The organism is Bradyrhizobium sp. LeoA1Lang (assembly GCF_055413685.1).
The window spans coordinates 1-54,243 of the sequence record NZ_JBVAPG010000047.1; the positions used below are offsets into that span (position 1 = coordinate 1).

Sequence of the window (54,243 nt, forward strand, 5' to 3'; positions counted from 1 at the left end):
CCATCAGACTCGCTCGAAAGCGAATCCAACCCGCACACATCATCGCATGGTCACTTTGGCGTAGAGCTCACCAGGCCGCCGCCCAGCGCGCGCACTTCAAAACAAAAAGACAACTGTAATGCTAGTCTAAAAAACAACGTGCGCTAAAATGGCGTACCCATCAGCTTCGACAATCTTTCGATGCTGAGATAGCCGGCGTTGTAGGCCCACATCGCAACAGCAAAAATGACCGCGGAGATCAGCGTGGTCCAGAGCAGCTTGCGGCCCATCCGCGCCATGATCGGCGCGCCGGGATCAGTGCCTTCAACGCCCCCGCCCTCCTCGTGCTGGCTGCGCACGCCGAACGGCAGCGTCAGGAACAGCACGACCCACCACAAGACGAAGTAGATCGCGAATGCGGTTGAGATGCTGTAGGCCATGCTCTACGTTTTCAAGCGAAGTGGATGCCGGTTCGCGTCAAGAAAACGCGCCAAAGTAAAAGCTAGAGCCTGATCGATTCTGATGCAATCAGAACCAATCCGGCGCTATGCCTGCTCGATCTCGACCAGCGCACCGGAAAAATCCTTCGGGTGGAAGAACAGCACCGGCTTGCCGTGGGCGCCGATCTTGGGCTGGCCGTCGCCGAGCACGCGCGCGCCTTCGCCGATCAGCCGGTCGCGCGCGGCGATGATGTCGGGCACGTCATAGCAGACGTGATGGATGCCGCCGTCGGCATTGCGATCGACGAATTTTGCGATCGGCGAAGCATCGCCGAGCGGCTCGATGAACTCGATCTTGGTGTTGGGCAAGGTCACGAACACGGTGATGACGCCGTGCTCCGGCAACGGCACCGCATCCGAAATCTCGGCGCCGAATGCCGTGCCGTAGATCTTGGCCGCCTTCTTGGCGTCCTTGACCGCTATCGCGACGTGGTTGAGCCGGCCCAGCATGTTGTCTCTCCCTCGTAGTTACGCTTGTTCTTGTCGCCGCCTTCGCCGAACAGGCGTCAGACCACCAACACGTGAACGAGGCAGATCGGCTTCTTCCCCCAATGCTCGTTCACGGTCCCGCGCACGGCGCGGCGCACCGATTCCGCGACCGAATCCGGGTCGCGCCGGCGCGCCCGTGGCAGGCTTTCCACCGTCGATACCACCACATCGAACACGATCTCGTCGAGCGCCTCGCCTGCGGTATTTTTCTCCGGCACGCCGACCAGGTCGACCTCCGGATCCTCGGCCAATTCCCCCTGCGCCGTCATGGCGATCGCAACGAAGGCACAGCCGGCAAATCCCAACCGCCGCCGCTCGACCACGGCGCGCGACTTGGCGTCCTCCAGAATGATGCCGTCCTTGTAGAGGCGCCCCGAGGGCAGCTCAGCGATGATCCCGGGCTCGCCGGGCCCGAGCTTGACCAGGTCGCCGTTGCGGCACTCGATGACTCTTGGCACGCCCGCGGCACGCGCGAGCTTGGCGTGCTCGTGCAGATGCAGCGCCTCGCCATGCACGGGGATCAGAACTTGCGGCCGCACCCAGGAGAGCATGTCGCGCACTTCGTCGCGGCGCGGGTGGCCGGAGACGTGGACCAGATGGTCGCGGTCGGTGATGACCTCGATACCCTGCTCGACCAGGTCGTTGATGATCGATCCGACCGCCTTCTCGTTGCCGGGAATGGTGCGGGAGGAGAAAATCACGCAATCGCCCTTGTTGAGCGTGATCTCGGGATGATCGTCCTTGGCGATCCGCGCCAGCGCCGCGCGCGGCTCGCCCTGGCTGCCGGTGCAGATCGCCAGCACCCTGTCGGGCGGGAAATGGCCGTAGAGATCGGGCCCGCGGAAATTCTGCACGCCATCGAGGTAGCCGGTCTCACGCGCGACCTGGACCACGCGGTCCATGGCGCGGCCGACCACCACGACCTCGCGGTCCGCCACCCGCGCAGCGTCGGCAACCGCCTTGATGCGAGCGACGTTGGAGGCAAAGGTCGTCACCGCGACGCGGCCCTTCGCGCCTTTCACCAGTTCGGCGATGGTCTTCGACACCTCGGCTTCCGAGGGCGAACGCCCGTCGCGCACGGCGTTGGTGGAATCGCCGACCAGCGCCAGCACGCCGGCGTCACCAAGCTCGCGCAAGCGTTTCTCATCGGTCGGCGGACCGACGGTCGGCGTGGGGTCGAGCTTCCAGTCGCCGGTGTGCAAGACCGTGCCGACCTCGGTGTGGATCGCGAGCGCATGCGACTCGGGAATCGAATGCGCGACCGGGATGAATTCGACATTGAACGGGCCGATATCGACGCGCCCGCCAGAGGGCACCACGGTGATCGGGATTTTCGGCGGGTTGCGCTCGGCGGCGCATTTGGCCTCGAACAGCGCCGCGCTGAACTTGGTCGCGTAGATCTTGCACTGCAGCTTCGGCCAGAGATCGATGATGGCGCCGAAGTGGTCCTCATGGGCGTGCGTCAGCACGAGGCCCATCAGGTTCTGCTGTTCCTTCTCCAGGAACGAGATGTCGGGCATGATCAGGTCGATGCCGGGCAGATGCTCCTCGTCGCCGAAGGAGACGCCGAGATCGACCGCGAGCCAGGACCGCTGGTGGCGGTTGCCGAGCCCATAGATCGACAGGTTCATGCCGATCTCGCCGACGCCGCCGAGCGGCGCAAAAGTCAGTTCATCCGGCCGCGCCATCAGGCCGATCCCACCGAGGCCGTCGTGCCGAAATAGACCTCGCCTGCGGTTACGGGGACGTGCTTGCCGTCGGGCAGCCGGATAATCATGCAACCTGTCTCATCGATGGTGTCGAACGTGCCTTCGAGAATAGCGTTCCCCGTCCGAATCGCCACATTCTCCCCCAGCCGGGCGGCACGCTCGAGCCAAAGCTGACGGATTTCCGAAAAGCCGCGGCCATTGTCCCAAATGCCGCGGAATTCCACCCAGGCGTCCGAAAGCGCGGCAAACAGTTCCTCGGCGCTGACATGCACGCCAAGAGCAGCGAGCGAGGTCGCGGGCGTCGGCGTGCCCTCTGGCGCCCCCACGACATTGGTGCCGATGCCGACCACGACCGCAAGGCCGCCGCCGGCCACGATCTCGGCCTCGAGCAGGATGCCGGCGAGCTTCTTGTCCCCGGCCAGCACGTCGTTCGGCCATTTCAGCGAGAACTTCAGCGCATCCGCCCGGCCCAGACGCAGCACTGCCTCGACGCTCACTTTCTGCAGCGCCGCCTCCAGCGACAGCCCCGCGGCAAAGCCGAGCGTCGCCGCGACCGCGGGCGCCACGTCCACCACCTCGAGGATGCTGCTGGCGAGATTGCCGCGCGGCGCGATCCAGGCCCGCTGCCGCCGGCCGCGCCCCGCCGTCTGCTCCGGCGTGACGAACCAGATCGGCCCCCGCTCGCCTTCGCGGGCGCGGGATAGAGCTTCCGCATTGGTCGAGCCGATCTGGTCAAAGGCGGCTAGCCTGTAGCCGGCGGAAGTGGCGCGATGACCAAGCGTGAACGGCATCTAGAACAGCGACTTCGCCGCGGCGGTCGCAACGCTGACCAGCGGTCCCGGATAGGCGAAAAAGAAGATGTTGAAGAGGCCCGCGACTGCCAGCACCCCGCGCAACTCGATCCGGACCGGGTCGAGCTTGCCGACCGGCTCGTCGAAATACATCGTCTTGATGATGGCGAGATAGTAGTAGGCGCCCACCACACTGGTGAGCACGCCGATGACGGCGAGCGTGAACAGGTTGGCCTTGATCGCTGCGACGAACACGTACCACTTGGCGAAGAAGCCCGCGAGCGGCGGAATGCCGGCAAGCGAGAACAAGAGCATCGCGAAGAAGAAGGCGAGCAGCGGATTGGTGCGCGAGAGCCCGGCAAAATCGCTGATCTGCTCGACCGCCTGCCCATTGCGCTTCATCGCAAGGATGATCGCAAACGAGCCGAGCGTCATCGCGACGTAGATCGCGATGTACATCAGCACGCCCTGCGCGCCTTCCACCGTACCAGCGGCGAGCCCGACCAGCGCAAAGCCCATGTGGCCGATCGAGGAGTAGGCCATCAGGCGCTTGATGTTCTTCTGCCCGATCGCGGCGAACGAGCCGAGCGCCATCGAGGCGATCGAGACGAACACCAGGATCTGCTGCCATTGCGGCACGATGCCGGGGAATGCGGTCAGCGTCGCGCGCGTGAACACTGCCATCGCCGCGACCTTCGGTGCGGAGGCAAAGAACGCCGTGACCGGCGTCGGCGCACCCTCATAGACGTCAGGCGTCCACATGTGGAACGGCACCGCCGAGACCTTGAAGCAGAGGCCGGCGAGCAGGAACACCAGCCCAAACACGATGCCGGGCGTGCCGGTCGTGGCCGCCGCCGCGATGCCGGCGAAGCTGACGGTGCCGGTGAAGCCATAGATCAGCGAGGCGCCATAGAGCAGCATGCCCGAGGAAAGCGCGCCCAGCACGAAATATTTGAGGCCGGCTTCGGTTGACTTGGCGTTGTCACGGTGGCTGGCGGCGACGACGTAGAGCGCGAGGCTCATCAGCTCAAGGCCGAGATAGAGCGCGATCAGGTCGCCCGCCGAGATCAGCACCATCATGCCGAGGGTGGAGAGCAGCACCAGGATCGAATACTCGAAGATGCGGCGCGACGGATCGGACAGGAATTCCGTCGACAGGATCAGGGTTGCGGCCGAGCCGATCAGCGCGAGTATCTTCAGGAAGCGGGCAAAGTCGTCGACGATGAAGCTGCCGCCGAAGGTCACAAGCTTGCCGGACGGCAGCATCAGTATGAGCACGCCGGTGAGGATCAGCAGCAACGTCGCAAGCGTGGTCACGAGCCGGGTCGTCCCCTGCCCGCGATAGGCCCCGATCATCAACAGCACCATCGAGCCGACCGCGAGCACGAGCTCGGGCAGCACCGGCTGCAACTGATAACCTGCACTCGAGAAGCTCATGGGTTAAGGCCTTACTGGAGCAGCGCGGCTGCCTTCACGGCAGTCACGGCGGTGTTGTAATTATTGACGAGCTGCTGGACCGAAGCCTCGGACATGTCGAGCACCGGCTTTGGATAGACGCCGAACAGGATGGTCAGCGCCACCAGCGGGAACAGGATCAGGCATTCGCGCGCCGTCAGATCCTTGATGCTCATCAAGGACGGCTTGACCAGCGCCCCGAACACCACCTTGCGATAGAGCCACAAGGCATAGGCCGCGGACAGGATCACGCCGGTGGTCGCAAGCACCGTGGTCGGCAGCGACACCTTGAAGGTGCCGAGCAGCGTCATGAACTCGCCGATGAAGCCACTGGTCCCGGGCAGGCCGACATTGGCCATGGTGAAGACCATGAACACCAGCGCATAGAGCGGCATCCGGTTCACCAGGCCGCCATAGGCGGCGATCTCGCGGGTATGCATGCGATCGTAGACGATGCCGACGCAGAGGAACAGCGCGCCGGAGACGATGCCGTGGGAGATCATCTGGAACACGCCGCCGGCGACGCCCTGCATGGTCCCGGCGAAAACGCCCATGGTGACGAAGCCCATATGGGCGACGGACGAATAGGCGATCAGCTTCTTGATGTCCTCCTGCATCAGGGCCACCAGCGAGGTGTAGATGATGGCGATGACGGACAGCGTGAAGACCAGCGGCGCGAAGTCGTGCGACGCCAGCGGGAACATCGGCAGCGAGAAGCGCAGGAAGCCGTAGCCGCCCATCTTCAGAAGGATTGCCGCCAGGATCACCGACCCCGCGGTCGGAGCCTCGACATGGGCGTCAGGCAGCCAGGTGTGCACCGGCCACATCGGCATCTTCACCGCAAAGGAGGCAAAGAACGCGAGCCAGGCCCACTTCTGCAGGTTGTGCGGCACGGCGGTGTGCATCAGGGTCGGAATGTCGGTCGTGCCCGCATTCCAGTACAGCGCCATGATGGCAAGCAGCATCAGCACCGAGCCGAGCAGCGTGTAGAGGAAGAACTTGAAGGAGGCATAGACCCGGCGCGGGCCGCCCCAGACGCCGATGATCAGGAACATCGGGATCAGGCCGCCTTCGAAGAACAGGTAGAACAGCACGAGGTCGAGCGCCGAGAAGGTGCCGACCATCAGCGTTTCCAGGATCAGGAACGCCATCATGTATTCGCTCACGCGCTGCGTGACCGATTTCCAGCTCGCGATGATGCAGAACGGCATGACCGCGGTGGTCAGGATCAGCAACGGCAGCGAGATGCCGTCGACGCCCATGTGGTAGTTGATGCCGGTGGCGAGCCACGACGCCTTCTCGACAAACTGGAAGTCGGCGTTCGCCGGATCGAACCGCACCACCAGGATCAACGAAATCAGGAAGGTGATCAGCGTGGTCCACAGCGAAATCCAGCGGGCGTTGCGGTTTGCCGCTTCATCCCCGCCCCGTGCGAGCAGATAGACCAAGAGCGCGCCGAGCGCCGGCAGGAAGGTAACAACGGAAAGGATAGGCCAGGTCGTCATCACTGGCCTCCCAGGCCGAACATGAACCAGGTGATCAGGCCGGCGACGCCAATCAGCATCGCGAAGGCGTAGTGGTAGAGATAGCCGGTCTGGATCTTCACGGCGTTACGGGCGACGTCGAGCACACGCGCCGACACGCCATCCGGTCCGAAGCCGTCGATGATGGCGCCGTCACCCTTCTTCCAGAGGGTGTAGCCGATCCACTTCGCGGGCCGCACGAAGATCAGATCGTACAGCTCGTCGAAATACCACTTGTTGAGCAGGAACTGGTAAAGCATCGGCTGCTGCTTGGCGAGTTCGACCGGCAGATACGGCCGGCTGATGTAGAAGAGATACGAGATCAGGAAGCCCAGCACCATCATGACGGTCGGCAGGAAGGCGATCGTCTCGGGGATATGGTGCATTTCCTCGATGATATGCGGATTCATCTTCACGGAGTCGCGGAAGAACTCCTCGATGCCGTGGCCCGCGAACAATTCCCTGAACGGGAAGCCGGCCACGATCGAGCCAACCGCGAGCACGCCGATCGGGATCAACATCCAGATCGGGCTCTCATGCGCGGCCTCGTAGTGCTCCTCGTCATGCGGCGTACCGTGGAAGGTCTTGAAGATCAGACGCCAGGAATAGAACGAGGTCAGGAGGGCAGCGAAGACGGTCAGCAGAAAGCCGTAGAACGCGAACGGATTGTGCGAGGCATAGGCCGACTCGATGATCGCGTCCTTGGAGAAGTAGCCCGCGGTCAGCGGGAATCCGGTCAGCGCCAGCGTGCCGACCACCATCACCGCGTAGGTATAGGGGATCTTTCGCCACAGCCCGCCCATGTTGCGGATGTCCTGCTCGTGATGCATCGCGTAGATCACGGAGCCGGAGCCCAAGAACAGCAGCGCCTTGAAGAAGGCGTGGGTGAACAGATGGAACATGCCGACCGAATAGGCCCCCGCTCCCATCGCCACGAACATGTAGCCGAGCTGGGAACAGGTTGAATAGGCGACGATGCGCTTGATGTCGTTCTGTACCAGACCGATGGTCGCGGCAAAGAACGCGGTGGTCGCGCCGAAGAACATCACCACGGCCTGCGCGTTCGGCGCGAGCTCGAACAGCGGCGACAGCCGCGCCACCATGAAGACGCCGGCGGTCACCATGGTCGCGGCATGGATCAGGGCCGAGACCGGGGTCGGGCCTTCCATCGCGTCCGGCAACCAGGTGTGCAGCAGGAACTGCGCCGATTTGCCCATCGCGCCCATGAACAAGAGAACGCACGTCAGCGTCAGCGCATCGACATGCCAGCCGAAGAAATTGATGGTCTTGCCGGTCAGGCCTGCGGCGCCGCCGAAGATGGTGTCGAAATCAGTCGAGCCGATCAGCGCGAACACCGCGAAGATGCCGAGCAAAAAGCCGAAATCGCCCACACGGTTGACGATGAAGGCCTTGATCGCGGCGGCGTTGGCCGACGGTTTCTGATACCAGAAGCCGATCAACAGGTAGCTCGCCAGGCCCACGCCTTCCCAACCGAAGAACATCTGCACCAGATTGTCCGCGGTCACCAGCATCAGCATCGCGAAGGTGAACAGCGACAAATAGGCGAAGAAGCGCGGCCGGTACGGGTCCTCGTCCATGTAGCCGATGGAATAGAGGTGCACGAGCGAGGACACGGTGTTGACGACCACCAGCATCACCGCGGTCAGCGTGTCGATCCGGAGCGCCCAGGAGACCTGCAGGTCGCCGGAGGTGATCCACGGAAATAGCGTGACGCGGGCGTCGTGGTGCAGGAAGCCGACATCGACCAGTGCGAACCAGGACAGCGCAGCCGAGACGAACAACAGTCCGGTCGTGATCAGTTCGGCCGCGCGGGAGCCGGCGGCCGGCGGTTCGGCAGCATGATGATCGTCATGGCCGTGATCATCATGACCGTGCGCGTCATGGGCTTCGGCAGCGTGAGCGTCCGCGCCATGCCCGTCATCGTGATGCTCGACGGTGTCGCCGCTCGGATTGCGTCCATGCGCGCCGACGATCGCAATCAGGCCGGCAAGAATGGCGCCGAGCAGCGGCAGAAAGACGATTGCCTGGTACATCGGCGCGTTAGCCCTTCATCAGATTGACGTCTTCAACCGCGATCGAACCGCGGTTGCGGAAATAGACCACCAGGACGGCAAGCCCGATCGCGGCCTCCGCGGCCGCGACGGTGAGCACCAGGAGCGCGAACACCTGGCCGACGATGTCGCCGAGGAAGGTCGAGAACGCCACCAGGTTGATGTTGACCGAGAGCAGGATCAACTCGATCGACATCAGGATGACAATGATATTCTTGCGGTTCAGGAAGATGCCGAGGATCCCGAGCGTGAACAGGATCGCGCCGACCGCGAGATAGTGTCCGAGCCCGATCGTCATTTCACCCACTCCGCCGCATCAGCTTCCTGCAGCCCCTGCCCCGACGACACCTTGCGCAGCGCCATCGCCATTTCCGGCGTGCGCGCGTTCTGCACGGTGATGTTCTGCCGCTTGATGTTCGTCTTGTGGCGCAGCGTCAGCACGATGGCGCCGATCATCGCGACGAGCAGCACGAGGCCGGCGAGCTGGAAGTAGAAGATGTACTTCGTATAGAGCACGAGTCCGAGCGCCTCGGTATTGGAGACATTGGTCGGGATCGCCGCGGTGATCGTCTTGGTGACGGCGGGGTTGATCACCCAGGCGCCGACTATCAAGAGAAGCTCGAACATGAAGATGCCGCCGATCACGAGACCCACCGGCAGGTATTCGAGAAAGCCCTCGCGAAGCTCGCTGAAATCGACGTCGAGCATCATGATCACGAACAGGAACAGCACCGCGACCGCGCCGACATAGACGACGATCAGGATCATCGCCAGGAACTCGGCGCCCATCAGCACGAACAGGCCCGAGGCGTTGACGAAGGCCAGGATCAGATACAGCACCGAATGAACGGGGTTGCGCGACACAACCACCATCACGGCCGACGCCACGCAGACCGCGGCAAACAGGTAAAAGAACAGTGCGGGAAGGATCATTGCTGCCCTCCCGTCATTCCGGGGCGCGCAACGCGCGAACCCGGAATCTCGCACGACAACCTCTGGATTCCGGGTTCGCGGACGTTGTCCGCGCCCCGGAATGACGTGGGAATGTTCTGAAGGATCATGCCCTCACCTCAACGGTACGGCGCATCGAGCTCGATCGCCTTGGCGATCTCGCGCTCCCAGCGGTCGCCATTGGCGAGCAGCTTGGCCTTGTCATAGTAGAGTTCCTCGCGTGTCTCGGTCGCGAATTCGAAATTCGGTCCCTCGACGATGGCATCGACCGGGCAGGCCTCCTGGCACAGGCCGCAATAGATGCATTTCACCATGTCGATGTCGTAGCGCACGGTGCGGCGGGTGCCGTCGTTGCGGCGCGGGCCGGCCTCGATCGTGATCGCCTGCGCCGGGCAGATCGCCTCGCACAGCTTGCAGGCGATGCAGCGCTCCTCGCCGTTCGGATAGCGGCGAAGCGCATGCTCGCCGCGAAACCGCGGCGAGATCGGGTTCTTCTCGAAGGGATAGTTGATGGTCGGCTTCGGCTTGAAGAAATAGCGCATGGCGAGGAAGAACGCCGAGACGAATTCCGAGAGCAGAAGCGAGCGGGCTGTTGCGTTGATATTCATGACGGCCTCACTTCGGCGCGATGCCGGCGAATTGCAGCACAGCGGCCACGACCACCACCATCGCCAGCGACAGCGGCAGGAACACCTTCCAGCCAAGCCGCATCAGTTGATCGTAGCGGTAGCGCGGCACGATCGCCTTCGCCATCGCGAACATGAAGAACATGAAGAAGAGTTTCAGCGCGAACCAGATCACGCCGGGGATCCAGGTGAACGGCGGCAGCGCCACCGGCGGCAGCCAGCCGCCGAGGAACAGGATCGTCGCCAGCGCACACATCGTGGTGATCGCGACATACTCGCCAAGCATGAACAGAAGATACGGCGTCGAGCCGTATTCGACCATGAAGCCCGCGACCAGTTCGGATTCCGCTTCCACGAGGTCGAAGGGCGGACGGTTGGTTTCCGCCAGCGACGAGACGTAGAACACCACGAACATCGGGAATAGCGGCCAGACGTACCAGTTCAGGATCGTGAGCTGCGGCAGGCCGATCAGGTGGGCCAGCCCACGGGTGTTCTGCGCTTCGACCACTGCGGACAGATTGAGCGAGCCGGCGCAGAGCAGCACGGTGATGATCACGAAGCCGATCGAGACCTCGTAGGACACCATCTGCGCCGCGGAGCGGAGCGCGGCAAGGAACGGGTATTTCGAGTTCGACGACCAGCCGGCCATGATGATGCCGTAGATCGACAGCGAGGAGATCGCGAAGATGTAGAGCACGCCGACATTGATGTCGGAGATCACCCAGCCGAAATCCATCGGGATCACCGCCCAAGCGGCGAGCGCGAGGACGCAGGACACCAGCGGCGCCAATAGGAACACGCCCTTGTTGGCGCTGGCCGGGATCGTCGGCTCCTTCAGCACGAACTTCAGAAGGTCGGCGAAGGATTGCAGCAATCCCCACGGACCGACCACGTTGGGGCCGCGGCGGATCTGCACCGCCGCCCAGATCTTGCGGTCGGCGAGCAGGATGTAGGCGATCGCGATCAGGAGCACGACGAGCAGGAGCACGCTCTGGGCGAGCATGATGATCAGCGGCCAGAGGAAGCCGGTCCAGAACGAGCTTGCGAAGAAATCAGCCATCAGGTCACGCTCACTCCGCTGCCGTCAGCATCCGCGCCGAGGCCAGGCGCGAACATTCCGCCATCACGGCGGACGCCCGGGCGATCGGGTTGGTCAGATAGAAGTCCTCGACCGGACTCTGGAACACCGCCTTGTCGGCGCTTCCGCCCTTCGACGCAAGCGCCTTGATATCGTCGGCCTTGCCAGGCTCGATCTGGTCGATCCGCATCAGATGCGGCACCGCCTTGAACAGCGCCTGGCGCAAGGCAGCCAGCGAATCGTAAGGCAGTTTCTTGCCCAGCACGTCCGAGAGCGCGCGGATGATCGCCCAGTCCTCGCGCGCTTCCCCGGGCGGGAAGGCGGCGCGGGCGGCCACCTGTGCCCTGCCCTCGGTGTTGACGTAGATGCCGGACTTCTCGGTGTAAGCCGCGCCCGGCAGGATCACGTCGGCGCGGTGGGCGCCGCGGTCGCCATGGGTGCCGATATAGACGACGAACGTTCCGTCCGACACCTTGATCTCGTCGGCGCCGAGCAGGAACAGCACGTCGAGCGCGCCGGAGGTCGTCATCCGCGCCGCATTCAAGCCGCCGGCGCCGGCCGAAAAGCCGATATCGAGAGCGCCGACGCGGGAGGCGGTATCGTGGAGCACGCCGAACCCGTTCCAGCCGTCCTTCACCGCGCCGAAGTCGACCGCAAGCTTCGCCGCCTGCGCCAGCACCGCCGCGCCGTCCTGGCGCGCGAACGCGCCGGCGCCCACCAGCACGATCGGGTTCTTGGCATTCTTGAGCACGTCGGCGAAGGAATGCTTGCCGGCGGCGAGCGTCGCGAGCGTCTCCGGTCCGGCGCCAAGATAGTCGTAGTCGTAGGTCAGGTCCGCCTTCGGGCCGATCACGCCGATCTTGAGTTGGCCGGAGCGCCAGCGCTTGCGGATGCGGGCGTTGATGATCGCGGCTTCCTTGCGCGGGGTCGAGCCGATGATCAGGAGCGCATCCGCCCGCTCGATGCCTGCAATCGTCGGGTTGAAGATGTAGCTGCCGCGGCCGGCCTTCGGATCGAAGGCATCGCCACCCTGCACGGCGAGGTTGGACGAGCCGTATTTCGCCAGCAGTTCCTTCAGCGCGAACATTTCTTCGACCGCGGCAACGTCGCCGGCGATGGCGCCGATCCGCTTGCCGTCGACCCGGCCGGTCTTGGCCGCGATCGCTGCGAAGGCTTCCTGCCACGAGGCCGGGCGGAGCTTGCCGTTCTCGCGGATATAGGGCCGGTCGAGCCGCTGGGTACGCAGGCCGTCGACGATGTGGCGGGTCTTGTCGGAGATCCACTCCTCGTTCACGGCCTCGTTGATGCGCGGCAGGATCCGCATCAGCTCGCGGCCGCGGGTGTCGACCCGGACCGCCGAGCCGACGCCGTCCATGACGTCGACCGACTGCGTCTTGCCGAGTTCCCAGGGACGAGCGGCGAAGGCATAGGGCTTCGAGGTCAGCGCACCGACCGGACAGATGTCGACGAGATTACCCTGCAATTCCGAAGTCAGGGCGTGTTCGAGATAGGTCGTGATCTCCATGTCCTCACCGCGGCCGGTCGCGCCCATTTCCGGGGCGCCCGCCACTTCCGCGGAGAACCGGACGCAGCGGGTGCACTGGATGCAGCGGTTCATCGAGGTCTTGACCAGCGCGCCCAGATATTTGTCCTCGACCGCGCGCTTGTTCTCGGCGAAGCGGCTGGTGTCGACGCCATAGCCCATCGCCTGGTCCTGCAGGTCGCATTCGCCGCCCTGGTCGCAGATCGGGCAGTCCAGCGGATGGTTGATCAGCAGGAACTCCATCACGCCTTCGCGCGCCTTCTTCACCATCGGCGAGCGGGTGGAGATTTCCGGCGGTTCGCCCTTGGGGCCCGGACGGCAGTCGCGCACGCCCCAGGCGCAGCTCGCGACCGGCTTCGGGCCGCCCTTCACTTCGACGAGGCACATCCGGCAGTTGCCGGCGATCGACAGCCGCTCGTGGTAGCAGAAGCGCGGGATTTCGGCGCCGGCGGCCTCGCACGCCTGCAGCAGCGTGTATTCCGGCGGCACATCGATCTCTTTGCCATCGATGATCAGTTTGGTCATTTCTTTACGTCTTTCCCAGCTTGCAGTCGGGCGGCACGACGCTGGCGGTCTTCAGTGAAGCCTTAACCCATTGCTGGGTGTCGGCGCTGTAGGTCGCGAGATAGGCCGGCTCGGCGGTGTCCTTGGCGCAGAGGAACGGCAGATGCGGTCTCAAATCGTAGTCGCAGGAAGCCGCCCATTCGCGCCGATTGGCAAACGCCGACATCGCCTCCTCGCAGGCATAGAGGAAGTACGAGACGAAGCTCTCGTACTTCACCTGGTCCTCCTGGCTGCCCGCCTTGATCCGCTCATAGTCCGGTTGCGAATATTTCGGGTTCCTGAAGGCAAGATCGGTGTAGCCGAGAAACGCCTGACGCGCGCTCGAGGCGCGACTGCCGGTGCGTAGCTCGTTGATCTGGAACAGGATCGCAACAAAGCCGAGCAGCGCCACGGCCGCCTGCGCCATCTGCGCAAGCGTCCCGTATCTCTGCCACCAGAAGCTTGGTTGCGACATCAAGATCACTCCGCCGCCACCATGTGCGCGGGATCGAGCACGCCGACGTCGTCAATATCGGCCTTGTGCGAATATTGGTCGATGCGTGCTTCGATCTCATGACGGAAATGCGCGATCAGGCCCTGGATCGGCCAGGCCGCGGCGTCGCCGAGTGCGCAGATGGTGTGACCCTCGACCTGCTTCGTCACCTCGAGCAGCATGTCGATCTCGCGCTTGTGCGCGCGCCCCTCGGCCATGCGGGTGAGCACGCGCCACATCCAGCCCGTGCCTTCGCGGCACGGCGTGCACTGGCCGCAGCTCTCATGCTTGTAGAAGTAGGAGATGCGCGCGATCGCCCGGATCAGGTCGGTCGACTTGTCCATCACGATCACGGCCGCGGTGCCGAGGCCGGAGCGCAATTTGCTCAAGGAGTCGAAATCCATCGGCGTGTCGATGATCTGCTCGGCCGGCACCATGCGCACCGACGAGCCGCCGGGGATCACCGCCTTCAGATTGTCCCAGCCGCCGCGGATGCCGCCGCAGTGCTTTTCGATCAGCTCGCGGAACGGGATCCCCATCGCCTCTTCGACGTTGCAGGGCCGCTCGACATGGCCGGAGATGCAGAACAGCTTTGTGCCGACATTGTTCGGCCGGCCGATCGCGGCGAACCAGGCCGCGCCACGGCGCAGGATATCCGGTGCAACCGCGATCGACTCCACGTTGTTGACGGTGGTCGGGCAGCCGAACAGGCCCACATTGGCCGGGAACGGCGGCTTCAGCCGCGGCTGGCCCTTCTTGCCTTCGAGGCTTTCCAACAGCGCCGTCTCTTCGCCGCAGATATAGGCGCCGGCGCCATGGGCGACGTAGAGGTCGAACGGCCAGCCATTGACGTTGTCCTTGCCGATCAGCTTGGCCTCATAGGCCTGATCGATCGCAGCCTGCAGATGCTCGCGCTCGCGGATGAATTCGCCGCGGACATAGATGTAGCAGGCATGCGCGTTCATCGCGAAGCTCGCGAGCAGGCAGCCTTCGATCAAGAGATGCGGATCGTGCCGCATGATCTCGCGGTCCTTGCAGGTCCCCGGCTCGGACTCGTCGGCATTGACCACGAGATAGCTCGGCCGGCCGTCGGTCGATTCCTTCGGCATGAACGACCATTTCAAGCCGGTCGGAAAACCGGCCCCGCCACGGCCGCGCAGGCCGGAGGCCTTCATCTCGGCGATGATCCAGTCGCGGCCCTTGTCGATAATCGCCTTGGTGCCGTCCCAGGCGCCACGGCGGCGCGCGCCCTCGAGGCCCCAATCATGGAGGCCGTAAAGGTTCTTGAAGATGCGGTCCTTGTCGTCGAGCATGCCTAGAACTTTCCAAACATCAACGATTGGCCTGGGCGTAAGCGAGCCCCGCAGCGCATCCGCCGAAGGTCAGCGCCCACAACAGGCTGGATTCGAGCGAGGCGTTCAGCCCATAGCGCTGCAGCAGGAAAATGAACGCGGCGGCGACCGCCGCGTGGAGAGCGATGTAACGCCAGTGTTTCATCGCGACCTCCCTTCCCGCCCGCTGCCATGCGAGACCAGGCTTCATGTGGTTTCCTTCAGCGTGGTCGGTCCACCCGCCGGCGCCGAGAACTGACGGTCGACCTGCGGGCCCGGCTTCGGCGGATTACCCGAGGCGAAACCATCCAGCACTTTGCCGAAGCTCTCCTTGGTCAGATCCTCGTAAGTGTCCTTCCAGATCTGGACCATCGGCGCGTTCACACAGGCGCCCAGACACTCGACCTCTTCCCAACTGAAATTGCCGTCCTTCGACAATTCGAAGGGCTCGTGACTGATGCGATGCTGGCAAACTTCGATCAGATCGCCCGCGCCGCGCAGGCGGCATGGCGTGGTGCCGCAGACCTGGACATGCGCCTTCTTGCCGACCGGCTGCAACTGGAACATCGTGTAGAAGGTCGCGATCTCCAGCACGCGGATGTGGGGCATTTCGAGCAGGTCGGCGACGGTGCGGATCGCGGCTTCCGAAACCCAGCCCTCGTTCTGCTCCTGCGCCCGCCACAGGATTGCGATCACCGCGGAGGCCTGACGTCCCGGCGGATACTTCGCGATCTGCTGCTTGGCGAAAGCGAGATTCTCCTCCGTGAACGCAAAGCTCGCGGGCTGCAATTCCTTCGGGGCGAGGCGACGGACCGACATTTTTTACTCTCTCATTGCATGCGGCGAACGGTCTTCGCATTCAGCGCGCTGATCCGGTCCTGCCAGAAGGCGCTTGCGGTGCCGAACACGTTGTAGCCGACATGGGTCGATACCTTGATGCGATCGAGGATCGAAAGCTCGGTCACGGTTTCAAGGCGATTGGAGCTGGGATCGTAGACGATCAGCTTGAGCGGGGTCTCTTCAAGGATGTAGCGCGACACGGTGTGCTTGCGATCGCTGCCATGCTCCTCGCACAGCAGCACGCTGTCGCCCTGCATCAGCCGGACGCCGCCCTTCATCGCCTCGATCTCGACGCCCTCGACGTCGAGCTTGATCAGATATTTTCCGTTCAGCTCGATCTTGCCGTCGTCGAGCAGATTGTCGAGCGCGATCACCGGCACTTCCTCGCCGTCGGCCTGGTCGCCGGCGATGCTGAACGCCTCATGCTTGGTGCCGGAGAGCTTCGCCGTGCCCCTGCCTGCGCCGATCGCGCATTTCATCGTCTCGAAGCGATTGCCGTTGATCGCAGCGTTGTTCGCGAGCTTCGGGAAATTCTGTCCCGACGGCTCGATCGCGATCGCCTTTTGCGCACCAAACGGCTTGCTCGAGACCAGCACCGACCAGTAGCCGTAATTGGCGCCGCAATCGATCAGCGTGTAGTCGACGTCGGCGGAATCCTTGAACAGGAGCTCGAGCTCGTCCTCGTAATGGTAGGATCGGTTGAGCAGCTTGCTCCAATAGCCGTCGCCATAGGGAAACTCGAACACCGCGTCCTCATTGAGCCGGATGGCGATGTTGCGCTCGGGCAGCGTCTTGCGCAGCAGGTTCGCGCAGGCGATGTAGCCCATGTGGGAAAAGTGCGAGGAGATCTTCGAACCGGTCGACAGCGCCAGCGCAGCCGTCCGCTCCCACAGGTTGGCTCCTTCGAGAGCCCCTGAGGCGCGGTCAAACTGGATGGGCGGCTGCACCATCACCGATCGACCTCTCCGAACACGATGTCGAGCGAGCCGAGGATCGCGGAGACGTCGGCGAGCAGATGGCCCGTGCAGATGTGATCCATCGCCTGCAGATGGGCAAAGCCCGGCGCGCGAATCTTGCACTTGTAGGGCTTGTTGGTGCCGTCGGCGACGAGATAGACGCCGAACTCGCCCTTGGGTGCCTCCACCGCGGCGTAGACTTCGCCGGCCGGCACATGCACGCCCTCGGTGTAGAGCTTGAAGTGATGGATCAGCGCTTCCATCGAGCGCTTCATCTCGCCGCGCCGCGGCGGCGCGATCTTGTTGTCTTCGACGACGACCGGCCCCTGCCCGTCGGGCGATTTCAGTTTCTGGATGCACTGCTTCATGATGCGCACCGACTGGCGCATCTCTTCCATGCGGATCAGGTAGCGGTCGTAGCAGTCGCCGTTCTTGCCGATCGGAATGTCGAAATCCATCTCGGCGTAGCATTCGTAGGGCTGCGCCTTGCGCAGGTCCCAGGCCGCGCCCGAGCCGCGCACCATCACGCCAGAGAAGCCCCACTCCCAGGCTTCCTTCAGCGACACCACGCCGATGTCGACGTTGCGCTGCTTGAAGATGCGGTTGCCGGTGAGCAGCGTATCGAGGTCGTCCACCACTTTGAGGAACGGGTCGCACCACGCATCGATATCGTCGATCAGCTTCGGCGGCAGGTCCTGGTGCACGCCGCCGACGCGGAAGAAGGCGGCATGCATGCGCGAGCCGGAGGCGCGCTCGTAGAACATCATCAGCTTTTCGCGCTCCTCAAACCCCCACAGCGGCGGGGTGAGCGCGCCGACGTCCATCGCCTGCGTAGTGACGTTGAGCAGATGCGACAGGATACGGCCGATCTCGCAATAGAGCACGCGGATCAGTTGCCCGCGCCGCGGCACCGTGATGCCGAGCAGCTTTTCCGCCGCGAGGCAGAAGGCATGCTCCTGATTCATCGGCGCGACGTAATCGAGCCGGTCGAAATACGGGATCGCCTGCAGGTAGGTCTTGTGCTCGATCAGCTTCTCGGTGCCGCGATGCAAGAGCCCGATATGCGGATCGACGCGCGCGACTACTTCGCCATCAAGTTCGAGCACGAGGCGCAACACGCCGTGCGCGGCCGGATGCTGCGGTCCAAAGTTAATGGTGAAGTTGCGCAGGTTTTGAGGTTGCTCGTTCATGGTGCAGCTCCCGCTGCCTGGCGAATAGCGAATGGCGAGTAGCGAATAGCGAACGTCATTTTGCGGACTTGTCCTGCAGGGAGCGTATCAACGCTCGAACCATTTTGCCCAAACTCTCGCACCGCCCCATTACCAGTTCCAGTTCGGATGCAGGCAGAATGCCGACCCGCTCCGCCAGCAAGAGATGAGTTTCCAATTCCTTCAGAGAGCCCTGCGACACGCGCAGCGACTGCACGAAACTGCCTGTACTCTCGCGCCCATGACCTTCCGCGATATTGGCGGGAATAGAAGCCGCAGCCCGCCTGACCTGGGATGTCAGGCCAAACAGCTCGTCGCGAGGAAATCGCCCCGTCAAGCGATAGCAGGAGGACTCCGCTAAGATCATGGCATCCTGCCACACCCTTAGGTCCCGGTACGAGCTGATCGATGGGTCGCTCAACAATCATCCCTATTCGCCACTCGCCATTCGCTATTCGCCACTTCTCTTCTCATCGCCCGGCAGCGGATAATCCGCACCTTCCCAAGGCGAGAGGAAATCGAACTTGCGGAATTCCTGGTTGAGGCGCACCGGCTCGTACACCACCCGCTTCTCCTCGTCGTCGTAGCGAACCTCGACGAAGCCGGTGAGCGGAAAGTCCTTGCGCAGCGGATGGCCGTCGAAGCCGTAATCGGTCAGGAGCCGGCGCATGTCGGGATGGCCGGTGAAGATCACGCCATAGAGATCGTAGGTCTCGCGCTCGAACCAGTCGGCGCCGGGAAAGACCTCGATGATCGACGGCACCTGCGTGTTCTCGTCGGCCTCCGCGCGCAGGCGGATGCGTGTGTTCAGCGTCGGTGACAGGAAGTGATAAACAACGTCGAACCGCTTGTCCCGCTCGGGGTAGTCAACCGCGGTCACGTCGGTGAAGTTGACGAAGCGCAGGGCCGGATCGTCGCGCAGGTGCTTGACGACGTCGACGATCTTCTCCGCGTCCACATCAACCGTGAGCTGATTGAACGCAACCGAATGCGCCTTCGCCGCGCCGGGAAGCGCGCTAACGATCGTCTGCCCCAAGGCGTCGAGCTTGGCGTCGTCCATGACGTAATACCTTAGCGTTCGATAGTGCCGATGCGGCGGATCTTCTTCTGCAGCAGCAAGACGCCGTAGAGCAGCGCTTCCGCCGTCGGCGGACAGCCCGGCACGTAGATGTCGATCGGCACGATGCGGTCGCAGCCGCGCACCACCGAATAGGAATAGTGGTAGTAGCCGCCGCCATTGGCGCAGGAGCCCATCGAGATCACGTAGCGCGGCTCCGGCATCTGGTCGTAGACCTTGCGCAGCGCCGGCGCCATCTTGTTGGTCAGCGTGCCCGCGACGATCATCACGTCCGACTGCCGCGGCGAAGCACGCGGGGCGAATCCGAAGCGCTCGACGTCGTAGCGCGGCATCGAGACCTGCATCATCTCGACCGCACAGCAGGCCAGGCCGAACGTCATCCACATCAGCGAGCCGGTACGGGCCCAGGTGATCAGGTCGTCGGCGGCCGCGACGAAGAAACCCTTGTCGGAGAGCTCGTGGTTGATGTCGCGGAAATACGGATCATTGGCGCCGACCGGCTTGCCGGTGGCGGGATCAAGGATGCCCCTCGGCGCCGGCGCGATTGCCGGCCGGGACGTTGCGGCAGTAGGGCTCAATCCCATTCGAGCGCGCCTTTCTTCCATTCATAGGCAAAGCCGACCGTCAGCACGGCCAGAAACACCATCATCGACCAGAACCCGGTCGCGCCCAGCTTTCCGAACGCCACCGCCCAGGGGAAAAGAAACGCCACTTCGAGGTCGAAGATGATGAAGAGGATCGCCACCAGATAGAAGCGGACATCGAACTTCATGCGGGCGTCGTCAAAAGCGTTGAATCCGCATTCATAAGCGGAGAGCTTTTCCGGATCGGGCTGCTGGAATGCGAGCAGGAATGGCGCGATCAGGAGCGCCAGGCCGATCACGGCTGCGACCCCGATAAACACCACAAGTGGAAGATAATTCTGCAGGATGCCGTTCATCGGCGGTGCCTTCTTGCTGCGGTTTCGGACAGCCGCAGATTCGTGTCATTGGAATTATTCTTGAGCCTTAGCGCAGCGCAACAGAGGGCGCAAGACAAGCTATTTTAAAGCTCCGTCGGGCTAGGCCGCCTCCGATCAACCGGTGTTAAGCGCGCGTTCTCGCCCAAGATGAAGAACGCGTGACCTCGAAGGTTCGTGCCCCAGATTTGCAGCTCCCGATCGCCAAAATCCACAGTGGCCAATAATCGCCCGGCCATCTCTGCGCACCTCTCGTTTAGTTGAACCGCGGCGGTCCTGTCGGGCCGATACGGCATGTTGGCCCGCCACCCCCCTGTAGCGGCGTTATCCCCAAGGAATCCTCCGTCGCTTGTGACTTTTTTCCTTTAGCCCCGGCGTCCTGCAGCCACGCACGAAACCAATCCCGCCGAGCAATGAAACCATTTTGGGGAACCCGCGAAACCATTCTGAAACAGACCAAGGGTACCTCTTTGCCCAACAGGCGGCGGCAAAGCTCGCCCGGAGGCGCAAGATGAACCACTCAATTCACTCGGCGGATCGCTCGACCCACCTGAAAATCGTGGTGGTCGCGCTGGTGGCGGGCATTGCGGTCGCAGCCTTGGGTATCGCCGCGCGCAACAATTCGGAATTCACCCAGACCGCCCAGACCCAGGTGGTGAAGGCTGGCAAGCCGGTGGCGATTACCAGTTCAGGCACCTCGACGGTCCGCTGACCCGCGCATTTGCTGATAAGGCACGTAAGGCCGCCTCCGGGCGGCTTTGTTGTTTGGTGGGCTTGCGAAGCTGACGGCCTGCCCGGTTTGGAACAGCCTGTACCAATCCGGCGCATACGCTGACGAAATCGCCCCCCACGTTTCGCCGCCGCCGACCGGGATTCGGCTGCACGATGGCCCATCGCGAGGGCGAAAATCCCGAAAACCCCGCCTCCGCTACCGCCGTTAACCGCGTTACCCGGGTTTCGGCGCCCATGACGGCCTTCGTCAGCCACTGCGGCACGATCGCTGCCCTTCCAAGGCATCTTCCGTCGCATCCGCCCCGATGCGGCACAGAGGTAGCCTGGAGGATTGCATGTCCGTCACCCACTACGCGCCGCCGTCGGCGGGTCTCGCCGACTACATCGCCATCGCCCGGCCCGATCACTGGATCAAGCACGTGCTGATCGTGCCAGGCGTCGCCTTCGCGATGATCATGGCAGGGACCGGACCGGTCGACTACGCGACGCTGGGAGAGCGCCTGCTCGCCTGCCTGTTCGTCGCCATGGCGCTGTCATCCGCCAACTACACCATCAACGAATGGCTCGATGCCCCCTTCGACGCCATGCACCCGACCAAGCGGGCGCGTCCGGCGGTGCAGACCGCGATGTCGCCCAGCATCGTCTTTGCCCAGTACATCCTCTTGACTGGCGTGGGCCTGCTCGTCGCCAATCAGCTTGGCCGGAGCTTTGCCCTCACCGCGGCCGTATTCGCCGCTTTCGGCGTCATCTACAACGTGCGCCCAATCCGCGCCAAGGATCGCGCCTTCCTCGACGTCATCGTCGAGTCCCTCAACAATCCCCTGCGCTTCCTGTTTGGCTGGTTCGCGGTGGTCCCGCATATCGCCCCACCGATCTCGATCCTGCTTGCCTACTGGTTCGGCGGCGCCTTCTTGATGGCCGCCAAGCGCGTCTCCGAGCATCGCGCCATCGTCGAGGCCGGCGGCACCGCCAACCTCGCCGCCTATCGCCCCTCCTTCGCCGTCTATACGCATTCGAGCCTGGTGACGAGCTGCCTCGTCTACGCCCAGGGCTTCGCGTTCATGATGGCGATCTTCCTGATCAAGTACCGGATCGAATACATCGTCGCGATCCCGTTCCTGATCGCGCTGTTCGCCGCCTATATGCGGCTCGCGCTGACCCCGGATTCCGCGGCCGCGCGGCCCGAGGAGCTGATGCGGCAGCCGTCCATGCTGATTGCCGCCGCCGTCACCATGGCGCTGTTCGGCATCCTGACCTTCGTCGACCTGCCGCTGCTCAACAGCCTGACCAGTTCGGATCTCATTCGTCTCAGCACGGGTCACTGACCATGTCGATAACGGCTTCCCTGAGCGCCCCACGAAACTACGCCGGCGTCGCGGTCGCGACGCTGGCTTTTGCCGCGCTGGCGCTTCTGCTCGATGGCCCGGTCTGGCTGGTCAAGCTGGTGCCGACCCAGGACGGCCCGGTGCATCTGGCACAGGCCGACCTGATCGCCCGCTTCGGCTGGGGTGGCGTCCTGCAGGAGCCTGCCGCCTCCTTCTACCAGTGGAATTCGCGCATCGAACCGAACTCCGCAATCTATCTGTTGCTCGCCGGCCTGATCCGGCTGACCGGGAATCCGCTGCTCGCCAACACGCTGTTCTTGAGCCTGTACGGGCTGATCTGGATTGCGGCCGCCTTTGTGGTGTCCCGCACGGAAACCGAACGGCCGCTGCTGCCGATGCTGCTGCTGTTGCCGGTCGCCTTCGGCGTCTTCATCCATTGGGGCTTCTACAATTTCGCCCTTGGCGTGCCGCTGTTCCTCTTGTTCGCAAGCTTCTGGAGCAAGGTGCGCGGGCGCGGTGACATCTTCACCTTCCTCGCCACCGCACTATTCCTGGCGGCCCTCTACCTGACCCACATCACCTCCGTGGTCGCCGCCTGCCTGCTGCTTGCGGCGGATGGCATCGCCCGTGCGCTCCGCACGCTGGAGCACGCCGGCCCGCGCGCCGCCGGCCGACGACTACTCATCGATGGCGCCTGGGCCGCTGCCGCGGCCATGCCGGTGCTGGTCCTGATCGCAGGCTTCCTGCTGACCTATCAGAACATTCCCGGCGATGTGCCGGGCGGCGAAGGCGGCATCACGCAGATCCTGCGCCGGATCGTTGCCGCCACCCACCTCTTCACCTTCACCTCTTGGGAGGTGGTAGCGCTGGCGCCGCTTCTGGTGGCGGTGCTGGTGGCCGGCGCCACGGCGCTGCGCAGCTTGCGGTCGGGCAACCTGACCTGGCCCGTCTTCTTCGTCCTTGTCGTGCTGCTGTCGCTCCTCAACCTGAAGACTGGCTCGGCGCTGCTGTCGGAACGGCTCGCTCCCTATAGCTGGATCGCGGTCGCGCTCTTCATCGCGAGTCGCCAGCCGCACGAAGCACTGGTGCGCATCCTGTGCTTGGCCGCGATCGCCGGCCTGGTCGGCCAGACCGCGATCCGCACGGTGGCCTACAAGAGCTGGGCGCCGGTTTTGGAAAGCGAGCTTGAGATCGGCCGCGAGAATCCCGGCAAGACCTTCGTCAACGCCGACTTGATTGCCCAGCGCGACAGCTCCCTGTTCGCCTGGCGCATTCGCCCCACTCTGCATGCGGCCCAGACCGCGGCGCTGGCTGCCCGCGGCGCGGGCCTCTCCTCCACGCTGCCCTCGACCCGCTATTTCGGCTATTTCCCGCTGCAATATGTGCCGTCGCACGATTTCCTGCGCGCGACCGCCGACTGGGAAAGCGAGCCTGATGCCGCTGAGCTGGCAAAATTCCAGAGCGCCAATCGCGGCGCGCCGCAGGTGCTGATCGTGTCGTCCTCCGACCAGAGCGGATCAGCCGTCGCAAGCAATCTCGGCTATCGCGACTGCAAGGCGAACCGAAGCGGCGGACGCGAGATCGTGGCTTGCACGATTCCAAACCAGTTGAGTGCGATGCGTGACTGACCTTACCCTGGACATGGCCCCAACGCCGCTGAAGCGGCCGGATGCAGCCGACGCCGCCGCGGATACGCTGCTCGGCCTCCCGATATCGATGCCGCTGGTGCTGGACCTCGACGGCACGCTCATCAAGGGCGATCTGCTCTACAAGAGCTTCTTCTCGATCCTGCGCCGCAATCCGCTGATCGTGCTCGCCTGCGCCAGATGGCTTTTGCGAGGACGCGCCGCGCTCAAGCGCCAGCTTGCGCTGCGCAACCGCATCGACTGGGATCAGCTCGAATTCCATCAGGAGGTTGTCGCGCTGGCGCACCGGGAGCAGACGGCTGGTCGCATGATCGTGCTTGCTACCGCCGCCGACGCCGTGCTCGCCGCCCAACTCGCATTCCGCCTGCCCGTCTTCGATCAGGTGTTCGCCTCCGACGGCAAGGGAAACCTGAAGGGACCGGCCAAGGCCGCGCTGCTCCGCGAGCTATTTCCGGAAGGCTTCATCTATGCCGGCGACAGCAAATCCGACCTCGCAATCTGGGCCCACGCCAGCGGCATCATCCTCGTCAACACGCGACGATCGGTCCGTGACGCCGCGCTGGCGCTGGGACGGCCAACGCTGGATTTATCCACCCGGCCAGACAGCCAGCGTTAACAAGCGCTAACGCAATCGTTCGATTGCAATTGACGTTGCGATCCCAAGCTTAAATTTCGGCGCGTATAGAGAAGGCCAGTAGGACCCTCGCCGCCGATGAATCTGCATCAGGAAACATACTCCTCCGGCTTCAAGATCGTCTGCACCGATTGCGGCAGCCTATCGATCAAGCTGGAGAGACCGGCCGCCGCATCCGGTGACACGGTCATCGAGTGCCGCTGCTGCAACGCCGTCCGCGGCACATTGGCCGATCTCAGGAATCTGGCCCGCCGCGGCCGCGACCTCTACGAATTCTAGCCTGGGCCTGGGATCGGGCGACCTCCGCCGTCAGGCGGCGTTCAAGCGAGCGCCGACGCCCGGTGCCGGAATGGTCCTGATCGGACCGTCTCCGAATACCCAGGCTTGCTCTTCAATATCGAGCGCACTGCTTCGCAGCTTTGCGGCGTATCCCAGAAACAGGAACAATGCGAGGTCCCTGCTGATCCTGCCATGCGCCATGCTCAGCATGAGCGTGAACACCAGGCTGCACAGCACGAAGCGGGCTTCGCGATTGATCCTCGCCAGCGAGAACATCCGCGTTCCCATCGCGTGATAGAGCAACAGGATGAGGAAGATACCCGCCGGCCAGCCGAATTCGATGATGGCCTGCAGGATCGAGTTGTGAACCTGGAAGCCTTTCAGGCACGACCGCTGGGGGAAACCGTCCAGTCCCAGTCCCGTCAGCCCCGCTTCCGGCAGCAACGCGAAGGCGTCCTTGTAGAGCTGCTGCCGGATGATGATCGAATTGTCCGGGTCGATCGAAGGACAGGAAGCTTGCGAAGGCGGAGGCGCTGGCACTGGCGGAGCCGCCTCGGTAGCAACGCGGCCTGATGCGGCGGGGGCTGGCAGTGCACTTGCCGGCGGCGAAACCGGCGGCGCCGGCGATTCATCGTTGCCCGGCTCCGCAACCTGAAAACCCAACGCCGCTTCGGCGAGCTTGGCGAATCTGAGCGTTGTTGATGACCTGACGAGTGCGCCAAGCGCAACCGAAGCGATCGTGACGCACACGATCACAGCAATGAATTTGCGTTGGCCAGCCTTGGCAACCAACATCGCTGCGAGCAGCGCCACCACGATCACGATGAAGGAGTAGCGTACCATCGACGCCGCGAAGATGGCCAGGGGCACGGCCGCGAGGATCGAAATCCATGCAGTCCGTCGCCAATTGAGTTCTGTGCAGGCCAGCGCCAGAAGCAGCAAGCCAAGCGCTGTCGTGAATTGCGCCGGCGCAGCGTCGTACTCGTCAAAGACCAGCGGCTTACCATGGTGGTCGTTCCATTGACCAAGCAGCGCCACCAGGGTGACGACGGCTCCGACCGCCACGATCGCGCCTGTGACGACCACGAAGGCTTGAGGAACTTGCCCACAACGGGAGCTCACCCTGACCGCGGGATAGGCCGCGAGCGACAACCCCAGAAGGGCGGCCTCTTTCGGCGCAGCGACGCCGTTGACTGCGAACGAGAGCGCGATGCCGCAACAAAACAGCACGAACAGCACGTCGCAAATGTCGGGCCTGAATTCACGCCATCTCGCCAGAAGAAGGAGCGCAGCAATTGGCGCGGCCATCAGCAGACCGGTGATTGTCGAGCCGGTCCCGGCGAAACCGTGCGCGAGCACCGCAATCGGCCCCGCGGACAGCAGTATGGCGAACAATACCGATTGCAAAGCCCGGCCCTCGTGAAACTGATAGTGTCGAAGCTCAATCAGAAGAGTTCTCAGAACAGTTCTATATCGACTCCATGACAGGTCTCGCAATTCCAAAGGTAGCGGCACGCGCCGGTCGCTACTCGAAGTAAATTCGCTCTATGCTTGTGGCAATACGATGGCACCTCCAAGCGCCTCTGATCGGAACAGCTTCCGGCCTGCCATCTGATGGAACCCGGCGAGTCGCCTCGAGGCAGGAAACGCGGAGCCTTCCGTGCAGCGCCGCTGATTCCCCATCAACACACTGCAAAGCCCTGCAGGACCCAGGGAATCTCAACGTCCTTGACTTCAAAAGACCGCCCCTTTAAGTCCCCCACGTCTCGCGGAATTGCGCATCACGCGGGAGTAGCTCAGTTGGTTAGAGCGCCGGCCTGTCACGCCGGAGGTCGCGGGTTCGAGCCCCGTCTCTCGCGCCATTTTGGCGATGTGTTTCAAACAGTTAGCTCCGCGCTCGACTTTCGATCCGTCTCCTTCGCCAAACTTCCCGCCGGCAACTCGGCGGCTTCAGTTGTTGCGAACGGACCAGTTCGCACAGCCGTTTCGTAGCTGCGACGTTTGGCGGTTTTGCGGTTTCGATGCGGGAAGTGGCCGATTTTCGGGCGAAACGGCGTAGTCAGTCAGGGTCCGAATCGAATAAGGCCTGAAATGTCAGGGTTTCCTGGACCCTCGCCATCGAGACCCCCAAGGGCTCCAGATCTCCCGTCGACGCGTTTTCCCCAACGATTCAGCATCCGCTTCGTTCGAAAACGCTTCTTTAAGCCGTTCATCACGAGGAGGGCCACACATGGCGAAGAAAGCAGCGACCCCGGCGACCATCACCCTGAAGCATCTGGCGGCGGCGATCGCCGAAGACCAGGAACTCTCCAAGAAGCAGGCCGAAAGCATCCTGACCGACGTCGTGACGCGAATCACCAAGCACCTGAAGAAGGGCGAGCGCATTCGCATCGTCGGCCTCGGCATCCTGCAGGTGCGCAAGCGCGCCGCCCGGATGGGCCGCAATCCCGCCACCGGCGAGCAGATCCACATCAAGGCCAGCAAGAAGGTCGCCTTCCGCCCCTCAAAGGAACTCAAGGAAGCCATCTGATCGGCCACTGATCGGCCACTGATCGGCCAAGTAATCGGCCAAGCCCTTCGTTCAGTCAGCGCCATTCCGGCTCATCGACGCGGCCCCCGGGGTGGCGCTTTTCTGTTATAGAACCAGCCCAATCCCTCTCTCGTCCCCCTCTTGGACTTGCGGTCACCATGCTGGCTCCAACGCTTGATTTCAAACACACCGTCACCGAGCGCTTCCTGCGCTACGTCGTGATCGATACTCAGTCCGATCCGGAATCGCCAACCTGCCCTTCCACCGAGAAGCAGAAGGATCTCGGCCGCCTCCTCGTCTCGGAATTGCAGGCGATGGGGCTCAGCGACGCCCATCTGGACCAGCATGGCTACGTCTACGCGACCATCCCGGCCACATCAGACAAGAAGGTGCCGGTGATCTGCTTCTGCTCGCACATGGACACCTCGCCGGACTGCACCGGCAGGAATGTGCGGCCGCAGATCGTGAAAAACTATCGCGGCGGCGACATCGCGCTGCCAGCCGACCCCGCGCAGGTGATTCGCGCCGCCGAGCACCCAGCGCTTTCCGACCAGATCGGCAACGACATCATCACCACCGACGGCACCACGCTGCTGGGAGCGGACAACAAGGCCGGCGTCGCCGAGATCATGGATGCCGCCCATTTCCTCGTTAGCAATCCTCAGGTGAAGCACGGCACCATCAAGATCCTGTTCACGCCCGATGAGGAGATCGGCCGCGGCGTCGACAAGGTCGACCTGAAGAAGCTCGGCGCCGATTTCGCCTATACGATCGACGGCGAAACCGCCGGCCATATCGAGGACGAGACCTTTTCCGCCGACGGCGCCAGCATCACGATCGAAGGCGTCTCCACCCATCCCGGCTTCGCCAAGGGCAAGATGGAGCACGCGATCAAGATCGCCGCAGGGATCGTCGAGCGGCTGCCGAAGACCACCTGCTCGCCGGAGACCACCGAAGGCAAGGAAGGCTTTCTGCATCCGATCGCGATCTCGGGCGCGCTGGAGCAGGCCAGGCTCGACTTCATCGTGCGCGATTTCACGGAAACCGGGCTGAAGGAGAAGGAGGCGCTGCTGGAGGCCATCGTCAAGGACGTGATGAAGGCCTATCCGCGCTCGACCTACCGCATGGAGGTGAAGCAGCAGTACCGCAACATGAAGCAGGTGATCGACCGTCACCCCGAGATCGTCGACTACGCGGGCGAAGCCATCCGCCGCGCCGGCCTGACCCCGGTGAAGAGCTCGATCCGCGGCGGCACCGACGGCTCGCGCCTCTCGTTCATGGGCCTGCCCTGCCCCAACATCTTCGCCGGCGAGCACGCCTTCCACTCGCGCCTGGAATGGGTGAGCCGGCAGGACATGGAAAAGGCGGTGCAGACCATCGTGCATCTCGCGATGATCTGGGAAGAGCGGGCGTAGCGGTTAAGTGCAACAGCACTCTCCGCCGTCATTGCGAGCCAACGGGTCGACGCGAAGCGTCGCCCGATGACAGGCTCCGCGAAGCAATCCATCCTTCCACAGGTGCGGAAGCATGGATTGCTTCGTCGCGATCGCTCCTCGCAATGACGGTAAGGGCGCAATGACGGTGGGCTGCTACGAAGCCTTCGCCGTCACGATCCAGATCGAGGCGGGCAGCATCACCGAATTGCCTTTGACGAACGGCGCGAGCGCCTCGCGGATCGCACCGGCGGCAGCGGCGCGGAGTTCAGGTGGCTGATCCTGCAGCGCCCGGCTGACCGGCCCGATCTCGAGCGCGCCTTGTACGGCGCCATCGAGGCCGCCGCCGATCGCCGCATCGAGCGAGAGCGGGCACGGCTCCATCTCCACATTCGTAAAGCCGGCCGCGCCGAGGATGCGTCGCACACGTTCTTCCGAGGCGAACGCGAACGGCCCGGGATCCTCGGGCCCCTGCTGCGGCAATTTCGGCACGTGTTTGTAGGCGGCCTGCAACGGCGTCATGAAGAATGGATTCTCGCGCGGCTCGCGCCAGCAGATGAACGCAAGCCGCCCTGACGATCGCAGCGCCTTCCTCATATTCGCAAACGACACCGCGGGATCGGCAAAGAACATCACGCCGAATCGCGACGCCAACAGGTCGAAGCTTGCGGGAGCGAACGGGTACACCGTTGCATCCGCGAGCGCGTACTCCAGCGACAATCCCGGCGTCACGCGTTGCCGCGCCCGCTCGAGCATCGGGCCTGATACGTCGATGCCGAGCACGTGGCCGGACGGCCCGACCTTCCCTGCAAACGCGACGGTGGTCGCGCCGCTGCCGCAGCCGATGTCGATGACGCGCTCGCTTGTCTTCGGCCTGGCGCGATCGATCAGGATGTCGAGGACCGGAGCCAGCAGGACGTCCTGCGCCGCTTGCCGGTCGGCCCAGCGCTGGCCGCCCGGCCCGTTCCAGTAGGCGATCTGGTCGGCGTTTTGCTCGTGGCCAAGGGCGGCGTCCATCAGCAGGTCTCTTTCGTCGCAGCCTGCAGCATCGGCATCACCTGATAGGTGAAGCCGGCATCGGCCTTCATGACGGGATCGTTGGCGAGAATGGTCTGCGGGTCGGCATCGTCAGGCAATTGTAGCACGCCTAACCCCCAGACGCCGGCCGGATCAGCCACCGGGCCAAACACAATCGCGTTGCCAGCCCGCAGCAGTTCCCCGCAATAGGCCGTGTGAGCCTGCATGATCTCGGCCTCGCCAAGTGTCATGTCCTGCGGAAAGGTCGGACGCGGCGGAACAAGCTTGCAGACGAAATATCTCATTGCGGCGCGTGCTTCGCGGCGCTGCCGGTCTTGGGTTTCTTCTGCGTCGTGTTGGTGGCCGAAGGGGCCGCGTTGTCACTGCGCACGGCGCCCCAGGGATCGCTGGGCCCCGCCTTGTCGGGAATGTTGCGCAGCGATCTCTTGTAGGCGCGCTCGGCGTTGCGCTCTTCCTCCTTCTGCGACGGACTCTTGTCCTTGTCGACGTCGCCATATTGCGGCACGGCATTCTGCGCGAACGCCGATCCGGCCATCAGCGCGACCATCACGGCGGCAACAAAGACTCGCATGGGCAGCTCCCCGGGTTTTCACGCAATGATATCACCCGGTTGAGCGCATCGCCAATCCTCCGGCGAGCGCAGCGCCGCGCATTGAGGCCGCATTGCTTTCACCGAATGGCCACATGAAAAGCAGATGCCAACCAGATTTCCCGGATAGGACTTGTTTGGTCTTCAACCTGGAAAGGCATGACCATGCGCATCTTTACGGCATCCGCCATCATTGCAGCTCTTTGCCTCGGAACACCGGCTTTGGTGCTGGCGCAGGGAACTCCCTCGCAACGTGGGGCGGAGTCGCCGCCCGCTCAGTCCGAGCCCGGCACCGTTATACGGACCATACAGGTTGTCGACGTCAAGGAACTGCAGCCGGCGGTGCGCTCGAAAGTCGATGAGATCATCTCGCAGACGAGCGATGAGGACATGCAGTCACTTCGGAAGACCATCGACGCGACGCCGCAGGCGCTATCCGCGCTCAAGGCCAAGGGCATGACGTCGTCGCAAGTCGTTGCCATCAACATCGCCGACGGTGTCCTGACGATGTTCACGAAGACGGCGTGAGATCGGCGGAGCTTGCGTCGCTCGTTGAGCGGCGCCTTGCTCGAAGATTCACTTGCTAACCAAACCAGTCCGCCTTTGCTCTGCGAGCTTCGGCGCGACAGTCTTCGCCCTACGTACTCCGGCTTGCCGAGCCGAAGCCCGCAGGGCGAAGGCTGGTCCATGCGCGCCTCTTTGCGCTCCGCAACCCTCTCTGATTTGCGTATAAGGTTTTCCCTTTCGCGTTGCGCTCGCTCAGCCTGCCTCTTCTCTTGGATCTTTTTGTCTAATTCCTGCATCGCACGATCGAAGCGCATTCGCGCGAGCTCAATCGGGACTGATGCGCTATTCTTGCCCATCTGATGAAATGCAGCCGTTGCGGCTCCGTGCTGGCGACATTATGGGTAATGTGCCAGCGAGGATCATCATGAGCTTGAGAGAAGGCGCCGCGGCCATCGTGATCGATACAGATGGTCGCTTTCTCATGCAATTGCGCGACGACAAGCCCGGTATCGTTGATCCCGGCAAGATCAGCCTTTTTGGTGGCCGACGCGAAGGCAATGAGACTTTCAGGGACTGTATCGCCCGTGAGATCCACGAAGAACTGGGCTGCCGTCTGCCGGCAGAGAGCTTCCAGCATCTCGCTCGCTGCGTTGGTTCAAACCACCCGATTACCGGTGGCAACTTTCACGCCGAGATATTTATCGTCCGATCGATTTGTTCTGAAGAGCTGACGATTACCGAGGGCCAGCTAAAGACGTTCACACTCGCCGAGCTTTGTCAGATCAGGGAATCCCTCGCGCCGCTTGCCCAATTTGCCGTCGACGCCTTCTTGTCGGAGGCCAAATCGACCAACATGACTGTTCCGGAGCTACCTGGCCCCTGAAATCCCAGCGCGGGCAGCGGGGCTGTGGTGGGCGGCGAGAGATTCGAACTCCCGACCCTCTCGGTGTAAACGAGATGCTCTAACCAGCTGAGCTAGCCGCCCTCGCCCGCTTCTTTACCCTCGCCCTGCCCCGAGGCGCAAGGTCGGGTCCATCATTCAGTCGGAAGTCCCGGCAACGCCTTGAGATCGTTGATCCAGGGCGCGGCCGAACGGCACCAGATTTGGCGCCGCGGCTGCAATTGGTCGCGCTGGCGGATGCTGCCCCAGCGGATACCCCAATCCTCGGGGCCCCCGTCCTCGCCGCTCGTGAACAGCGGGGAACCGCATTCGGGGCAGAAATGCTGGAAGCGGATCCGGCCATTGTCGCCGGCCTTCCCATAGATTTTCGGCGATTTGCCCGTGAGGCGGATTGCTTCGCCGGCGCAGATCACGGTGACGCGATACGGTGAGCCGGTCAGCGTCTGGCAATCCGTGCAGTGGCAGATCGAGACCCGCTCGGGGTCGATATCGGCCTCGTAGGTCACGACGCCGCAGTGACATTGCCCGTCGATCTTCATGGCCCCTCCCTCTCCGCCCGCTCCCTGTCCTAGAGCATGATCCGGAAAATCGGATCATGATCGGTGCGCTATCTTCGAGCGAAACTCCCATAAACAGAAACGGCGCCCGAAGGCGCCGTTCGTTGTTCAAGCAATCCGGTCCGGTCAGTGCGCCGTCAGGCCGCCGGTCTCTTCGGCGGTGTCGGGTTTGACGTCGACCTTGGTCTCCTCTTCCCAGACGATCGGTGTGGGCACCCGCACCAACGCCCTGGCGACGACCTCGTCGAGCCGGGAGACCGGGATGATCTCCATGCCGCCCTTGATCGCATCGGAAATCTCCGTGAGATCCTTGGCGTTGTCCTCGGGGATCAGCACCGTCTTGATGCCGCCGCGGGCGGCAGCCAGGAGCTTCTCCTTCAGGCCGCCGATCGGCAGCACGCGGCCACGCAGCGTGATTTCGCCGGTCATCGCGACCTCGTGGCGGACCGGAATGCCGGTCATGACCGAGATGATCGCGGTGGCCATTGCCACGCCTGCGGACGGTCCATCCTTCGGCGTCGCGCCCTCGGGCACGTGCACGTGGATGTCGCGCCTGTCGAACAGCGGCGGCTCGATGCCGTAGGTGATCGCGCGCGAGCGGACGTAGGACGCCGCCGCCGAGATCGATTCCTTCATGACGTCGCGCAGATTGCCCGTGACGGTCATCTTGCCCTTGCCGGGCATCATGACGCCTTCGATGGTCAACAGCTCGCCGCCAACATCGGTCCAGGCCAGACCCGTGACGATACCGACCTGGTCCTCGCTCTCGATCTCGCCGAAGCGGTACTTCGGCACGCCGAGGAACTCTTCGATGTTCTTCTCGGTGACCTTGACCGACTTCTTCTTGGAGATCATCAGCTCCTTCACCGCCTTGCGGGCAAGTGTGGAGAGCTCACGCTCCAGGTTACGCACGCCCGCTTCGCGGGTGTAGCGGCGGATCATCAAAAGAAGCGCATCGTCGTCGATCGACCATTCCTTGGAATCCAGACCGTGCTTGGAGAGCGCGTTCGGGATCAGGTGCTTGCGCGCGATCTCGACCTTCTCGTTCTCGGTGTAGCCGGCGATCCGGATGATCTCCATGCGGTCCATCAGCGGTCCGGGAATATTGAGCGTATTCGCGGTCGTGATGAACATGACGTTGGACAGGTCGTAGTCGACCTCCAGGTAGTGGTCGTTGAAGGTCGAGTTCTGTTCGGGGTCCAGGACCTCGAGCAGCGCCGATGACGGATCGCCGCGGAAGTCGGCGCCCATCTTGTCGATCTCGTCCAACAGGAACAGCGGATTGGAGGTCTTCGCCTTCCGCATCGACTGGATGATCTTGCCGGGCATCGAGCCGATATAGGTGCGGCGGTGACCGCGGATCTCGGCTTCGTCGCGCACGCCGCCGAGCGAGACGCGCACGAATTCACGGCCCGTCGCCTTCGCGATCGACTTGCCAAGCGAGGTCTTGCCGACGCCGGGAGGCCCGACCAGGCACAGGATCGGTCCGGTCAGCTTATTGGCGCGCGACTGCACCGCGAGATACTCGACGATACGGTCCTTGACCTTCTCGAGCCCGTAATGGTCGGAGTCCAGCACCGCCTGCGCGGCTTCCAGGTCCTTCTTGACCTTGGACTTCTTGTTCCACGGGATCGACAGCAGCCAGTCCAGATAGTTGCGCACCACGGTCGCTTCCGCGGACATCGGCGACATCTGACGCAGCTTCTTCAACTCATGCTGCGCCTTCTCGCGCGCTTCCTTGGACAGCTTGGTCTTGTTGATGCGCTCTTCCAGATCGGCCAGCTCGTCGCGACCTTCGTCGTCGCCGAGCTCCTTCTGGATCGCCTTCATCTGCTCGTTCAGGTAATATTCGCGCTGGGTCTTCTCCATCTGGCGCTTGACGCGCGAGCGGATGCGCTTCTCGACCTGCAAGACCGAGATCTCGCTCTCCATCAGGCCCAGCACCTTCTCCAGGCGTTGGGTGACCGACAGCGTCTCCAGGATGGCCTGGCGATCGGCGATCTTGACCGCCAGATGCGAAGCGACGTTGTCGCTCAGCTTGGCGAAATCGGTGATCCCCTGAACAACGCCGACGACTTCGGCGGAGATCTTCTTGTTCAGCTTCACATAGCTCTCGAAATCGGACACGACCGAGCGCGACAGGGCTTCGGCTTCGACCGAATCGGCGTCGGTGTCGGCGAGCGCGACCGCGGTTGCCTCGTAGTACTCGCTGCGGTCGGAGTATTTCTCGACGCGCGCGCGCTCAAGCCCTTCGACCAGCACCTTCACAGTGCCGTCGGGCAGCTTCAGGAGCTGCAGCACGCTGGCGAGCGTCCCCGTCTCGTAGATCGACTCTGGCGCCGGATCGTCGTCGGACGCATTCTTCTGCGTCGCGAGCAGGATCAACGCGTCGTTCTTCATCACTTCTTCAAGAGCGCGGATCGACTTCTCGCGGCCGACGAAGAGCGGCACGATCATGTGCGGGAAGACGACAATGTCACGGAGCGGCAGCACCGGATAAGAATGGCTTTCGCCGTAGACAATCGATGGCCGGGGTTTTGAGGTTGTCATGGCCTATTCCTTTCGTTGTGCCCCCTTGCACGCGGCCCGCTTGCTTGCGCAACCACCACAAGGTGCCTGTATGATCCGAATGTCGTTCGGCCCTCGGCCGCTTCTCGTTCCGGATTTCAGATGACGAATCTTGAGACGTAAATTTTCATCACCGACAGCATTAGGTGGCTATCGGCCATGGGGGTGTCAAGTACTTAGAAATACCGGAAAATCCGGACTAAACGCGCAGAATTAATTACATCGAAATGGCCACCGGGAATCCCGGCAGCCATCGGTATTTTCGTTCATCCGCCGCCGCGGCCGGCGAGTGCAATCAGGCGCTCGCGCTGCTCTCGACGGCGCGGTCGGAACGATCCGCGTAGATGTACAGCGGACGGGCCGTTCCCTCGACCACCTCGCGCGAGATCACGACCTCCTCCACACCTTCGAGGCCCGGAAGATCGAACATGGTCTCGAGCAGGATGCTCTCCAGGATCGAGCGCAACCCGCGCGCGCCGGTCTTGCGTTCGATCGCCTTGCGAGCGACCGCGCCAAGCGCCTCGTCGGCGAAGGTCAGCTCGATGTTCTCCATCTCGAACAGCCGCTGATACTGCTTGACCAGCGCGTTCTTCGGATCGGTCAGGATCTTCTTCAGCGAGCTCTCGTCGAGATCCTCCAGCGTCGCGACCACCGGCAGGCGGCCGACGAATTCCGGGATCAGGCCGTACTTCAGCAAATCCTCCGGTTCGACGTGGCGGAATATCTCGCCGGTGCGGCGATCTTCCGGAGCGAGCACCTGCGCGGCAAAGCCGATCGAGGTCGAGCGGCCACGTGCGGAGATGATCTTCTCCAACCCGGAGAAGGCGCCGCCGCAGATGAACAGGATGTTGGTGGTGTCGACCTGGAGGAATTCCTGCTGCGGGTGCTTGCGGCCGCCCTGCGGCGGGACGGAAGCCACCGTGCCTTCCATGATCTTCAACAGCGCCTGCTGCACGCCCTCACCCGACACGTCGCGCGTGATCGAGGGATTGTCCGACTTGCGGCTGATCTTGTCGATCTCGTCGATGTAGACGATGCCGCGCTGCGCGCGCTCGACATTGTAGTCGGCCGCCTGCAGCAGCTTCAGGATGATGTTCTCGACGTCCTCGCCGACATAGCCAGCTTCCGTCAGCGTCGTCGCATCCGCCATGGTGAAAGGCACATCGAGGATGCGCGCCAGCGTCTGCGCGAGCAGCGTCTTGCCCGAGCCGGTCGGACCGATCAGAAGGATGTTCGACTTCGCGAGCTCGACGTCGTTGTGCTTGGTCTGGTGATTGAGCCGCTTGTAGTGATTGTGCACGGCAACCGACAGCACCTTCTTCGCATGGCTCTGGCCGATGACGTAATCGTCCAGCACCTTGCAGATTTCCTTCGGAGTCGGGATGCCGTCGCGCGACTTCACCAGCGAGGACTTGTTCTCCTCACGGATGATGTCCATGCAGAGCTCAACGCATTCGTCGCAGATGAAAACGGTGGGACCCGCGATCAGCTTGCGGACTTCGTGCTGGCTCTTGCCGCAGAACGAGCAATATAGCGTGTTCTTGGAATCGCTCGTGCCGACCTTACTCATTCTTATCTCCGTCCGCCGTTCGAACCCGTCGCTCCATCGACCTATTCCGGTACTGTCCGGGCTTTAGGTGTAGATAGAGCAAAAACCGTACCAAAAAAGACCCTACTTAATACTGATCCGGCGAATCGCGGTTCAGTCGAATCTCCCCCGCAACTACATCCGATACGTCAGAGCCAACCATGCTGTCATCCGACTATCAAGAATTCGCTAACCGGGGGCTTGCCGGGCACCGTGACAATACCGTGATTTATAGCCTCCGCACGTAAATAACCTGTCGAAAACGCACGGTCGTTGCGACATTGCCACGCGACAGCTCGATACGAAAGCGGAACTTTCTGCCCAAGTTGGGGCATACTGCACCGCAATCGCCTGAGTTTGCCGACAGGGATTTCGTCGTCAACGCAAAAATCGCGCAAGCGATCCCGTAAGACTACGCGGCTTTCGCTGCAGCCGGATCCTCGGGACGCCTATCGATCACCTTGTCGACGAGACCAAACGCTTTCGCGTCTTCCGCCGTGAGGAACTTGTCGCGCTCGAGCGCATCCTCGATGGCCTTGTAGGTCTGGCCGGTGTGCTTGACGTAGATTTCGTTTAGCCGCTTCTTGAGATTCAGGATCTCCTGCGCGTGCAGCATGATGTCGGTGGCCTGGCCCTGGAAGCCGCCGGAGGGCTGATGCACCATGATGCGCGAGTTCGGCAGCGTGAAGCGCATGTCCTTCTCGCCGGCAGCGAGCAAGAGCGATCCCATCGAGGCCGCCTGGCCCGTGCACAGCGTCGACACCGGCGGGCGGATGAACTGCATGGTGTCGTAGATCGCAAGACCCGATGTCACCACGCCGCCGGGCGAGTTGATGTACATCGAGATTTCCTTCTTCGGATTCTCGGCCTCGAGGAACAGAAGCTGCGCGACGATCAGCGTCGACATGCCATCCTCGACCGGGCCGGTCACGAAGATGATGCGCTCCTTCAGCAGGCGCGAGAAAATGTCGTAGGCGCGCTCACCGCGGTTGGTCTGTTCGACGACCATCGGCACGAGGTTCATGTAGGTTTCAACGGGATCGCGCATGGGATTACCCCTGGAGTTGGCGGGGCCGAACGGCCGCCGGCTGTTCCGGACGGACGATCGTCCCGTGATGCAGGACTGCGTTAAGCTGCGCTCAGATATGCGCCATTTTCGCGGCGGCAAGACCGCACAGATGGCTAGGTCCGAACGCGGCAACTCAAACCGATTCGGCTGGTCCCGCCTAGCGACGGAATGCCGTCGTTCGGCCGGTTTCGCCGTTCATCATTAACACGAGGTGCCGGGATTACGCCGCAGTTTTCTCGGCGTCTTCATCCTTGAACAGGTCTTCCTTCGAGACCTTTTTCTCGGTCACGTTGGCGAGTTCGAGGATGAAGTCGACCACCTTGTCCTCGTAGATCGGGGCACGGAGCTGGGCGAGCGCCTGGGCGTTGTTGCGATAGAAGTCCCAGACCTCCTTTTCGCGGCCCGGCATCTGGCGCGCACGCTCGATCACGGCGCGGCCGACCTCGTCATCGGACACCGTGATCTTGTTCTTCTCGCCGATCTCCGACAGCACGAGGCCAAGCCGCACGCGGCGGTCGGCGATCTTGCGGTACTCTTCCTTGGCGGCGTTCTCGGTGGTGTTCTCGTCGGCAAACGTCTTGCCGGCGGAATCCATCTCCGCCTTGATCGAGTTCCACATCAAGTTGAACTCCTCGTCGATCAGCGACGGCGGCGCCTCGAACCTATGGTTCTCGTCAAGCCGGTCGAGCAGCGCGCGCTTCACGCGTTGACGCGTCGCGCCGGCGAACTCGGCTGTCAAACGCGCCCGCGCGGCTTCCTTCAGCTTGTCGAGCGATTCCAGCCCGAGCGTCTTGGCGAACTCGTCGTCGATCACGGTTTCGCCGGGTGCTTCCACCGCGGTCGCCGTGGTCTCGAATTCGGCCGGCTGGCCGGCGAGCTTTTCGCTGGCATAGTTCTTCGGGAACGTGACCTTCAGCGTGCGCGTCTCGCCTGCGCCGATACCGATCAGTTGCTCCTCGAAGCCGGGAATGAACTGGCCCGCACCGAGCACGACCTGGATGCCCTCGCCGGTTCCGCCGTCGAAGGCTTCACCGTTGATGGTACCTTTGAAGCTGATGGTGACGCGGTCGCCGTTCTCAGCCTTCGCGCCCTCGCTCTTGGCCGAATAGGGACGGCTCTGATCGGCGATGCGCTTGATCGCCTCATCAACATCGGCGTCGGTCACATCAGTGACCGGCTTCTCGACCTGAAAGGTCTTGAAATCGGCAAGCGTGATCGGCGGCACGACCTCGATCGCTACCGTGTAGGTCAGGTCGCTCTTCCCGGCGAGCAACTCCTCGACCTCTTTCTGCTCGGTCGGCATCGTGATCTTCGGCTCGGTCGCAAGGCGGAAGCCGCGGTCGGTGAAGATCTGCGTGTTGGTGTCGCGGATGGTCTGGTCGATGGTCTCCGCCATCACCGAGCGGCCGTAGATCTTCTTCAGATGGCTGACCGGCACCTTGCCGGGACGGAAACCGTTGATGCGGACCTTGTCCTTCAGGTCCACAAGTTTCGCGTCCGCCTTGGCATCGAGGTCGGTGGCAGGAACGCTGATCTTGAACTCGTGTTTCAGTCCCTCATTAAGGGTCTCGGTGACCTGCATCTTCTTCTTCCGCTCCTGTCGCGCCTTTGCGGGCGCGACTGTGTCAATGGTTCGACGCACGACTCAACGCCTGCGCCGGTGGTTCGGCGGACCTGTCTCCCGAACACAGAGACAGGCCCTCCAGAAAGGGATCATGCAAACGCTGGATGAGCGCTTGGTGCGGGTGGAGGGACTCGAACCCCCACAACTTTCGTCACTGGAACCTAAATCCAGCGCGTCTACCAGTTCCGCCACACCCGCTTGGCGCATCATCGCCGGCCGCGATGCCGCGGGCGGCGGCTTATAGCATGAGCCCGCCCCGGCGCAGCAAAAAAATGGCTTTTTTCGCATGTCCTCTCGGCCCAAATGGCCGCTGGACTTACAGGTTCAAAAATGGTCCGGATCGGGCCGATGGCAAGCCTTTTCCTGAAGCTCGATCGACGCACCCTGCTGGCCGGACTAGGCGCCGCCGCGCTGCAAGCGGGCCTTCCCGCCGCAACCTTGGCGCAAGCCCGTCGTTCACTCGCCATTTCCGCGAGACCCGACAGCCTGGTGCTGCGCCAGGGCGGCACGGCTACGCCGGTCTGGTCGTTCCCAGGCGAGGACATCAGGGCGAATCGCGGCGAGACCATCGAGCTGACGCTCGGCAACGATCTTCCCGCACCCCTTGCATTGTACTGCCGGGGAATCGACGGCGCTCCGGCCGCCGAGCCCCTGCTCGCCCGGGCGCCGCTTGCCGCCGGGGCGAAGGAGAGCTTCCAGCTTCCGCTGCGCCACGCCGGCACATTCCTGTTCGATCCCGGCCTCCTCAATGACGGCCAACCGCTACCGCTGCGCGCAAAGCCACTGGTCGTCTCCGAACGCGAGCATATCTCCGTCGACCGCGACGAGGTGCTCTTGATCGAGGAATGGCGGCTGCGGCCGGATGGCTCCGCTATCGCGCCGGGGACGGAGGCTAAGGATGCGACGCCGGTCTATACCGTTAACGGCCGGACTTCATTCGAACTCTCAGCACGCGCCAATGAGCGCCTGCGGCTCCGGTTCATCAATGCCTCCCAACGCACTGTGCTCGCGGTGAAATTGGAAAGCCACGAGGTCCGCGTCATGGCCATCGACGGCCAGCCTGCCGAGCCGTTTCCTGCGCGCAACGGTGCGCTCGTGTTGGCGCCGGGCGGCCGCGCAGACGCCTATGTCGATGCCGTCGCGAGCGCATCGATCCTGCTCCATGACGGCAAGGAGGCGCGCCCGGTCGGACGACTCTTACTCTCCGGCGAGGCCCCGCTCCGCCCAGCGCCGCTGCCATCGGCGCCGCCGCTTCCCCCCAACGGCCTGCCGGCCCAGCTCGACCTCAAGAATGCGCAGCGGTTCGAACTGGTCGTCGGGGTGCCAGCTGACTGGACGCGTCCGGCCAGCTTCACCCCCTCCGCGCCACCAGCCTTCCGCGCCAAGACCGGCCGAGCGGTGGTGCTGGCGCTTACCAATCGCGCGCCGATTACCACCGTCTTCCACCTCCACGGCCATCACTTCCGCCTGCTCGACCGGCTCGACGACGGCTGGAAGCCGTTCTGGCTCGACACACTCGCGATCGAACCCGGCCAGACCCAGCGCATTGCGTTCCTGGCCGAGTATGCCGGCCGCTACCTGATCGAACAGGTCGCGATTGACTGGGCAGCGCCACGGCTCGTGCGATGGTACAGTGTCGAATAAGAACAAGGGGAAACGACCATGGGCCAAACAGTTCCAGCGATCCGCGGCATCAGAGCGCGAGCCGTCGTCGTGCCGCTCAAGCGTCCTGTGAAGAACGCCTTCGGCGTGATCGATTCCGGGCCACTGGTCCTGATCGATATCGAAACCGATCAGGGCGTTACCGGTCGTTCCTACATCTTCGCCTACATCAGGCTCACGCTTAAACCGCTGGTTCATCTGGTCGAGGAGACCGGCCGCGATCTCGTCGGCCGGCCGGTCGCCCCGTTCGACCTGATGAAGGCGATGGACGCCAAGTTCCGCCTGCTCGGCTGGCAGGGCCTGGTCGGCATGGCTGTCTCCGGCCTCGACATGGCCTGTTGGGACGCGCTGGGACAGGTCGCGAGCAAGCCGGTCGTCGAGTTGCTCGGCGGATCGGCGCGCCCCCTTCCCGCCTATGACAGCTATGGCGTGGTCGATCCCGCAGCCGACGAGCGCGCGCTCCGCCGCTCACTCGACCAGGGCTTTCGCGGCATCAAGATCAAGGGCGGCGACGGTGATGCCGCCAATGACGAACGCGTGGTCAAGGGCGTGCGCGCCGTCATCGGGCCGGACATCGCCTTGATGATCGACTTCAACCAGTCGCTCGATCCGGCGGAAGCCAAACGCCGCATCGCGCGCCTTGCGCCCTACGACCTGCATTGGGTCGAGGAGCCCGTGCCGCAGGAGAATCTCTCCGGCCACGCCATCGTCCGAATGGACTCGCCGATTCCGATCCAGGCCGGCGAGAACTGGTGGTTCCCGCGCGGCTTTGCCGAGGCGATCTCGGTCGGCGCCAGCGATTTCATCATGCCCGACCTGATGAAGGTCGGCGGCGTCACCGGCTGGCTGCAGGTCGCCGGGCAAGCGGACGCCGCCTCGATCCCGATGTCGAGCCATCTGTTTGCGGAAGCCAGCTCCCATCTGCTCGCGGTGACGCCGACCGCGCATTGGCTCGAATTCCTCGACCTCTCCAGCGCCATCCTGGCAAAGCCGGCCGAGGTCATCGACGGCGCCGTCACCGCCCGCGGCCCGGGCTTAGGGCTGGAATGGAACGAGGCAGCGGTCGCGAAATATCAGGTGACCTAGCGCTCGATGCCGTAGCCGTTAGGGTGGGCAAAGCGCAGCGTGCCCACCTTTCTTGCACCGACCGTGGATGGTAGGCACGCTGCGCTTTGCCCACCCTTCGACGCCCCACAAATCCTCAATACTCAATCCCCAGTCCGTCATATACCCGGCGGAAGACCGCCGGCAGCGTCTCGGGAAGGTCTTCCGCGATCAGGCCCGGCCCCGCTTCCGTCGCGGCTTCGCCGTGCATCCAGGCGCCGATGCTGGCGCCCTCGAAGGCAGGCGTGCCTTGCGCGAGCAGCCCCGCGATGATGCCAGACAGCACGTCGCCAGCGCCGGCGGTGGCGAGCCATGGCGGCGCGTTGGAGGCGATGGTGGCGCGGCCATTGGGCGCGGCGACCACCGTGTCAGGTCCTTTCAACAGCACCACCGCGCCGGAGCGCTCGGCGGCGGCGCGCACACGCTCGAGTTTGGAGCGGCCGGGATGCTTGTTGCTGATGTCGCTGAACAGCCGCGGGAACTCGCCCTCATGCGGTGTCAGCACCACCTCTGCACCGTCCGATGCCTTGATCGCCTCGAACAACCGTTCCGGTGCATCCGCAAAACTGGTCAGCGCATCAGCGTCCAGCACCAGGTTGCGCTTCGCCGCGAGAGCCGTGTGGACAAAATCGCGCGTGCGTGGGCCGACGCCGGCACCGGGCCCGATCACGCTCGTGTTCAGCCGCCTGTCGTTCAGGAGATCGGCGAACTGGATCGCATTGTCGACCGCGCGCACCATCACCGCTGTCAGCGCCGCGGCGTTCACCGCCAGCGCATCGCTCGGCGAGGCCAGCGTCACCAGGCCCGCTCCCGCCCGCAGCGCGCCGCGCGCTGCAAGCCGCGAGGCGCCGGTCGCGGCGATGTCGCCGGAGACGGCAAGGACGTGACCGCGGGAATATTTGTGGCCGTCGATCTTCGGCACCGGAAACGCGTGCTGCCAGGTCGACGGAACATTCTCGAAGGTAGCCGGGCGGATTTCCTCGAGCACCTTCGGATCGATGCCGATATCGGCGACGCGCACGCGGCCGCAATGCACCCTGCCCGGCAAGAGCAGATGCGCCGGCTTGCAGCGGAAGAAGGTCACGGTCTCGGTGGCGCGGATCGCAATCCCCATCGGAGCACCGGTGGTGCCGTTGATGCCGCTCGGCAGGTCGACAGCGAGCACCGGCACATCATGGGCGTTGACCGCCTCGATCATCTCATGGGGTTCGCCCTTCACGGGACGGTCGAGCCCGGCGCCGAACAGCGCATCGATAATCAGCGCGGGCTTGCCGATCGCCTGCGGGTTGAACGGCAGCACCGGATATTTCCAGCCGCGTGCGGCCAGCGCCGCGTCGCCCTTCAGGCTGTCGCGCTCGCACAGCAGGATGACCGAGACCTCCCGCCCCCGTGCAGCAAGCTCGGCGGCGGCGACAAAGCCATCGCCACCATTGTTGCCGCGGCCCGCCACCACCAGGATCGGCCCCTCCTCGACCAGGTCCATGGCCGCTTCGGCCACCGCCTGCCCCGCGCTCATCATCAGCGAAAAGCCAGGTGTGCCCCCGGCAATGGTCAGCCGGTCGGCGCGTTCCATTTCAGCCGTGGTCAGGATTTCCATGCTGAATCCTCAATCTATCAGCCTTTTCGACAGGCACCTCGCCCGGCTCGCGTCGATCATCCGCCGATGATTGCACACCAATTCATCCGTTTGCCTATTTCGCAGGCTTCGGTATCATGGGGCGCTCGATCCAACCTTGTCCGTCTGCCCGTTAAAAGGCTGATAACATTCCGAAATCAGGGACATTTATAACTTGGCATAGACCCTGCTTTTGAGGAAGCCGCTCAGGACGGCCGCCTTGTATGGCCGTGAGGGGCGTTTCCGGCTCCGCCGGGAGTTGACGGATCGAACTGATTGCGCCACGCGCATCGAACCTGCACTTTGTATTCTGGAAATGCCCGGGAGGCCCTCAGTGAAGAAAATCGAAGCCATCATCAAGCCGTTCAAGCTCGACGAGGTGAAAGAGGCGCTTCAGGAAGTCGGACTTCAGGGCATCACGGTAACGGAGGCCAAGGGGTTTGGACGGCAGAAGGGTCACGCCGAGCTCTATCGCGGCGCGGAATACATCGTCGACTTCCTGCCGAAGGTGAAGATCGAGATCGTGATCGGCGACGACCTGGTCGAGAAGGCGATCGATGCGATCCGCCGCGCGGCGCAGACTGGCCGCATCGGCGACGGCAAGATTTTCGTTTCCAATATCGAGGAAGCGATCCGCATCCGGACCGGCGAATCCGGGCTGGACGCTATTTAAGCCCGGTGCTATCCGAAATCTTGCGACCCTAGAAGAGAATAAGGCTGCCTTTGGCGGCCTGATTTCGTTTGTATCATCGCGCGAACTTGGCCCAAGCGAGAACAACGTCGCTCACCTGGAAACCGACCCGCAAAGTCAAAAGGGATACTCATGAAGACCGCCAAAGACGTCCTGAAATCGATCAAGGACAACGACGTCAAATACGTCGATCTTCGCTTCACCGATCCGCGCGGCAAGTGGCAGCACGTGACCTTCGACGTCGGCATGATCGACGATGACATTTTCGCCGAAGGCACGATGTTCGACGGCTCCTCGATCGCCGGCTGGAAGGCGATCAACGAGTCCGACATGTGCCTGATGCCCGACCCCGTCACCGCGACGATCGACCCGTTCTTCGCCGAGACGACGATGGTGATCACCTGCGACGTGCTCGAGCCGACCACCGGCGAGCCCTACAACCGCGATCCGCGCGGCATCGCCAAGAAGGCGGAAGCGATGGTGAAGTCGATGGGCGTCGGCGACGCCGTCTATGTCGGCCCCGAGGCCGAGTTCTTCGTGTTCGACGACGTGCGCTTCTCCGCAAATCCCTACAACACCGGCTTCCGTCTCGACTCCTCGGAGCTGCCGACCAATTCCGACACCGAATATGAAGGCGGCAATCTGGGCCACCGCATCCGCACCAAGGGCGGTTACTTCCCGGTGCCGCCGCAGGACTCGGTGCAGGACATGCGCTCGGAGATGCTGGGCGCCATGGCCAAGATGGGCGTCAAGGTCGAGAAGCATCACCATGAGGTCGCTTCCGCCCAGCACGAGCTTGGCATGAAGTTCGACACGCTGACGCTGATGGCCGACCACCTGCAGATCTACAAGTACTGCATCCACCAGGTTGCGCACATCTACGGCAAGACCGCCACGTTCATGCCGAAGCCGGTCTACGGCGACAACGGCTCGGGCATGCACGTCCACCAGTCGATCTGGAAGGAAGGCAAGCCGGTGTTCGCCGGCAACAAGTACTCCGACCTCTCGGAGACCTGCCTCTCCTACATCGCCGGCATCATCAAGCACGCCAAGGCGATCAACGCCTTCACCAATCCGACAACCAACTCCTACAAGCGCCTGGTCCCGGGCTATGAGGCGCCGGTGCTGCTCGCCTACTCCGCGCGCAACCGCTCGGCCTCCTGCCGCATCCCCTACACGGCTTCGCCGAAGGCCAAGCGCGTCGAGGTCCGCTTCCCCGACCCGATGGCCAACCCCTATCTCGGCTTCGCGGCGATGCTGATGGCCGGCCTCGACGGCATCAAGAACAAGCTCGATCCGGGCCCGGCGATGGACAAGGACCTCTACGACCTGCCGAAGGAAGAGCTGAAGTCGATCCCGACCGTGTGCGGCAGCCTGCGCGAGGCGCTGGAAAACCTCGACAAGGACCGCGCGTTCCTGAAGGCCGGCGGCGTGTTCGACGACGACTTCATCGACGCCTACATCGAACTCAAGATGACCGAAGTCGAGCGCTTCGAAATGACCCCACACCCGGTCGAGTTCGACATGTACTATTCGCAGTGAGTTTTCACTGCCGCAACAATGCGAAAGGCGCTCCACACGGGGCGCCTTTTTGTTTTGGCGAAGTGAGGCGACCGGACCAGTCCGTGACTTTCCCGACGATGGATTCGAGAGGATGAACTGATGCTGGCTCGATCAATCTATCAACCCGCCCTTTGCGCCATAGCGATGATTGGCGCCATCTCGGCTGCCTATGGCCTGAGCCTGGAGGAGATTGCAGCGAAGCTCGAGCGCGAGGGCTATTCGCAAATCCGGGAAATGAAATCCGGAAAGATTACTACTTTCAAGGCCACGAAGAACGGCAAAGTCGTATCGCTCGTTGTTGATAGCAGTGGCCACGTCAAAGAGCTTCCATAAGACACTATTTTCGCGGTAGCTCGTTGGACTACGAACTATGCGTGTACTCATAAGGCGTAGATGTCGGCTTCTGACGACCAAACGGAATCTTCTGCTTAACCAGCGCATTGCCGTCGTGACCCGAAGCCGACCTACATTCGGTGAGATGGCAATTTTCAAGAACGACTTGTGTAATACCTTGCCGGCGCAGGATCCCGTTGCGCTCGCGATCAGCATGAAGACCTGACCGATTCCCGACGGACGAGAAAAGTCATCGTAGCTTACCCATGAGACCTCGGAAAAAGCGGAACTGTTTTTCTAGCACTTGCGTTTTATAGTGAGGAGCAACCTCCATGAAGCGCGCACTAAAACTTCTGGGCTATGTCCTCGTCACTGTTTATTTCGTCGCCGATGTGGTGTTTGAATCAGTGGCCCTTCCCCTATCAGCGTGGATCGGAAGGCTCCAAATTCTGCGTCCGTTGAACACCTGGATCGCGAGCCTGCGTCCGTACCCTGCGCTTGCTCTCTTTTCCGTCCCAGTCGTCATCCTTGAACCGGTGAAGCCGATCGGTGCGTTTCTTGTCTCCGCAGGCCATGTTGTAGAAGGCGCTCTGACCATCGCGGTAGGCGAAATTCTGAAGATTACCCTGGTCGAGCGGCTCTTCAGATTGACGCGTGACCGCTTGATGCAGATTCCGGCCTTCGCGATCCTGTATCGGAACTGGCTCAGGTTTCATGAATGGGTAACGTCGTCCGAGATCTGGCGATGGGTTCGTGACCGGATCGCGCGGTTGAAGTTGCTGTTCAGACGTGCCGTGGTTTCGACTCGGGCGCACTCGCGGTTTGACGTCTTTTCGACCCAAAATGCGCGTTCCAGCCGAATACGTCGCGGTCAAGAGCGCGCCGAGCGAAATCGGTGCTCTGGCCAACCACGCAACTCCACCAGTGATTGAGCCTAGCCAAACGCATAGCTGAAGTTGACGGGCAGCTGGAAGTGCTTCCGATGGGTTGGTTGCGGAGCGCACGCTGACCCTCGTCGTGTGCCCATCAGCGAAGCGGCGACACCTCTCATTGCGGTCCGCTTGGTGGGCAGAGCGGACTAGATTTGGTCACTCTGAGTTCTTCGCATTTTGTCCTAACGCGGACGTTATCGACCAAGGGATTGCAATTGTGAGGCTATGATCATCGCTAGCTGGATCGCCGTGCTGGACGCGACACGATTGGTCCCGTCGCTATGCGAAAAACGGTGAGTCATCTCACCAATTGAGAGGTGCCGCGCCGCCCACTTAGGGCGACGCGGCCTTTGGTCTTATGCCCAGTCTCGATGGTGCAATTCATTCGGCTTGACGTCCAGCAAGTCGATGGTTTCGTTGCCGACTTGCAGCAGTGTTCCACCGTGATGGTCGGAGGATATTTTGACGTATTCGTCGTTCAAAAGTTGCAGCTTGTCCACTTTCGGATCGAAATCAGTGATGGTTGCGGTGTTGTGTTTGCCCTTGAGATAGTCAAGGTTGAACACAAAGGTGTCGGCACCGTCACCGCCGGTCATGGACACATGACCGCTCGCTGCCACCAAAGTGTCATCTAGATCCCCGCCGGTCAGGGTGTCCTTGCCCGCTGATCCGACCACCAGCTGCGCCATGCCCTCGGCCGCCGCTTGTCCGGTCGGATCTACTCCTCCCAGGGTGCCGCTGTGCCGCTCGGTGGCAACGAAAGCATCACTCTGCATCGCCGTGGTATCGGTGTTGCGCAGGATCAAGTCCGACAGGGTGGTACCCTTGATCTCATGCAGGGTCTCGCTGTCGAAGTTCTGGTTCTCGAAATAATACCGATCGCCGTCGCGCAATGCAGTGAACTGATCGCCGATGATTTTGCCGAAGGTCGGTCCGATGATGGCTCCTTCAGCATGATCCTCTGCCAATCCACCAGCCCACAAATCGACGGTGTCGATAGAACCATAGGCTTTCTCGAACGCCGCTGCCGTCTTCGGATCAGAGCTGAGCTGATCGAAGCTGGTATACGGCGCAAGTCCCAGCGCCTCCCGGGTCTGGTTCAGTGTGCCCAACCCCAGATCATGGCCGCGCTGGATATTGATCGCCGCTAGATCGAGACCGTCCGGAGGATCGACCAGGAAGTTCCGCAAGCCATCGACAATGCGGGCGTCCAGCAGATTCGCAAGGTCCCCCGACAGATGCCGAAGCAAGCCATCTGCACCCGTAGCGTTGAACGTCGCCGTATCTTCAAAGAACGATTCCGCCAGCGTCTGCTCGGATGTGAAGGCACCTAGATTGCTGATCGCACTGATTTCGTCGGAGACGATCGAGTGACCGAAGCGAAACGCGGCACCTGCAAACTCTTCGGTGATTCGCGCGTCCACCGTAGGATCATAGCCGTGGTACGGCTCAATGGCGTCTTTACCCAGCAGATGTGGCAGGAACTCGCTATAGGTGATGTTGACCATCTCGGCCGTGGTGATGGCTTTGGCCGTCTCGTACAGCCTGTCGCCGCTCCAATGCGGATGTTCCTCGTGCAGGCGATCGACTTGATAATTGTGCTCGCGCACAAACAAGACCTGCAAGGCCGTCAGGTCGGGGTTCTCCTGCGCCCGCACATCACCGGCCGCAAAGACCTTGCCCTGGTCGGTCTCGACGATTGGCAGATTTTGCCCCGCCGACATCTTCATATGACCGTCGGCGGTCCGCAGGCTCGCTGCGGTGGCAGCGTCGGATCCGTAAATCTGCGATCCATCCAGCCAACCTGTGACCGTGTTGATGGCAGTTGCCGGATGCCCGGCAACACCGGTCGCAGGATCGATGGCTACGCGCGTCAACGGGATGGTACTGCCGGCCGGCAGAAACTCATCATCAGCTGGGACCATGATCGAGATATCCGTGGTTGTGCCCTGCTTTTGCAGATCCAGATCATGATCGATGAACTGGCCCCACGCATACATCATGCCTGATAGCGCTACGCCGGCGTCGTCCATCAAATGCGGGCCTTGCTCCCCGGTGTCCGCCTGCGCCACGACAATGTTGCTTATTTCGCGGGGGTTCGGCCCCGGTGTCATTTCGTTGAACCCATCGGCGAAATGCGCCGGCCCCACCCGAGCAAAGTCGGTGTCGGCCTGATTCATGGTCGAATCGGCAAGATTGTTGTTGGAGCCGTCGATGGTGCGGAAGTCGAGGGTACGGAATTCCAGTGCCATGGCTCACCCTCCCTGTAGAGTGTATAGCCCCAGCTCCTGCTCATTGGCCGCTCAGGAAATGACGCTTTGATGATCCATTGTGACGTTCAGGCGGCAGTTGAGTGACGATATTCGGCGCCGCTGCACAATGATAATATCGAGCGATCCAAGGCTCGCCAGGAGTAGGTCGATTGCGAGCCCGTGCGAAGGGTCGCGCCGAACTCGTCCGTTTACTCCAGCGGAGTGGCAACCTTTCTTACCGAATTACTCCAATGAAGAATGGAGCTTTTACAACGCGGCCTTCGAATCCAGCATCGCTTGTCGAAGCTGACATAATCCATGCGGATCATCAGCTCTACTTCCCTTATGTCCACGAGACCCCAAACGTCCTCTTCATTTCGCCGGGCTGCATCATCGGTTGGAAGCAATAGCGAGCCCGCAGCCCGCGCCCGGCTTCGCTGAGTGCCGCCGCCGTGTCGACCATCATGCGCATGCCGGGCACGCCACCGAGATGATCCCACACCGTTGCCGCGACCACGCCGCCTGATCGAACGACGCAGCGCATCTCGGCGACGGCCTTGCCGGCTTCATTCAGTCGCCCTCACCTCTGTTGCTCATCGGATCGGTTGCGTCAAAGCAGCGCGACTGATGGCGCTTATGTGGATTGCTTCTGCTTTCCCTTGACGGATGACTTGCAGAACTGTGAGTGACAACGCAAACTGCCGCAAAACAAAAAAGGGAGTGAAAAGATGAAACGGCGCACATTTCTTGCTGGCCTTGGTGCCACAGTCTTCTCGCCGGCGATTGTCCGCGCCGCGGGAGATACGCCGTTAAAGTTCGGTGTCCTGACGGACATGAATGGCCTGTTCGCAGACAATGGCGGCAAGGGATCGGTGGCGGCCGCGCAATTGGCGATCGAGGAGTGTGGCGGCAGCGCCTTGGGCAAACCGATCGAACTGATTTCCGCTGATCATCAGAACAAGCCGGATCTCGGCGGGAACATTGCGCGCCAATGGTATGATCAGGATGGCGTCGACGTCATCCTCGACGTGCCGGTGTCATCAGTCTGTATTGCGGTCCAGAACTTCGCCAAGGATCGAAACAAGATGTTCATCACGTCCGCGGGAGGCTCCGCGGATCTGAGTGGAAAGCTATGTTCTCCTAATTTCATCCAATGGACATATAATACCTACGCACTCGCGAACGTGGCGGGGAAAGCGTTGCTCCAACGTGGAGCCGACACGTGGTTCTTTATTGCTGCGGACTACGCATTCGGCCATGCGCTCGAGCGCGATGTGACGGAAGTCGTGACCAAGGGCGGAGGGAAGTCACTGGGGCACGCGCCGCATCCGATCAACACCGCAGATTTCAGCTCGGTCCTCCTGACGGCCAAGTCCTCGGGCGCGAAAGTCATCGCACTGGCGAACGCCGGCGCGGACACTCAGAACGGCATCAAACAAGCGGAGGAATTTGGCCTCACCAGCGGCGGCCAGCAGATGATCGCGCTGCTGATTGACGTCAATGACATCCAAAGCATTGGCCTGAAGAGCGCGCAGGGCTTGCTCGCGACCATTGGATTCTATTGGAACATGGATGACCGGACGCGCGAATTCGCAAAGCGCTATGCCGCCAAGATGGGAAAACCGCCGAGCATGATGCAGGCGGGCGTGTATTCGTCCGCGTTGAACTACATCAAATCGGTCCAGGCCGCGAACACCAAGGATCCGGCCGCCGTCGTCAAGGATTTGCAAGGCCGCACCTTCAACGACGCTTTCGCGCGAAACGGCAAGCTTCGCGCCGACAACCTGATGGTGCACGACATGTACCTCGCCGAGGTCAAGAAGCCGAGCGAGGTGTCCGACCCTTCGGATGTCTTCCGGATCCTGGCGACCGTTGAGGGCAAGGATGCATTTCCGCCGCTCTCGAGCAGCGCCTGCCCGATGGTCACGGCCCAGAAGTAATTCGGGCAGCCCCCGCAAACTGTACCGCAAAATCGTTCAGGTCCACCGCAATCGATCGCGGTGGACCTTATTCGTACGGATTGACCAACGCATCATCATGCCGGAACCACGCGGCCGAATCCCACACTGGAGAAGTTCAAAGAAGCAGTCGTATTGGACATCAACCCTGGATGGTTTAGGACCAAGGAGCTCCGTGAACCTTCACAGCGTTCCACTCGGTTTCGGGCGTTGAGCTGCTGTTCCTGACCAAGGGCAATGAGACCAGAAAATGCGAGCTGCGTTCGGACTTATCCACCGCTGGGCGGGCCTCATCACCGCCGCGTTTCTGTTCTTCTCGGGTGTTACGGGTGCGGTGATCTCTTGGGACCATGCCCTCGACGAATGGCTCAACAGCCGCCTCACCTCGGCAAGGACGCCGGGACCGTCCAGACCGTCCACAGAACTGGCAAAGCTGATCGAGGATCGTGATCCGCGGGCGCGTGTCACTTACCTCCTGACAACGCCAGAAGCCGGAGACTCCTTGTCGTTCTTCGTGGAACCTCAAATCGACCCGGCAAGCGGAAAGCGGTTTGAGCTGGACTACAATCAGGTGTTTCTCGACCCTGCGACCGGCGAAGAACTCGGCCGTCGTTACTGGGGCGCGGTATGGCCTGTAACGCGGGAAAACTTTGTCTCGTTTCTCTACAAGTTGCACTATACCCTTCACATTCCCGAGTTCTGGGGCAGCGATCGCTGGGGCACACGCCTGCTTGGCATCATTGCCATCATTTGGACTCTCGACTGCTTTGTCAGCTTCTACCTGACGCTGCCCGCGCGTCGTAGGAGCAATACCGCCAGATCCGCAGTCGTAACGCGCCAGCTTGACCGCGGCTTTTGGGCGAGATGGAAGCCGGCCTGGGTCATCAAGACAAGGGGAAGTGCTTACCGCATCAATTTCGACATCCATCGGGCCTTCGGCCTGTGGACGTGGGCCCTGCTCCTCGTCATTGCGTTCACGGCCTTTTCGCTCAATCTCTATTTCGAAGTGTTCTCGCCGCTCATGAAGACGGTGTCGAACTACACGCCGACGCCATACGAATTGCGCACGCCTGCACCACTCGATCAGCCGGCCGAACCAAAGCTGTCGTTCGCGGATATCATTGCAAAGGGCGAAGCGGACGGACGAAGTCGTGGTTGGACCGAACCGGTCGGCGCGGTTTACTACGCCCGACAGTTTGACATCTACAGCGCCAGCTTCTTCCGTCCCGGAGACGACCATGGTGCCGGTGGCGTCGGCCCGGCGCAGCTGTATTACGATGGCCAGGACGGCCGCCCGCTCGGTGCGCGCGTGCCGTGGCAGGGCACAGCGGCCGACATCTTTGTCCAGGCACAGTTTCCAATGCATTCAGGACGTATTCTCGGACTGCCGGGACGAAGCCTTATTTCGCTGATGGGTATCGTCGTAGCCGCGCTGTCGGTGACCGGCGTCGTGATTTGGTATCGCAAACGTCGCGCCCGGTTGGCAGCAAGAGCGAAGAGCCAAAGCCGTTCTGCGCAGCAGGTGCTCGCCGCAGCAGAGTGATGCATCGGGAGCGTCAGTAGTTTGCCTGATAGCTGGATCGGCCCGTCCGAACGTTCCACCTGGAGTTCTTCTAGTTCTAGATCTCGGAATAAAGTCTGAATCCACTTTCGACGCATTACCACCGTTGTTACGACTGCTCAGCAGTATCAGTTGGACTGGGGCGGTGTGGCGGTGATGAAAAACGCGAGATATCTCTTTGGGGCGTCGACCATTGCGTTTGCGAGTTTAGCATTCGACGTTTCTGCTTTTGGGCAGGCGTCCACTCAGTTGCCGCCGGTCGTTGTCGAACAAGCGAAACCGCGATCTGCCGTCCGTCCACAACGCTCTCAGTCTGCCCGGTCAGCCGCGCGACGCAACGCGACACGCGCCGCCAATCGTCCCGCCGCCGCTGCAGTCACCCCCGGCACTGCCTCGACGCAAGAGACTGCCACAGGTCCAGTGCAAGGCTACCTCGCGACGGTGAGCGGTACCGGCACGAAGACCGACACGCCGTTGAGCCAAACGGCACAGTCTATCTCCGTCGTCGGTGCCGAGCGGATCCGGGATCAGGGCGTTACCAACATCCAGGAAAGCCTGCGGTACGTGCCTGGTGTATTCGCCGAGCCGGGCGGCGTCGATTCACGTAACGACTATTTCAAAGTTCGCGGTCAGGACCCGAACGTCTATCTCGACGGTACGCGGGTGAACAACCGCAATAACTTCAACGAGTGGCGCGCCGATCCTTATATGCTCGAGCGCATCGAGGTGTTCCGCGGACCTGCATCGGTGCTTTATGGCGACACGTCCACCGCGGGTCTCGTCAACCTGATTTCCAAGCGTCCGCGGGCCGAGACTTACAACGAAATCGGCGTGTCTTTCGACAATTTCGGCCGCAAGCAGGTCCAGATGGATTCGACCGGCAAGCTGACCAAGGACGGCGAATGGCTTTATCGCTTCGTCGGCCTGTTCCGTGACAGCGACACCCAGGTCGATTTCGTCCCTGACGATCGCATCCTGCTGGCGCCATCGCTGACCTGGCGACCGACGACGAACACGAGTTGGACCGTGCTCGGCGTCTATCAGAAGGACCGGACCGGCACCACCAACGGCTTCCTGCCGCGCGAAGGCACGCTTCTGCCCAGCATCAACGGCTACATCCCGCGCAACCGTTTCGTCGGCGATCCTAACACAGATCTGTATCAGACCGAAACCGGTGCCATCAGCAGCCTCTTCGAGCACAGCTTCAACGACGCAGTGAAGTTCACCCAGAACCTGCGCTATGCCCACGTCGACGGCATCTATCGTTCCGTCTACGCGAATGTGTTCTCGGCCGACCCGTTCCGAGCTATGGCGGAATCTGGGTGATGACGGCCTGAGAAGGGCGGCGTATCGAGGCGGGTAACCAGCCAGCCAGAACCTCACATGGGATGGTTCGTGTCAAGGCCATCAATCGCAATGCATCAGCAGT

General features: G+C 62.5%; 51 protein-coding genes, 3 tRNA genes and 1 pseudogene. 19 read left to right on the top strand and 36 right to left on the bottom strand.

What is annotated here, in order from left to right; genetic code table 11:
- Positions 1-143 precede the first annotated feature (143 nt).
- From ACZYOF_RS17610 to ACZYOF_RS17715, 22 genes are all read right to left on the bottom strand, one after another.
- Entirely contained in the window at positions 144-419 is a 276-nt protein-coding gene (locus tag ACZYOF_RS17610; protein ID WP_130579981.1) for a DUF1467 family protein, read from the bottom strand.
- A 105-nt stretch (positions 420-524) separates the two neighbouring features.
- Positions 525-929 (bottom strand): methylmalonyl-CoA epimerase, encoded by a 405-nt coding sequence (mce, locus tag ACZYOF_RS17615; protein WP_130579982.1) that lies wholly within the window; start codon positions 927-929, stop codon positions 525-527.
- Between the two features lie 56 nt (positions 930-985).
- Positions 986-2,656: a ribonuclease J gene (locus ACZYOF_RS17620; protein WP_394565901.1), complete on the bottom strand. Its 1,671-nt coding sequence runs from the start codon at positions 2,654-2,656 to the stop codon at positions 986-988.
- Positions 2,656-3,468 (bottom strand): biotin--[acetyl-CoA-carboxylase] ligase, encoded by an 813-nt coding sequence (locus ACZYOF_RS17625; protein WP_463716552.1) that lies wholly within the window; start codon positions 3,466-3,468, stop codon positions 2,656-2,658. Before ACZYOF_RS17625 ends, ACZYOF_RS17620 begins: the two co-directional genes overlap by 1 nt.
- Entirely contained in the window at positions 3,469-4,905 is a 1,437-nt protein-coding gene (nuoN, locus tag ACZYOF_RS17630) for an NADH-quinone oxidoreductase subunit NuoN (protein ID WP_282528856.1), read from the bottom strand.
- Positions 4,906-4,916: 11 nt separating this feature from the next.
- Positions 4,917-6,428 (bottom strand): NADH-quinone oxidoreductase subunit M, encoded by a 1,512-nt coding sequence (locus ACZYOF_RS17635; RefSeq protein ID WP_130579985.1) that lies wholly within the window; start codon positions 6,426-6,428, stop codon positions 4,917-4,919.
- Complete coding sequence (gene nuoL / locus ACZYOF_RS17640) at positions 6,428-8,500, bottom strand: NADH-quinone oxidoreductase subunit L (protein WP_463716553.1); 2,073 nt, start codon at positions 8,498-8,500, stop codon at positions 6,428-6,430. Before nuoL ends, ACZYOF_RS17635 begins: the two co-directional genes overlap by 1 nt.
- Before the next feature lie 7 nt (positions 8,501-8,507).
- Positions 8,508-8,816, bottom strand: coding sequence for an NADH-quinone oxidoreductase subunit NuoK (nuoK, locus tag ACZYOF_RS17645; protein ID WP_027537255.1), 309 nt, complete (start codon positions 8,814-8,816; stop codon positions 8,508-8,510).
- A complete protein-coding gene (locus tag ACZYOF_RS17650) occupies positions 8,813-9,451 on the bottom strand; it encodes an NADH-quinone oxidoreductase subunit J (protein WP_130579987.1) in 639 nt (212 codons plus the stop codon). The genes nuoK and ACZYOF_RS17650 overlap by 4 nt, the downstream gene beginning before the upstream one ends.
- 137 nt (positions 9,452-9,588) lie before the next feature.
- On the bottom strand, positions 9,589-10,077 hold the full coding sequence (nuoI, locus tag ACZYOF_RS17655) for an NADH-quinone oxidoreductase subunit NuoI (protein WP_027580664.1): 489 nt from the start codon (positions 10,075-10,077) through the stop codon (positions 9,589-9,591).
- Positions 10,078-10,084: 7 nt separating this feature from the next.
- Positions 10,085-11,155 (bottom strand): NADH-quinone oxidoreductase subunit NuoH, encoded by a 1,071-nt coding sequence (nuoH, locus tag ACZYOF_RS17660; RefSeq protein WP_282528854.1) that lies wholly within the window; start codon positions 11,153-11,155, stop codon positions 10,085-10,087.
- 10 nt (positions 11,156-11,165) lie between these two features.
- Entirely contained in the window at positions 11,166-13,241 is a 2,076-nt protein-coding gene (gene nuoG, locus ACZYOF_RS17665; RefSeq protein WP_463716554.1) for an NADH-quinone oxidoreductase subunit NuoG, read from the bottom strand.
- A gap of 4 nt (positions 13,242-13,245) precedes the next feature.
- A complete protein-coding gene (locus ACZYOF_RS17670; protein WP_463716555.1) occupies positions 13,246-13,734 on the bottom strand; it encodes a hypothetical protein in 489 nt (162 codons plus the stop codon).
- A 5-nt stretch (positions 13,735-13,739) separates the two neighbouring features.
- Complete coding sequence (nuoF, locus tag ACZYOF_RS17675) at positions 13,740-15,065, bottom strand: NADH-quinone oxidoreductase subunit NuoF (protein ID WP_130576952.1); 1,326 nt, start codon at positions 15,063-15,065, stop codon at positions 13,740-13,742.
- Between the two features lie 19 nt (positions 15,066-15,084).
- Complete coding sequence (locus ACZYOF_RS17680) at positions 15,085-15,249, bottom strand: hypothetical protein (RefSeq protein WP_165420951.1); 165 nt, start codon at positions 15,247-15,249, stop codon at positions 15,085-15,087.
- Between the two features lie 41 nt (positions 15,250-15,290).
- Positions 15,291-15,902 carry an NADH-quinone oxidoreductase subunit NuoE gene (nuoE, locus tag ACZYOF_RS17685; RefSeq protein WP_130576953.1) on the bottom strand — a complete coding sequence of 204 codons (612 nt, stop codon included), beginning with the start codon at positions 15,900-15,902 and terminating at the stop codon, positions 15,291-15,293.
- 11 nt (positions 15,903-15,913) lie between these two features.
- A complete protein-coding gene (locus ACZYOF_RS17690; protein WP_463716556.1) occupies positions 15,914-16,873 on the bottom strand; it encodes an FkbM family methyltransferase in 960 nt (319 codons plus the stop codon).
- A complete protein-coding gene (locus ACZYOF_RS17695) occupies positions 16,873-18,069 on the bottom strand; it encodes an NADH-quinone oxidoreductase subunit D (protein ID WP_130576955.1) in 1,197 nt (398 codons plus the stop codon). The genes ACZYOF_RS17690 and ACZYOF_RS17695 overlap by 1 nt, the downstream gene beginning before the upstream one ends.
- A gap of 55 nt (positions 18,070-18,124) precedes the next feature.
- Complete coding sequence (locus tag ACZYOF_RS17700) at positions 18,125-18,508, bottom strand: four helix bundle protein (RefSeq protein ID WP_463716557.1); 384 nt, start codon at positions 18,506-18,508, stop codon at positions 18,125-18,127.
- A 30-nt stretch (positions 18,509-18,538) separates the two neighbouring features.
- Complete coding sequence (locus ACZYOF_RS17705; RefSeq protein WP_394565910.1) at positions 18,539-19,147, bottom strand: NADH-quinone oxidoreductase subunit C; 609 nt, start codon at positions 19,145-19,147, stop codon at positions 18,539-18,541.
- 11 nt (positions 19,148-19,158) lie between these two features.
- Positions 19,159-19,749 (bottom strand): NuoB/complex I 20 kDa subunit family protein, encoded by a 591-nt coding sequence (locus ACZYOF_RS17710; RefSeq protein WP_130576958.1) that lies wholly within the window; start codon positions 19,747-19,749, stop codon positions 19,159-19,161.
- Entirely contained in the window at positions 19,740-20,105 is a 366-nt protein-coding gene (locus ACZYOF_RS17715; protein ID WP_027580654.1) for an NADH-quinone oxidoreductase subunit A, read from the bottom strand. Before ACZYOF_RS17715 ends, ACZYOF_RS17710 begins: the two co-directional genes overlap by 10 nt.
- 529 nt (positions 20,106-20,634) lie before the next feature.
- On the opposite strand from ACZYOF_RS17715, the gene ACZYOF_RS17720 reads away from it, so the two are divergent.
- The 5 genes from ACZYOF_RS17720 to ACZYOF_RS17740 all read left to right on the top strand — a co-directional run bounded on the left by ACZYOF_RS17720 (position 20,635) and on the right by ACZYOF_RS17740 (position 24,739).
- On the top strand, positions 20,635-20,835 hold the full coding sequence (locus ACZYOF_RS17720) for a hypothetical protein (protein ID WP_130576959.1): 201 nt from the start codon (positions 20,635-20,637) through the stop codon (positions 20,833-20,835).
- Between the two features lie 355 nt (positions 20,836-21,190).
- Positions 21,191-22,180, top strand: a complete 990-nt coding sequence (locus tag ACZYOF_RS17725; protein ID WP_463716558.1) for a UbiA family prenyltransferase — start codon at positions 21,191-21,193, stop codon at positions 22,178-22,180.
- A gap of 2 nt (positions 22,181-22,182) precedes the next feature.
- On the top strand, positions 22,183-23,808 hold the full coding sequence (locus ACZYOF_RS17730) for a hypothetical protein (RefSeq protein ID WP_463716559.1): 1,626 nt from the start codon (positions 22,183-22,185) through the stop codon (positions 23,806-23,808).
- On the top strand, positions 23,801-24,442 hold the full coding sequence (locus tag ACZYOF_RS17735) for a haloacid dehalogenase-like hydrolase (RefSeq protein WP_463716560.1): 642 nt from the start codon (positions 23,801-23,803) through the stop codon (positions 24,440-24,442). The genes ACZYOF_RS17730 and ACZYOF_RS17735 overlap by 8 nt, the downstream gene beginning before the upstream one ends.
- Positions 24,443-24,538: 96 nt before the next feature.
- A complete protein-coding gene (locus ACZYOF_RS17740; protein WP_130576962.1) occupies positions 24,539-24,739 on the top strand; it encodes a hypothetical protein in 201 nt (66 codons plus the stop codon).
- Positions 24,740-24,769: 30 nt separating this feature from the next.
- Here the strand turns inward: ACZYOF_RS17740 and ACZYOF_RS17745 are convergent, their stop codons facing one another.
- Positions 24,770-26,146 (bottom strand): O-antigen ligase family protein, encoded by a 1,377-nt coding sequence (locus tag ACZYOF_RS17745; RefSeq protein ID WP_463716561.1) that lies wholly within the window; start codon positions 26,144-26,146, stop codon positions 24,770-24,772.
- Positions 26,147-26,524: 378 nt separating this feature from the next.
- Here ACZYOF_RS17745 and ACZYOF_RS17750 point away from each other — a divergent pair.
- From ACZYOF_RS17750 to pepT, 3 genes are all read left to right on the top strand, one after another.
- Positions 26,525-26,601 (top strand) — tRNA-Asp (locus ACZYOF_RS17750).
- A gap of 368 nt (positions 26,602-26,969) precedes the next feature.
- The gene (locus tag ACZYOF_RS17755) at positions 26,970-27,269 is read left to right on the top strand and encodes an HU family DNA-binding protein (protein ID WP_282528845.1); all 300 of its coding nucleotides are present in this window, start codon (positions 26,970-26,972) and stop codon (positions 27,267-27,269) included.
- A gap of 158 nt (positions 27,270-27,427) precedes the next feature.
- On the top strand, positions 27,428-28,684 hold the full coding sequence (gene pepT, locus ACZYOF_RS17760; RefSeq protein ID WP_463716562.1) for a peptidase T: 1,257 nt from the start codon (positions 27,428-27,430) through the stop codon (positions 28,682-28,684).
- Positions 28,685-28,858: 174 nt separating this feature from the next.
- Here the strand turns inward: pepT and ACZYOF_RS17765 are convergent, their stop codons facing one another.
- From ACZYOF_RS17765 to ACZYOF_RS17775, 3 genes are read right to left on the bottom strand one after another with little or no spacing between them, the layout of a single operon-like run.
- Positions 28,859-29,719, bottom strand: coding sequence for a class I SAM-dependent methyltransferase (locus ACZYOF_RS17765; protein WP_130577030.1), 861 nt, complete (start codon positions 29,717-29,719; stop codon positions 28,859-28,861).
- On the bottom strand, positions 29,719-30,024 hold the full coding sequence (locus ACZYOF_RS17770) for a YciI family protein (protein WP_130577031.1): 306 nt from the start codon (positions 30,022-30,024) through the stop codon (positions 29,719-29,721). The genes ACZYOF_RS17765 and ACZYOF_RS17770 overlap by 1 nt, the downstream gene beginning before the upstream one ends.
- Positions 30,021-30,311: a hypothetical protein gene (locus ACZYOF_RS17775; protein WP_130577032.1), complete on the bottom strand. Its 291-nt coding sequence runs from the start codon at positions 30,309-30,311 to the stop codon at positions 30,021-30,023. Before ACZYOF_RS17775 ends, ACZYOF_RS17770 begins: the two co-directional genes overlap by 4 nt.
- 183 nt (positions 30,312-30,494) lie before the next feature.
- Between ACZYOF_RS17775 and ACZYOF_RS17780 the strand changes: the two genes are divergently transcribed.
- A complete protein-coding gene (locus ACZYOF_RS17780; RefSeq protein WP_245475647.1) occupies positions 30,495-30,857 on the top strand; it encodes a hypothetical protein in 363 nt (120 codons plus the stop codon).
- Positions 30,858-31,260: 403 nt separating this feature from the next.
- Positions 31,261-31,719, top strand: coding sequence for an NUDIX domain-containing protein (locus tag ACZYOF_RS17785; RefSeq protein ID WP_130577034.1), 459 nt, complete (start codon positions 31,261-31,263; stop codon positions 31,717-31,719).
- A gap of 25 nt (positions 31,720-31,744) precedes the next feature.
- Here ACZYOF_RS17785 and ACZYOF_RS17790 read toward each other — a convergent pair.
- From ACZYOF_RS17790 to ACZYOF_RS17820, 7 genes are all read right to left on the bottom strand, one after another.
- Positions 31,745-31,821 (bottom strand) — tRNA-Val (locus tag ACZYOF_RS17790).
- A gap of 50 nt (positions 31,822-31,871) precedes the next feature.
- Complete coding sequence (locus ACZYOF_RS17795; RefSeq protein ID WP_463716563.1) at positions 31,872-32,276, bottom strand: GFA family protein; 405 nt, start codon at positions 32,274-32,276, stop codon at positions 31,872-31,874.
- A gap of 144 nt (positions 32,277-32,420) precedes the next feature.
- Positions 32,421-34,844: an endopeptidase La gene (gene lon / locus ACZYOF_RS17800; protein WP_130577036.1), complete on the bottom strand. Its 2,424-nt coding sequence runs from the start codon at positions 34,842-34,844 to the stop codon at positions 32,421-32,423.
- A gap of 313 nt (positions 34,845-35,157) precedes the next feature.
- A complete protein-coding gene (gene clpX, locus ACZYOF_RS17805) occupies positions 35,158-36,432 on the bottom strand; it encodes an ATP-dependent Clp protease ATP-binding subunit ClpX (protein WP_280977736.1) in 1,275 nt (424 codons plus the stop codon).
- A 430-nt stretch (positions 36,433-36,862) separates the two neighbouring features.
- Positions 36,863-37,498 (bottom strand): ATP-dependent Clp protease proteolytic subunit, encoded by a 636-nt coding sequence (locus ACZYOF_RS17810; RefSeq protein ID WP_130577037.1) that lies wholly within the window; start codon positions 37,496-37,498, stop codon positions 36,863-36,865.
- Between the two features lie 241 nt (positions 37,499-37,739).
- Positions 37,740-39,101, bottom strand: coding sequence for a trigger factor (gene tig, locus ACZYOF_RS17815; RefSeq protein WP_463716571.1), 1,362 nt, complete (start codon positions 39,099-39,101; stop codon positions 37,740-37,742).
- 155 nt (positions 39,102-39,256) lie between these two features.
- A tRNA-Leu gene (locus ACZYOF_RS17820) sits at positions 39,257-39,341 on the bottom strand.
- Between the two features lie 150 nt (positions 39,342-39,491).
- On the opposite strand from ACZYOF_RS17820, the gene ACZYOF_RS17825 reads away from it, so the two are divergent.
- Positions 39,492-40,787 (top strand): multicopper oxidase family protein, encoded by a 1,296-nt coding sequence (locus tag ACZYOF_RS17825; RefSeq protein WP_463716564.1) that lies wholly within the window; start codon positions 39,492-39,494, stop codon positions 40,785-40,787.
- 18 nt (positions 40,788-40,805) lie between these two features.
- The gene (locus tag ACZYOF_RS17830) at positions 40,806-41,891 is read left to right on the top strand and encodes an enolase C-terminal domain-like protein (protein ID WP_463716565.1); all 1,086 of its coding nucleotides are present in this window, start codon (positions 40,806-40,808) and stop codon (positions 41,889-41,891) included.
- A gap of 115 nt (positions 41,892-42,006) precedes the next feature.
- On the opposite strand, the gene ACZYOF_RS17835 is transcribed toward ACZYOF_RS17830, so the two are convergent.
- Complete coding sequence (locus ACZYOF_RS17835) at positions 42,007-43,506, bottom strand: NAD(P)H-hydrate dehydratase (protein WP_463716566.1); 1,500 nt, start codon at positions 43,504-43,506, stop codon at positions 42,007-42,009.
- Positions 43,507-43,858: 352 nt separating this feature from the next.
- On the opposite strand from ACZYOF_RS17835, the gene ACZYOF_RS17840 reads away from it, so the two are divergent.
- The 4 genes from ACZYOF_RS17840 to ACZYOF_RS17855 all read left to right on the top strand — a co-directional run bounded on the left by ACZYOF_RS17840 (position 43,859) and on the right by ACZYOF_RS17855 (position 47,043).
- A complete protein-coding gene (locus ACZYOF_RS17840) occupies positions 43,859-44,197 on the top strand; it encodes a P-II family nitrogen regulator (protein WP_011441447.1) in 339 nt (112 codons plus the stop codon).
- Positions 44,198-44,347: 150 nt separating this feature from the next.
- Positions 44,348-45,757: a type I glutamate--ammonia ligase gene (glnA, locus tag ACZYOF_RS17845; protein ID WP_130583903.1), complete on the top strand. Its 1,410-nt coding sequence runs from the start codon at positions 44,348-44,350 to the stop codon at positions 45,755-45,757.
- Positions 45,758-45,877: 120 nt separating this feature from the next.
- Positions 45,878-46,111 (top strand): hypothetical protein, encoded by a 234-nt coding sequence (locus ACZYOF_RS17850; RefSeq protein ID WP_282528833.1) that lies wholly within the window; start codon positions 45,878-45,880, stop codon positions 46,109-46,111.
- 332 nt (positions 46,112-46,443) lie between these two features.
- Positions 46,444-47,043 carry a hypothetical protein gene (locus ACZYOF_RS17855; RefSeq protein WP_282528832.1) on the top strand — a complete coding sequence of 200 codons (600 nt, stop codon included), beginning with the start codon at positions 46,444-46,446 and terminating at the stop codon, positions 47,041-47,043.
- Positions 47,044-47,399: 356 nt separating this feature from the next.
- Here the strand turns inward: ACZYOF_RS17855 and ACZYOF_RS17860 are convergent, their stop codons facing one another.
- Positions 47,400-49,295, bottom strand: coding sequence for a peroxidase family protein (locus ACZYOF_RS17860; protein WP_463716567.1), 1,896 nt, complete (start codon positions 49,293-49,295; stop codon positions 47,400-47,402).
- A 299-nt stretch (positions 49,296-49,594) separates the two neighbouring features.
- Positions 49,595-49,863: pseudogene (locus ACZYOF_RS17865) on the bottom strand (SAM-dependent methyltransferase); the annotation flags it as partial.
- A gap of 160 nt (positions 49,864-50,023) precedes the next feature.
- Between ACZYOF_RS17865 and ACZYOF_RS17870 the strand changes: the two are divergent.
- From ACZYOF_RS17870 to ACZYOF_RS17880, 3 genes are all read left to right on the top strand, one after another.
- Complete coding sequence (locus ACZYOF_RS17870; RefSeq protein WP_463716568.1) at positions 50,024-51,235, top strand: ABC transporter substrate-binding protein; 1,212 nt, start codon at positions 50,024-50,026, stop codon at positions 51,233-51,235.
- A 268-nt stretch (positions 51,236-51,503) separates the two neighbouring features.
- Positions 51,504-52,796 (top strand): PepSY-associated TM helix domain-containing protein, encoded by a 1,293-nt coding sequence (locus ACZYOF_RS17875; RefSeq protein ID WP_463716569.1) that lies wholly within the window; start codon positions 51,504-51,506, stop codon positions 52,794-52,796.
- A 150-nt stretch (positions 52,797-52,946) separates the two neighbouring features.
- Positions 52,947-54,140: a TonB-dependent siderophore receptor gene (locus ACZYOF_RS17880; protein ID WP_463716570.1), complete on the top strand. Its 1,194-nt coding sequence runs from the start codon at positions 52,947-52,949 to the stop codon at positions 54,138-54,140.
- Positions 54,141-54,243 lie beyond the last annotated feature (103 nt).

Coding starts and splice junctions, on each gene's coding strand:
- ACZYOF_RS17610 (WP_130579981.1), bottom strand. CDS start 419: ATGGCCTACAGCATCTCAACCGCATTCGCGATCTACTTCGTCTTGTGG.
- mce (WP_130579982.1), bottom strand. CDS start 929: ATGCTGGGCCGGCTCAACCACGTCGCGATAGCGGTCAAGGACGCCAAG.
- ACZYOF_RS17620 (WP_394565901.1), bottom strand. CDS start 2,656: ATGGCGCGGCCGGATGAACTGACTTTTGCGCCGCTCGGCGGCGTCGGC.
- ACZYOF_RS17625 (WP_463716552.1), bottom strand. CDS start 3,468: ATGCCGTTCACGCTTGGTCATCGCGCCACTTCCGCCGGCTACAGGCTA.
- nuoN (WP_282528856.1), bottom strand. CDS start 4,905: ATGAGCTTCTCGAGTGCAGGTTATCAGTTGCAGCCGGTGCTGCCCGAG.
- ACZYOF_RS17635 (WP_130579985.1), bottom strand. CDS start 6,428: ATGACGACCTGGCCTATCCTTTCCGTTGTTACCTTCCTGCCGGCGCTC.
- nuoL (WP_463716553.1), bottom strand. CDS start 8,500: ATGTACCAGGCAATCGTCTTTCTGCCGCTGCTCGGCGCCATTCTTGCC.
- nuoK (WP_027537255.1), bottom strand. CDS start 8,816: ATGACGATCGGGCTCGGACACTATCTCGCGGTCGGCGCGATCCTGTTC.
- ACZYOF_RS17650 (WP_130579987.1), bottom strand. CDS start 9,451: ATGATCCTTCCCGCACTGTTCTTTTACCTGTTTGCCGCGGTCTGCGTG.
- nuoI (WP_027580664.1), bottom strand. CDS start 10,077: ATGAATATCAACGCAACAGCCCGCTCGCTTCTGCTCTCGGAATTCGTC.
- nuoH (WP_282528854.1), bottom strand. CDS start 11,155: ATGGCTGATTTCTTCGCAAGCTCGTTCTGGACCGGCTTCCTCTGGCCG.
- nuoG (WP_463716554.1), bottom strand. CDS start 13,241: ATGACCAAACTGATCATCGATGGCAAAGAGATCGATGTGCCGCCGGAA.
- ACZYOF_RS17670 (WP_463716555.1), bottom strand. CDS start 13,734: ATGTCGCAACCAAGCTTCTGGTGGCAGAGATACGGGACGCTTGCGCAG.
- nuoF (WP_130576952.1), bottom strand. CDS start 15,065: ATGCTCGACGACAAGGACCGCATCTTCAAGAACCTTTACGGCCTCCAT.
- ACZYOF_RS17680 (WP_165420951.1), bottom strand. CDS start 15,249: ATGAAACACTGGCGTTACATCGCTCTCCACGCGGCGGTCGCCGCCGCG.
- nuoE (WP_130576953.1), bottom strand. CDS start 15,902: ATGTCGGTCCGTCGCCTCGCCCCGAAGGAATTGCAGCCCGCGAGCTTT.
- ACZYOF_RS17690 (WP_463716556.1), bottom strand. CDS start 16,873: ATGGTGCAGCCGCCCATCCAGTTTGACCGCGCCTCAGGGGCTCTCGAA.
- ACZYOF_RS17695 (WP_130576955.1), bottom strand. CDS start 18,069: ATGAACGAGCAACCTCAAAACCTGCGCAACTTCACCATTAACTTTGGA.
- ACZYOF_RS17705 (WP_394565910.1), bottom strand. CDS start 19,147: ATGGACGACGCCAAGCTCGACGCCTTGGGGCAGACGATCGTTAGCGCG.
- ACZYOF_RS17710 (WP_130576958.1), bottom strand. CDS start 19,749: ATGGGATTGAGCCCTACTGCCGCAACGTCCCGGCCGGCAATCGCGCCG.
- ACZYOF_RS17715 (WP_027580654.1), bottom strand. CDS start 20,105: ATGAACGGCATCCTGCAGAATTATCTTCCACTTGTGGTGTTTATCGGG.
- ACZYOF_RS17720 (WP_130576959.1), top strand. CDS start 20,635: ATGAACCACTCAATTCACTCGGCGGATCGCTCGACCCACCTGAAAATC.
- ACZYOF_RS17725 (WP_463716558.1), top strand. CDS start 21,191: ATGTCCGTCACCCACTACGCGCCGCCGTCGGCGGGTCTCGCCGACTAC.
- ACZYOF_RS17730 (WP_463716559.1), top strand. CDS start 22,183: ATGTCGATAACGGCTTCCCTGAGCGCCCCACGAAACTACGCCGGCGTC.
- ACZYOF_RS17740 (WP_130576962.1), top strand. CDS start 24,539: ATGAATCTGCATCAGGAAACATACTCCTCCGGCTTCAAGATCGTCTGC.
- ACZYOF_RS17755 (WP_282528845.1), top strand. CDS start 26,970: ATGGCGAAGAAAGCAGCGACCCCGGCGACCATCACCCTGAAGCATCTG.
- pepT (WP_463716562.1), top strand. CDS start 27,428: ATGCTGGCTCCAACGCTTGATTTCAAACACACCGTCACCGAGCGCTTC.
- ACZYOF_RS17765 (WP_130577030.1), bottom strand. CDS start 29,719: ATGGACGCCGCCCTTGGCCACGAGCAAAACGCCGACCAGATCGCCTAC.
- ACZYOF_RS17770 (WP_130577031.1), bottom strand. CDS start 30,024: ATGAGATATTTCGTCTGCAAGCTTGTTCCGCCGCGTCCGACCTTTCCG.
- ACZYOF_RS17775 (WP_130577032.1), bottom strand. CDS start 30,311: ATGCGAGTCTTTGTTGCCGCCGTGATGGTCGCGCTGATGGCCGGATCG.
- ACZYOF_RS17780 (WP_245475647.1), top strand. CDS start 30,495: ATGCGCATCTTTACGGCATCCGCCATCATTGCAGCTCTTTGCCTCGGA.
- ACZYOF_RS17785 (WP_130577034.1), top strand. CDS start 31,261: ATGAGCTTGAGAGAAGGCGCCGCGGCCATCGTGATCGATACAGATGGT.
- ACZYOF_RS17795 (WP_463716563.1), bottom strand. CDS start 32,276: ATGAAGATCGACGGGCAATGTCACTGCGGCGTCGTGACCTACGAGGCC.
- lon (WP_130577036.1), bottom strand. CDS start 34,844: ATGACAACCTCAAAACCCCGGCCATCGATTGTCTACGGCGAAAGCCAT.
- clpX (WP_280977736.1), bottom strand. CDS start 36,432: ATGAGTAAGGTCGGCACGAGCGATTCCAAGAACACGCTATATTGCTCG.
- ACZYOF_RS17810 (WP_130577037.1), bottom strand. CDS start 37,498: ATGCGCGATCCCGTTGAAACCTACATGAACCTCGTGCCGATGGTCGTC.
- tig (WP_463716571.1), bottom strand. CDS start 39,101: ATGCAGGTCACCGAGACCCTTAATGAGGGACTGAAACACGAGTTCAAG.
- ACZYOF_RS17825 (WP_463716564.1), top strand. CDS start 39,492: ATGGCAAGCCTTTTCCTGAAGCTCGATCGACGCACCCTGCTGGCCGGA.
- ACZYOF_RS17830 (WP_463716565.1), top strand. CDS start 40,806: ATGGGCCAAACAGTTCCAGCGATCCGCGGCATCAGAGCGCGAGCCGTC.
- ACZYOF_RS17835 (WP_463716566.1), bottom strand. CDS start 43,506: ATGGAAATCCTGACCACGGCTGAAATGGAACGCGCCGACCGGCTGACC.
- glnA (WP_130583903.1), top strand. CDS start 44,348: ATGAAGACCGCCAAAGACGTCCTGAAATCGATCAAGGACAACGACGTC.
- ACZYOF_RS17850 (WP_282528833.1), top strand. CDS start 45,878: ATGCTGGCTCGATCAATCTATCAACCCGCCCTTTGCGCCATAGCGATG.
- ACZYOF_RS17855 (WP_282528832.1), top strand. CDS start 46,444: ATGAAGCGCGCACTAAAACTTCTGGGCTATGTCCTCGTCACTGTTTAT.
- ACZYOF_RS17860 (WP_463716567.1), bottom strand. CDS start 49,295: ATGGCACTGGAATTCCGTACCCTCGACTTCCGCACCATCGACGGCTCC.
- ACZYOF_RS17870 (WP_463716568.1), top strand. CDS start 50,024: ATGAAACGGCGCACATTTCTTGCTGGCCTTGGTGCCACAGTCTTCTCG.
- ACZYOF_RS17875 (WP_463716569.1), top strand. CDS start 51,504: ATGCGAGCTGCGTTCGGACTTATCCACCGCTGGGCGGGCCTCATCACC.